This is a genomic window from Aminobacter sp. P9b (genome assembly GCF_045345995.1).
GTDB classification, from domain to species: domain Bacteria; phylum Pseudomonadota; class Alphaproteobacteria; order Rhizobiales; family Rhizobiaceae; genus Aminobacter; species Aminobacter niigataensis.
In genome coordinates, this window is sequence record NZ_CP150082.1 from 2,045,570 (window position 1) to 2,102,898 (window position 57,329).

At 59.1% G+C, this 57,329-nt stretch carries 53 protein-coding genes and 4 pseudogenes (2 of these 57 running past the window's edge); 20 read left to right on the forward strand and 37 right to left on the reverse strand.

Annotated features, from left to right (window positions below):
- The 5 genes from trbE to WHT83_RS10130 form a co-directional block, all read right to left on the reverse strand.
- Positions 1–1,596, reverse strand: the 5' portion of a protein-coding gene (gene trbE / locus WHT83_RS10110; protein ID WP_406873705.1) for a conjugal transfer protein TrbE. Its footprint begins 861 nt before the window's first position; the window shows 1,596 of its 2,457 coding nt (coding positions 1–1,596); it begins with the start codon at positions 1,594–1,596; the stop codon falls past the left edge of the window.
- A 10-nt stretch (positions 1,597–1,606) separates the two neighbouring features.
- A complete protein-coding gene (locus WHT83_RS10115) occupies positions 1,607–1,870 on the reverse strand; it encodes a VirB3 family type IV secretion system protein (RefSeq protein ID WP_406873706.1) in 264 nt (87 codons plus the stop codon).
- Positions 1,870–2,202 carry a TrbC/VirB2 family protein gene (locus WHT83_RS10120; RefSeq protein WP_406873707.1) on the reverse strand — a complete coding sequence of 111 codons (333 nt, stop codon included), beginning with the start codon at positions 2,200–2,202 and terminating at the stop codon, positions 1,870–1,872. The genes WHT83_RS10115 and WHT83_RS10120 overlap by 1 nt, the downstream gene beginning before the upstream one ends.
- Positions 2,202–3,134, reverse strand: coding sequence for a P-type conjugative transfer ATPase TrbB (trbB, locus tag WHT83_RS10125; protein ID WP_406873708.1), 933 nt, complete (start codon positions 3,132–3,134; stop codon positions 2,202–2,204). The genes WHT83_RS10120 and trbB overlap by 1 nt, the downstream gene beginning before the upstream one ends.
- A 387-nt stretch (positions 3,135–3,521) precedes the next feature.
- On the reverse strand, positions 3,522–5,855 hold the full coding sequence (locus tag WHT83_RS10130; RefSeq protein ID WP_406873956.1) for a transketolase: 2,334 nt from the start codon (positions 5,853–5,855) through the stop codon (positions 3,522–3,524).
- Positions 5,856–6,045: 190 nt separating this feature from the next.
- Between WHT83_RS10130 and WHT83_RS10135 the strand changes: the two genes are divergently transcribed.
- The gene (locus tag WHT83_RS10135; protein ID WP_406873709.1) at positions 6,046–6,516 is read left to right on the forward strand and encodes an Lrp/AsnC family transcriptional regulator; all 471 of its coding nucleotides are present in this window, start codon (positions 6,046–6,048) and stop codon (positions 6,514–6,516) included.
- A gap of 185 nt (positions 6,517–6,701) precedes the next feature.
- Here WHT83_RS10135 and WHT83_RS10140 read toward each other — a convergent pair whose 3' ends face one another.
- From WHT83_RS10140 to WHT83_RS10220, 17 genes and pseudogenes are all read right to left on the reverse strand, one after another.
- Positions 6,702–7,130 carry a ribbon-helix-helix protein, CopG family gene (locus tag WHT83_RS10140; RefSeq protein ID WP_406873710.1) on the reverse strand — a complete coding sequence of 143 codons (429 nt, stop codon included), beginning with the start codon at positions 7,128–7,130 and terminating at the stop codon, positions 6,702–6,704.
- A 3-nt stretch (positions 7,131–7,133) separates the two neighbouring features.
- The gene (locus WHT83_RS10145; protein ID WP_406873711.1) at positions 7,134–9,116 is read right to left on the reverse strand and encodes a conjugal transfer protein TraG; all 1,983 of its coding nucleotides are present in this window, start codon (positions 9,114–9,116) and stop codon (positions 7,134–7,136) included.
- Positions 9,117–9,137: 21 nt separating this feature from the next.
- The gene (locus WHT83_RS10150; protein WP_406873712.1) at positions 9,138–10,901 is read right to left on the reverse strand and encodes a relaxase/mobilization nuclease domain-containing protein; all 1,764 of its coding nucleotides are present in this window, start codon (positions 10,899–10,901) and stop codon (positions 9,138–9,140) included.
- A 247-nt stretch (positions 10,902–11,148) separates the two neighbouring features.
- Positions 11,149–11,934, reverse strand: coding sequence for a lytic transglycosylase domain-containing protein (locus WHT83_RS10155; RefSeq protein WP_406873713.1), 786 nt, complete (start codon positions 11,932–11,934; stop codon positions 11,149–11,151).
- Positions 11,935–11,937: 3 nt separating this feature from the next.
- Entirely contained in the window at positions 11,938–12,273 is a 336-nt protein-coding gene (locus WHT83_RS10160) for a DUF736 domain-containing protein (RefSeq protein WP_406873714.1), read from the reverse strand.
- Positions 12,274–12,341: 68 nt separating this feature from the next.
- The gene (locus WHT83_RS10165; protein ID WP_406873715.1) at positions 12,342–12,887 is read right to left on the reverse strand and encodes a S26 family signal peptidase; all 546 of its coding nucleotides are present in this window, start codon (positions 12,885–12,887) and stop codon (positions 12,342–12,344) included.
- Positions 12,884–13,354 carry a DUF2840 domain-containing protein gene (locus WHT83_RS10170; RefSeq protein ID WP_406873716.1) on the reverse strand — a complete coding sequence of 157 codons (471 nt, stop codon included), beginning with the start codon at positions 13,352–13,354 and terminating at the stop codon, positions 12,884–12,886. The genes WHT83_RS10165 and WHT83_RS10170 overlap by 4 nt, the downstream gene beginning before the upstream one ends.
- Positions 13,355–13,675: 321 nt before the next feature.
- Positions 13,676–14,447, reverse strand: a pseudogene (locus tag WHT83_RS10175) (replication initiator protein A); the annotation flags it as partial.
- A 17-nt stretch (positions 14,448–14,464) separates the two neighbouring features.
- On the reverse strand, positions 14,465–14,746 hold the full coding sequence (locus WHT83_RS10180) for a helix-turn-helix transcriptional regulator (RefSeq protein ID WP_406873717.1): 282 nt from the start codon (positions 14,744–14,746) through the stop codon (positions 14,465–14,467).
- Positions 14,747–14,898: 152 nt separating this feature from the next.
- Positions 14,899–15,348: a DUF2285 domain-containing protein gene (locus tag WHT83_RS10185; protein WP_406873718.1), complete on the reverse strand. Its 450-nt coding sequence runs from the start codon at positions 15,346–15,348 to the stop codon at positions 14,899–14,901.
- A gap of 112 nt (positions 15,349–15,460) precedes the next feature.
- Positions 15,461–15,673, reverse strand: a complete 213-nt coding sequence (locus tag WHT83_RS10190; RefSeq protein WP_406873719.1) for a transcriptional regulator domain-containing protein — start codon at positions 15,671–15,673, stop codon at positions 15,461–15,463.
- Positions 15,674–15,849: 176 nt separating this feature from the next.
- On the reverse strand, positions 15,850–16,875 hold the full coding sequence (locus WHT83_RS10195) for a succinylglutamate desuccinylase/aspartoacylase family protein (RefSeq protein WP_406873720.1): 1,026 nt from the start codon (positions 16,873–16,875) through the stop codon (positions 15,850–15,852).
- 1 nt (position 16,876) lies between these two features.
- Positions 16,877–17,626: an amino acid ABC transporter ATP-binding protein gene (locus WHT83_RS10200; protein ID WP_406873721.1), complete on the reverse strand. Its 750-nt coding sequence runs from the start codon at positions 17,624–17,626 to the stop codon at positions 16,877–16,879.
- An 89-nt stretch (positions 17,627–17,715) separates the two neighbouring features.
- Complete coding sequence (locus WHT83_RS10205; protein WP_406873722.1) at positions 17,716–18,375, reverse strand: amino acid ABC transporter permease; 660 nt, start codon at positions 18,373–18,375, stop codon at positions 17,716–17,718.
- Positions 18,365–19,024, reverse strand: coding sequence for an amino acid ABC transporter permease (locus WHT83_RS10210; RefSeq protein WP_406873723.1), 660 nt, complete (start codon positions 19,022–19,024; stop codon positions 18,365–18,367). The genes WHT83_RS10205 and WHT83_RS10210 overlap by 11 nt, the downstream gene beginning before the upstream one ends.
- Positions 19,021–19,914, reverse strand: a complete 894-nt coding sequence (ehuB, locus tag WHT83_RS10215; RefSeq protein WP_406873724.1) for an ectoine/hydroxyectoine ABC transporter substrate-binding protein EhuB — start codon at positions 19,912–19,914, stop codon at positions 19,021–19,023. Before ehuB ends, WHT83_RS10210 begins: the two co-directional genes overlap by 4 nt.
- A gap of 107 nt (positions 19,915–20,021) precedes the next feature.
- Positions 20,022–20,663 carry a hypothetical protein gene (locus WHT83_RS10220; RefSeq protein ID WP_406873725.1) on the reverse strand — a complete coding sequence of 214 codons (642 nt, stop codon included), beginning with the start codon at positions 20,661–20,663 and terminating at the stop codon, positions 20,022–20,024.
- A gap of 139 nt (positions 20,664–20,802) precedes the next feature.
- Between WHT83_RS10220 and WHT83_RS10225 the strand changes: the two genes are divergently transcribed.
- Positions 20,803–21,021: a helix-turn-helix transcriptional regulator gene (locus tag WHT83_RS10225; RefSeq protein ID WP_406873957.1), complete on the forward strand. Its 219-nt coding sequence runs from the start codon at positions 20,803–20,805 to the stop codon at positions 21,019–21,021.
- 381 nt (positions 21,022–21,402) lie between these two features.
- On the opposite strand, the gene WHT83_RS10230 is transcribed toward WHT83_RS10225, so the two are convergent.
- From WHT83_RS10230 to WHT83_RS10240, 3 genes are all read right to left on the reverse strand, one after another.
- A complete protein-coding gene (locus tag WHT83_RS10230; protein WP_406873726.1) occupies positions 21,403–21,852 on the reverse strand; it encodes a MucR family transcriptional regulator in 450 nt (149 codons plus the stop codon).
- Positions 21,853–22,351: 499 nt separating this feature from the next.
- Positions 22,352–22,558 carry a hypothetical protein gene (locus WHT83_RS10235; RefSeq protein WP_406873727.1) on the reverse strand — a complete coding sequence of 69 codons (207 nt, stop codon included), beginning with the start codon at positions 22,556–22,558 and terminating at the stop codon, positions 22,352–22,354.
- Between the two features lie 85 nt (positions 22,559–22,643).
- A complete protein-coding gene (locus WHT83_RS10240) occupies positions 22,644–22,844 on the reverse strand; it encodes a hypothetical protein (protein WP_406873728.1) in 201 nt (66 codons plus the stop codon).
- 9 nt (positions 22,845–22,853) lie between these two features.
- Here WHT83_RS10240 and WHT83_RS10245 point away from each other — a divergent pair, with 9 nt between their 5' ends.
- Positions 22,854–23,099, forward strand: coding sequence for a MarR family transcriptional regulator (locus WHT83_RS10245; protein ID WP_406873729.1), 246 nt, complete (start codon positions 22,854–22,856; stop codon positions 23,097–23,099).
- Between the two features lie 657 nt (positions 23,100–23,756).
- On the opposite strand, the gene WHT83_RS10250 is transcribed toward WHT83_RS10245, so the two are convergent.
- From WHT83_RS10250 to WHT83_RS10265, 4 genes are all read right to left on the reverse strand, one after another.
- Entirely contained in the window at positions 23,757–25,022 is a 1,266-nt protein-coding gene (locus WHT83_RS10250) for an ArgE/DapE family deacylase (protein WP_406873730.1), read from the reverse strand.
- Positions 25,022–26,269 (reverse strand): allantoate amidohydrolase, encoded by a 1,248-nt coding sequence (locus tag WHT83_RS10255; protein ID WP_406873731.1) that lies wholly within the window; start codon positions 26,267–26,269, stop codon positions 25,022–25,024. The genes WHT83_RS10250 and WHT83_RS10255 overlap by 1 nt, the downstream gene beginning before the upstream one ends.
- 29 nt (positions 26,270–26,298) lie before the next feature.
- Positions 26,299–27,204: an allantoinase PuuE gene (puuE, locus tag WHT83_RS10260; RefSeq protein WP_406873732.1), complete on the reverse strand. Its 906-nt coding sequence runs from the start codon at positions 27,202–27,204 to the stop codon at positions 26,299–26,301.
- 115 nt (positions 27,205–27,319) lie between these two features.
- On the reverse strand, positions 27,320–27,814 hold the full coding sequence (locus WHT83_RS10265; protein ID WP_406873733.1) for an ABC transporter substrate-binding protein: 495 nt from the start codon (positions 27,812–27,814) through the stop codon (positions 27,320–27,322).
- Positions 27,815–27,975: 161 nt separating this feature from the next.
- Between WHT83_RS10265 and WHT83_RS10270 the strand changes: the two genes are divergently transcribed.
- Positions 27,976–29,385, forward strand: coding sequence for a PLP-dependent aminotransferase family protein (locus tag WHT83_RS10270; protein WP_406873734.1), 1,410 nt, complete (start codon positions 27,976–27,978; stop codon positions 29,383–29,385).
- Positions 29,386–29,689: 304 nt separating this feature from the next.
- On the opposite strand, the gene istB is transcribed toward WHT83_RS10270, so the two are convergent.
- Positions 29,690–30,502 carry an IS21-like element helper ATPase IstB gene (gene istB / locus WHT83_RS10275; RefSeq protein ID WP_315929025.1) on the reverse strand — a complete coding sequence of 271 codons (813 nt, stop codon included), beginning with the start codon at positions 30,500–30,502 and terminating at the stop codon, positions 29,690–29,692.
- Complete coding sequence (gene istA / locus WHT83_RS10280; RefSeq protein WP_315929027.1) at positions 30,492–32,018, reverse strand: IS21 family transposase; 1,527 nt, start codon at positions 32,016–32,018, stop codon at positions 30,492–30,494. Before istA ends, istB begins: the two co-directional genes overlap by 11 nt.
- A gap of 99 nt (positions 32,019–32,117) precedes the next feature.
- Between istA and WHT83_RS10285 the strand changes: the two genes are divergently transcribed.
- Positions 32,118–32,351: a hypothetical protein gene (locus WHT83_RS10285; protein WP_406873735.1), complete on the forward strand. Its 234-nt coding sequence runs from the start codon at positions 32,118–32,120 to the stop codon at positions 32,349–32,351.
- A gap of 9 nt (positions 32,352–32,360) precedes the next feature.
- Positions 32,361–32,483, forward strand: a complete 123-nt coding sequence (locus WHT83_RS10290) for a hypothetical protein (RefSeq protein WP_256438589.1) — start codon at positions 32,361–32,363, stop codon at positions 32,481–32,483.
- A gap of 5 nt (positions 32,484–32,488) precedes the next feature.
- Here WHT83_RS10290 and WHT83_RS10295 read toward each other — a convergent pair whose 3' ends face one another.
- On the reverse strand, positions 32,489–33,511 hold the full coding sequence (locus tag WHT83_RS10295) for a GlxA family transcriptional regulator (protein WP_154387541.1): 1,023 nt from the start codon (positions 33,509–33,511) through the stop codon (positions 32,489–32,491).
- A gap of 114 nt (positions 33,512–33,625) precedes the next feature.
- Between WHT83_RS10295 and WHT83_RS10300 the strand changes: the two genes are divergently transcribed.
- From WHT83_RS10300 to WHT83_RS10335, 8 genes are all read left to right on the forward strand, one after another.
- On the forward strand, positions 33,626–34,879 hold the full coding sequence (locus tag WHT83_RS10300) for a sarcosine oxidase subunit beta family protein (protein ID WP_154387540.1): 1,254 nt from the start codon (positions 33,626–33,628) through the stop codon (positions 34,877–34,879).
- 11 nt (positions 34,880–34,890) lie between these two features.
- Positions 34,891–35,193 (forward strand): sarcosine oxidase subunit delta, encoded by a 303-nt coding sequence (locus WHT83_RS10305; RefSeq protein WP_154387539.1) that lies wholly within the window; start codon positions 34,891–34,893, stop codon positions 35,191–35,193.
- Positions 35,190–38,189, forward strand: a complete 3,000-nt coding sequence (locus WHT83_RS10310; protein WP_310329898.1) for a sarcosine oxidase subunit alpha — start codon at positions 35,190–35,192, stop codon at positions 38,187–38,189. Before WHT83_RS10305 ends, WHT83_RS10310 begins: the two co-directional genes overlap by 4 nt.
- Before the next feature lie 9 nt (positions 38,190–38,198).
- Positions 38,199–38,762 (forward strand): sarcosine oxidase subunit gamma, encoded by a 564-nt coding sequence (locus WHT83_RS10315; RefSeq protein ID WP_154387537.1) that lies wholly within the window; start codon positions 38,199–38,201, stop codon positions 38,760–38,762.
- 25 nt (positions 38,763–38,787) lie between these two features.
- A complete protein-coding gene (gene glyA / locus WHT83_RS10320) occupies positions 38,788–40,053 on the forward strand; it encodes a serine hydroxymethyltransferase (protein WP_246787004.1) in 1,266 nt (421 codons plus the stop codon).
- A 64-nt stretch (positions 40,054–40,117) separates the two neighbouring features.
- Entirely contained in the window at positions 40,118–41,503 is a 1,386-nt protein-coding gene (locus tag WHT83_RS10325) for an L-serine ammonia-lyase (protein WP_154387535.1), read from the forward strand.
- 394 nt (positions 41,504–41,897) lie between these two features.
- Positions 41,898–43,130, forward strand: coding sequence for a M20 family metallopeptidase (locus WHT83_RS10330; RefSeq protein ID WP_154387534.1), 1,233 nt, complete (start codon positions 41,898–41,900; stop codon positions 43,128–43,130).
- Between the two features lie 9 nt (positions 43,131–43,139).
- A complete protein-coding gene (locus tag WHT83_RS10335) occupies positions 43,140–44,147 on the forward strand; it encodes an Ldh family oxidoreductase (protein WP_406873736.1) in 1,008 nt (335 codons plus the stop codon).
- 818 nt (positions 44,148–44,965) lie between these two features.
- Here WHT83_RS10335 and WHT83_RS10340 read toward each other — a convergent pair.
- On the reverse strand, positions 44,966–45,766 hold the full coding sequence (locus WHT83_RS10340; protein WP_154387533.1) for a GntR family transcriptional regulator: 801 nt from the start codon (positions 45,764–45,766) through the stop codon (positions 44,966–44,968).
- A gap of 460 nt (positions 45,767–46,226) precedes the next feature.
- Here WHT83_RS10340 and WHT83_RS10345 point away from each other — a divergent pair.
- Positions 46,227–46,463: pseudogene (locus WHT83_RS10345) on the forward strand (transposase); the annotation flags it as partial.
- Positions 46,464–46,520: 57 nt separating this feature from the next.
- Here WHT83_RS10345 and WHT83_RS10350 read toward each other — a convergent pair.
- Positions 46,521–46,713, reverse strand: a pseudogene (locus WHT83_RS10350) (IS110 family transposase); the annotation flags it as partial.
- A gap of 822 nt (positions 46,714–47,535) precedes the next feature.
- Here WHT83_RS10350 and WHT83_RS10355 point away from each other — a divergent pair.
- Positions 47,536–48,222 (forward strand): cysteine hydrolase family protein, encoded by a 687-nt coding sequence (locus WHT83_RS10355; protein WP_154387532.1) that lies wholly within the window; start codon positions 47,536–47,538, stop codon positions 48,220–48,222.
- A 93-nt stretch (positions 48,223–48,315) separates the two neighbouring features.
- Here the strand turns inward: WHT83_RS10355 and WHT83_RS10360 are convergent, their stop codons facing one another.
- The 3 genes and pseudogenes from WHT83_RS10360 to WHT83_RS10370 form a co-directional block, all read right to left on the reverse strand.
- Complete coding sequence (locus WHT83_RS10360; RefSeq protein WP_256438586.1) at positions 48,316–48,438, reverse strand: hypothetical protein; 123 nt, start codon at positions 48,436–48,438, stop codon at positions 48,316–48,318.
- Between the two features lie 9 nt (positions 48,439–48,447).
- Positions 48,448–48,660, reverse strand: a complete 213-nt coding sequence (locus tag WHT83_RS10365; RefSeq protein ID WP_246670957.1) for a hypothetical protein — start codon at positions 48,658–48,660, stop codon at positions 48,448–48,450.
- A pseudogene (locus tag WHT83_RS10370) lies at positions 48,657–49,738 on the reverse strand (IS5 family transposase). Before WHT83_RS10370 ends, WHT83_RS10365 begins: the two are co-directional and overlap by 4 nt.
- A 495-nt stretch (positions 49,739–50,233) precedes the next feature.
- Here WHT83_RS10370 and WHT83_RS10375 point away from each other — a divergent pair.
- From WHT83_RS10375 to pyc, 4 genes are all read left to right on the forward strand, one after another.
- A complete protein-coding gene (locus WHT83_RS10375; protein ID WP_154387612.1) occupies positions 50,234–52,291 on the forward strand; it encodes a hydantoinase/oxoprolinase family protein in 2,058 nt (685 codons plus the stop codon).
- Positions 52,288–54,075, forward strand: a complete 1,788-nt coding sequence (locus tag WHT83_RS10380) for a hydantoinase B/oxoprolinase family protein (protein WP_154387611.1) — start codon at positions 52,288–52,290, stop codon at positions 54,073–54,075. The genes WHT83_RS10375 and WHT83_RS10380 overlap by 4 nt, the downstream gene beginning before the upstream one ends.
- Before the next feature lie 545 nt (positions 54,076–54,620).
- Positions 54,621–55,391, forward strand: coding sequence for a helix-turn-helix domain-containing protein (locus tag WHT83_RS10385; protein ID WP_406873737.1), 771 nt, complete (start codon positions 54,621–54,623; stop codon positions 55,389–55,391).
- A gap of 125 nt (positions 55,392–55,516) precedes the next feature.
- Positions 55,517–57,329, forward strand: partial view of a pyruvate carboxylase gene (pyc, locus tag WHT83_RS10390; RefSeq protein ID WP_406873738.1) — the 5' portion only. The gene runs 1,646 nt beyond the window's last position; 1,813 of the gene's 3,459 nt are visible here — the first part of the coding sequence; it begins with the start codon at positions 55,517–55,519; its stop codon lies beyond the right edge, outside the window.

Consider the following 57,329-nt stretch of genomic DNA (forward strand, 5'->3'; position numbering starts at 1 on the left):
GATCGAGACAATCCAGTCAGCTGCCCAGGCACGCTCCGGTACGTGATGGATGCGCGCGAGTGGCTGGAGTTGGACCGGCTCGCCGGCATCACCAGTCAGGTCGCCACCAAGATCGTGCCAGTCGCCGCCCATGGCGAGCGTAGCGGCGCGGATCGAGCCGCCGAAATCGAAGGCGAAGACCTGCGAATGGCGATAGCGGCGGAACTGCAGCGCCATCAGGGCGAGCAGCACTGATTTGCCAGCACCTGTTGGGCCTACGATCAGCGTGTGACCGACATCGCCGACATGAAGGCAAAAACGGAACGGGGTTGAGCCTTCAGTCTTGCCGAATAGCAGAGGGGGCGCTGCGAAATGCTCATCTTCTTGTGGTCCTGCCCACACAGCCGAAAGTGGGATCATGTGGGCTAGATTGACCGTGGAGAGCGGCGGTTGCCGCACATTGGCGTAGACGTGACCGGGCAACGAACCTAGCCAGGCATCGACGGCATTTATGGTCTCGGGCGTGCATGTGAAGTCGCGGCCCTGGATGACCTTTTCGGCGAGCCTCAGCTTTTCGTCGGCGACACGCGGATCGGCATCCCAGACGGTGAGCGTCGCAGTGACATAAGCCTGTCCGGCATAGTCGGCGCCCAGTTCCTGCAGGGCGAGATCGGCGTCGGCAGCCTTGTTGGCCGCGTCTGTGTCGACCAAAGCAGCAGCCTCGTTGGTCATCACCTCCTTGAGGATTGCTGCGATCGACTTGCGCTTGGCGAACCATTGCCGCCTGATCTTGGTCAGCAGCTTCGTCGCGTCAGCCTTGTCGAGGAGGATTGCGCGGGTCGACCAACGATAGGGGAATGCGAGACGATTGAGCTCGTCGAGGATTCCAGGCGTGGTCGCGGTCGGAAAGCCGACGATGGTGAGAATACGAAGATGTTGGTCGCCAAGACGTGGCTCGAGCCCGCCAGCGAGGGGCCGGTCCGCGAGCAGCGCGTCAAGATGCATCGGCGTCTCGGGAACGCGCACTCGATGACGTTCGGTCGAAATGCAGGCATGGAGATAAGACAGAGTCTCGACATCGTCGAGCCATGCGCAATCCGGCATGAAACCTTCGACGAGTTGCAGCACCCGGTCGGTGCGGTCGATGAAGCCGACGACGATCTCGTGCGGATCGACGCCGCTTTCGGCTTTGCCTTCATAGAGCCAGCTTTCCGCGCGCGCGGTGTCCTCGGCTGGGGGCAGATAAGTGAAGGTCAGGAAATAGCTGGACTCGTAGTGGGCTCCGGCCTCTTCGAAGCCGGCCTTGCGTTCGGCGTCGACCAGGGCGGAAGCGGCGTCTGCGAATGTGCTTTCCGGGTAGGCGGCGGCTGCATGACGCTGCGCTTCGACGAAGATCGCCCAACCCGAGCCAAGGCGCCGGAAAGCGTTGTTGAGACGGCTGGAGATGGCGACCAATTCGGCTGCAACAGAGCTGTCGAGATCCGGGCCGCGGAATCGGGCGCTGCGCTGGAGACTGCCGTCCTTGTTGAGGACAACGCCCTCGCGCACGAGCGCTGCCCAAGGCAAGAAGTCCGAGAGGCGGGCATTTCGGTTTCGATATTCGGCGAGGTTCATCATGGCAATTACCTCACGCCCTGAGGTGGCCGGGGATGCGCAGATGCCTGCGCACAACCTCGGCGAACATTGGATCGCGCTTGGCCGCCCAGACGGCAGCAAGGTGTCCGATCATCCCCAGCGCGATCCCGACGATCCAGAGCCGCAGGCCGAGCCCGAGGGCCGTGGCCAACGTGCCGTTCAGGATGGCGATTGAGCGGGGGGCGCCACCGAGCAGAATGTTCTCTGTAAGCGCCCGATGTACGGGTGCGCTGAACCCTGGGACTGGTTCCTCCATCAGACGAGCGCTCCGCCGCCGAAGCTAAAGAAGCTGAGGAAGAAGCTTGATGCGGCGAAGGCGATCGACAGGCCGAAGACGATCTGGATCAGTCGCCGGAAGCCGCCCGAGGTGTCGCCGAACGCGAGTGTTAGTCCGGTCACGATGATGATGATTACGGCGATGATCTTGGCGACCGGTCCTTCGATCGACTGCAGGATCTGCTGCAGCGGCTGTTCCCAGGGCATGGACGAGCCTGCGGCGTGTGCGGCAGGGGCAATCGCAAGTGCAAGGGCGGCGACCGAGCAGAATGCCGCGATACGGCGTCCGACTTGGGAAAAGGGTGGGTTCATCAGGAGGTTCCTTCGTTGTTGGAGGTGATGGGGGCGATGCGGTAGTCGCCACCGGGGCCGAGCCCTTCGACGCGAGCGAGTTCGGCCAGTCGCCTGGCGGAACCGCGCCCGGACAAGACCGCGACGAGATCGATGGTTTCCGCGATCAATGCGCGCGGGACGGTGACGACGGCTTCCTGAATGAGCTGCTCGAGGCGCCGCAGGGCGCCGATGCCCGTGCCGGCATGGATCGTGCCGATGCCGCCGGGATGGCCGGTGCCCCAGGCTTTGAGGAGATCGAGCGCTTCGGAGCCGCGCACCTCGCCCACGGGAATGCGGTCGGGGCGCAAGCGAAGCGACGATCGAACGAGATCGGAGAGGGAGATGACGCCTTCTTTGGTACGAAGAGCTACGAGATTGGGCGCGGCGCATTGCAGCTCGCGCGTGTCCTCGATCAGGACGACGCGATCTGAGGTCTTGGCGACTTCCGCAAGAAGAGCATTGGTGAGCGTGGTCTTGCCGGTCGACGTGCCACCAGCGACGAGAATGTTGGCGCGCGCCGCAACAGCCTGACGAAGCGCAGTTGCCTGCTGCGCGGTCATGACGTCGGCTGCGACGTAGTCGTCGAGGGTGAAGACGGCGACAGCCGGCTTTCGGATCGCAAAGGCGGGTGCTGCGACGACGGGCGGCAGTAGCCCTTCGAACCTCTCTCCCATTTCGGGAAGCTCGGCCGAAACACGCGGATTGCCGGGATGCACTTCGGCGCCGACATGGTGGGCGACGAGGCGAATGATGCGTTCGCCATCCGCGGCCAGGAGCGTGCAACCTGTATCTTCAAGCCCGCCGGCGAGGCGATCGATCCAGAGCCGCCCATCGGGGTTCAGCATCACCTCGACGATGGACGGATCTTCCAGGAATCCGGCGATCGCGGGGCCCAGTGCGGTGCGCAGCATGCGCGCACCGCGCGAGAATGCTTCGGAATGTTGTTGAGAGATCGCCACGTAATCCCCGTTCTCGTTTGGGTGGCGCGCCGCGCGACCCTGATCGGGGATGATTAAGAGAGCCAGAAATCAGGCAGGTTCAACAGGATTCAGGGGGCGTAGTAGAGTAGCGTAAAAATACAGGCGAATGGCGGGGAGCTACGTCTTATGACCAGGCATTTGGTGATCGATACCAGCATGATGCGATCTCATGACTTGCGGAAGCATCTGTCGGAAACAGAAACGACATTGCTGTTTTGGCGGATGGCACATGGGTCGCGGCCTATGAGGGAACGCTCGTCCGTCGCCTGCTCGCGGCGTATTACCATGTGCTGCCGAGCCGCCTAAGATGCGAAGAACTCACATCGCAACGACACCGAGATGCCGTATCGGCTTGGCTCCGGAAACCGCCTCCGCTGCGCGTACAATGCCCTGCGCGTCGATGCCATAGTGCCGGTAAAGATCAGCAATCGTGCCTGTCTGGCCGAAATGCTCGACGCCGAGCGGCCGAATGCGGTGGCCATGGACAGACCCGATCCACGCCAGCGTGGCCGGATGACCATCGACCACTGTGATCAGCCTGCAGTGGGGCGGTATCTCCTCGAGCAGGCGCTCGATATGGCTTCTGGCGTGGATCAGGCCGCGTTCGCGTGCCCGCTGGGCCGCAGTCCATCCGGCGTTGAGCCGGTCGGCTGAGGTAATGGCGAGCAGGCCGACGTCTCGCCTGTCTTCCCCCATCAGCCCGACCGCCTCGATCGCTTCGGGAGCGACAGCACCCGTATAGACGACCACCACCTCTGCATTGGGGCCGGGCTTGCGCATCCAGTAGCCGCCGTTGACGATCTCTTCCGAAAGTCTGGGACCGATCTGGCGGTTCACCTGGTCGATGGAGCGGGTGGAAAGCCTGAGGTAGACCGAACCGCCGACGGCATCCCTGAGCCAGGTTGCCTCGTCCGGCTCGGCCTCGCCGGAGCGTTGGATATAGTCGAAGGAGAAGCGCAGTATGGTCGCCAGTTCGTCTACAAAAGCTGGCTCGAAGGTCGCCAACCCGTCCTGCGCCATGCCGATCAGTGGGGTCGCTATCGACTGGTGCGCGCCGCCTTCCGGCGCAAGCGTGACCCCGGAAGGTGTCGCGGCGACTATGAAGCGGGCGTCCTGGTAGCAGGCATAGTTCAACGCATCGAGACCGCGTTCGATGAACGGGTCGTAGAGGGTTCCGACCGGCAACAGGCGCTCGCCGAAGATCGAATGCGAAAGACCCAGCGCCGACAACATGATGAACAGATTCATCTCGGCAATGCCGAGTTCGATGTGCTGGCCCTTGGGCGAGAATTCCCAGTTGAAGGTCGACGGGATGCGTTCCTTACGAAATAGGTCGGCCATCTCGTTACGCGCGAACAGGCCGCGGCGGTTGACCCACGCGCCGAGATTGGTCGACACCGTGACGTCAGGTGAGGTTGTGACTATGCGCCTTGCGAACTCGCTGTCCTGTTTGCCGATCTCGTGCATGAGCAGGCCAAAACCCTGCTGCGTGGACATCTGCGGCTGGACGGGCGTCTGCAGCGCCTCGGGCACGTCGATATGCGCCGACGCATACCGCCTCCGGCCCTTGGCGATGAAAGGCGCCTTGCCAACAAAATCGGCTACCTGCGCCGCCGGCTGGACGAGGCCTTCGAAGGGCTCCCATTCGTGGCCAGGCCGCACGCCGTGCGCGGCGCGCAGGCTGTCGACTTGCGCCGGGGTCATGAGGCCGGCGTGATTGTCCTTGTGGCCGGCGAGCGGAAGACCGAACCCCTTGATCGTATAAGCGATGAAACAGACGGGGCGGTCATGCGTGCGCGCCTTTTCGAATGCTTCGATCAGCGTCGGCAGATCGTGGCCGCCGAGATTGGTCATCAGTTGCGACAGTTCCGCGTCACTCCGGCTCTCGATCAGCCGGGAAACCGCACCTTGGTCACCCATATCGTCGAGCAGCCGCTTCCTCCAGCTAGCACCGCCTTGGAACGTCAGGGCCGAATAGAGCTGGTTCGGGCAGCGGTCGATCCATTGGCGAAGGGCTTCGCCCCCTGGTTCGGAAAAAGCCTGCTCCTGCAACCGTCCGTATTTGAGCAGAACGACATCCCAACCGAAGTTTTGAAACAGGGATTCGAACCGTTCCCACAAGCCCTCGCGCACGACCGCATCGAGGCTTTGTCTGTTGTAGTCGACGATCCACCAGGTGTTACGCAGGCCGTGCTTCCACCCTTCCAGAAGCGCCTCGAAGATGTTGCCTTCGTCCATCTCGGCGTCGCCGATTAGCGCGATCATCTTTCCGTCGGACAGCTGCTTGGCCATCCCTTTGGTGTGGAGATAGTCTTGGACCAGCGAGGCAAACAGTGTCTGCGCAACGCCGAGGCCGACCGAACCGGTCGAGAAATCGACGTCGTCCACATCCTTGGTGCGGGACGGATAGGATTGTGCGCCCTTGTAGCCACGAAAATTCTGCAACTTTTCCAAGGTCTGGTTGCCAAACAGATACTGGATCGCGTGGAATACCGGACTCGCATGCGGCTTGACTGCCACCCTGTCCTCGGGCCGGAGGATTTCGAAATAAAGCGCCGTCATGATCGTCGCCAGGGACGCCGACGACGACTGGTGGCCGCCAACTTTAAGCCCATCTTCGTTGGGACGGATATGGTTGGCATTGTGGATCATCCAGGTGGCGAGCCACAGTACTTTTTTCTCCAGTGCTGCCAGCAACTCCAGTCGATCTTTTTCCACGAAATCCTCCCTCGAATTTGTGATGACCATAACTGGATGATCGCAGCGATTTCAGGCAATTTTGACTGCGATGAGCGGAAGGATTGGCTGGCTCTGCGAATAGTATCCGGATATGTGATAAATTATGGCGAAACCAATCATCGATGCTATCGACCGCAAAATCCTGACAATCCTGCAATCCGACGCGCATGCGACGAGCGACGAGATTAGCCGGGAAGTCGGGCTCTCTCCGTCGCCCTGCGCCCGCCGGGTTCGGAACCTGGAAGAGACGGGTGTGATCAAAAGTTACGTGGCCGTTGTCGACCAAGTGAAGGTCGGCCTGCCTATCAGCGTCTTCGCCTCGATCAAGCTGGAGCGGCAGCGGGAGGAAGAACTTGACCGGTTCGCCAGCGCCGTTCAGCGCTGGCCGGAGATCGTCGAATGCTACCTGATGACAGGTCAGCGCGATTACCTGCTTCGGATCGTCGTGAAGGACCTCGAGGCTTACGAAGCATTCCTCAAGCGAACGCTCACCCGGCTCGAAGGCGTTGCCTCGATTGAATCGAGCTTTGCGTTGGGGCAGGTGAAGCACGCGCAGCCGCTGCCGATCGAATAGCCGCCACAAGACCATTCAAGCGAACGCCCGCTCCAGCATTGCGCTTCCTGCCTTCTATCAAGTCGAGCACGGTGCGGGCGGCGTCGGGTACATTGGTGCCTGGCCCGGACATTGCCGAGACGCGACCGATACTCGCTGGATTCTCTCCGCGAAATCCGAGTGCGCTTCAACCATCGTGGTCGCTCCTAAAGGTCGCCTTCGGTCGAGTGATGCTGATCAACATCATCTGGAATCTCTCGCAGAAAACTCTGGCCCTTCTGCAGTCGCTTGCCGAGCGTTTCGACGAAGCCTTCGAAACGCTCTCGTCCCTTGGCCTGAGCCGCAGCTTGCGCCTCAGGCGGCAGTGGTGGGGTAATCGAAAGCCAGAAGCGCACGAAGAGGGCGAGGGTTTCCGCGGTCACGCCAAGATCGCGTTCCATCCGCTGGATTTGCCTGGACAGTCGGTCGAGTCGACGTGCGAAGGCTGCTTCGCGCGCATCGGCGTGATCAGGCGACAGGAAAGAACTGACAGCCGCCTCTACGATGGCCGACCTAGGCAATTTCTTGCGATCGGCAAGCTCGTTGATGCGCCCGATGAGCTCCACCGGCAGGGTGAGATTGAGCCGGTCACGCATGCCCTAGAGCTCCATGCCGTCGCCTGGGTCGAGTGCGACCTGGCGTGCGATGCCGCTCATCTGACGGCGCAGCGCCTGACGACGCCGAGCGGCGTCCTCCGGCTCGTCGTCGAGGATATGCGCGAACTCCTGAGCAGGCGTATGATCCGTGGTTTCCTTTGCGATGGCCACGTGTTCGGGGAGCTCCGGTTCGCGGCGCAGCCCCGCATTGGCGCTGTCTGGGACTTTAGCGGTTGCTGATGCGGGATCGGGATCCTGCGGCAGGACTGTCGACCAGTTGTCGCTTCGGCTGGTCCTGTCCAATTCGGATGGATCCGGCGGCTCCATGACGCGTTCGCGGAAGCGCACATCCTCATAGTAGCGCGCCTTTATTGCCCGGATCGGCGGCGTGCCGGCGATCATGACGATTTCGTCGGATGGTGGAAGTTGCATGACCTCGCCTGGGGTGAGGAGGGGGCGAGCTGTCTCCGAACGCGAGACCATCAGGTGCCCTAGCCATGGCGAGAGCCTGTGGCCGGCATAGTTCTTCATCGCCTTCATTTCGGTGGCTGTGCCGAGAGCATCGGACACGCGTTTGGCGGTCCGCTCGTCATTGGTCGCGAAACTCACGCGCACATGGCAATTGTCGAGGATCGAGTTGTTGGCGCCGTAGGCCTTTTCGATCTGGTTCAGCGACTGAGCGATGAGAAAGCTCTTGATGCCGTAGCCGGCCATGAAGGCAAGCGCGGACTCAAAGAAATCGAGGCGGCCGAGAGCTGGGAACTCGTCGAGCATCATCAGGACGCGATGCTTGCGTTTCGTGGCGTGCAGGTCCTCGGTGAGCCGTCGGCCGATCTGGTTGAGGACGAGGCGGATCAGTGGCTTTGTTCGGGAGATGTCCGAAGGCGGGACGACCATGTAGAGCGTCGTCGCCTTTGCCTCGGCTGTGAAATCCGCGATGCGCCAGTCGCAACGGCCAGTCACTTCCGCGATGACCGGATCGCGATAGAGGCCGAGGAAGGACATGGCAGTAGAGAGCACGCCGGATCGTTCGTTGTCGGATTTGTTGAGGAGCTCGCGCGCCGTCGACGCGACAACCGGATGCGGGCCGGCCTCGCCGAGATGCTTCGTCGTCATCATCGCTGCTAGCGTTGCTTCGATCGGGCGGCGTGGATCGGAGAGAAAGGCGGCGACGCCGGCAAGGGTTTTATCTTCCTCGGCATAGAGGACATGCAGGATCGCGCCGACCAGAAGGGAGTGGCTGGTCTTTTCCCAGTGATTGCGTTTATCGAGCGAACCTTCCGGGTCGACCAGAATATCGGCAACGTTCTGCACGTCGCGCACCTCCCAATCGCCTCGCCGAACCTCGAGCAGGGGATTGTAGGCGGCTGATTTCGGATTGGTTGGATCGAAGAGCAGGACGCGACCATGCCTGTTTCGGAAGCCGGCTGTGAGTTGCCAGTTTTCGCCCTTGATGTCGTGAACGATTGCCGAGCCCGGCCAGGTCAGGAGCGTAGGCACCACAAGGCCGACGCCCTTGCCGGAACGTGTCGGCGCAAAGCACAGCACATGCTCGGGCCCGTCATGGCGCAGATAGTCGTGATCGAGCCGGCCAAGCACGACGCCGTCTGATCCGAGAAGCCCTGCGGCCTCCACCTCCGTCCTTTGGGCCCATCTGGCAGAGCCGTAGGTCTGGGCGTTCTTGGCCTCGCGAGCGCGCCAGACCGACATGCCGATGGCGACGGCGATCGCGATGAAGCCGCCTGAGGCCGCAATGAAGGCGGCCCTGTTGAAGATCTCGGGTGCGTAGGCTTCGAAGAAGTACCACCACCAGAAGAAGGCGGGCGGATAGTAGATCGGCACATCGCCAACACTGAACCAGGGCGTGCCTAGCTGCGCCTGATACCCAAGCTGCCAGGCAACATATTGGGTTGCGGCCCAGGTCGTGACGATCACGATCAGGAAGACCACCGTGATCTGGCCCCAGAGGATTTTGGTCGCTGACATGCGTGATCCCTTCCGTCGTTGTCAGAGGCCGAGGTCGCGCTTGCGTCCGACCGCGAGTTCTATGCCGCCGCTGACCTTGGTCATGCCGGCGACATGCTTGCCGAGATTGCTGTCGAGGCCGCGCGACCAGGGCACGAGCTGGAAGCCGAGACCGCTATCAATCATGGCGAAGCGGCCGGACGAGAGAGCAAGGCGCTGGCGCACGACGCCCGCGACGTGCTGTCCCGCTACCGTCTTCACATGCGGCAAGCCTGTCTCGGCAGAAAGCTTCTCGCCGACGGCCTCGAGCTCGCGGCGGCGAAGCGTGGCGAGGAGATCGCGTTGCATGATGATGCGCGGGCCGTCGCGCCGCGCGAACCCTTGATCGGCGAGATGTTCGGCACGCGCCTGCATGGCCTCGCGTACTTCGCGGCCAAAACCGGCCTGCGACAGCGGCATGGCATCGCGCTCGACAAGGCGATGATCAATCCAGGTGGCACCGGGTGCTGTGACCTGCGCTTGAAGGTCGAGATCGGACCGCATCGCAAGCACCAATGTCGGGCGTTGGTCGTGCGTGCCACTGAAGTGACGGACTTCAACAATGCCGCCATTTGCGGGAGCCAGATCGAAGGCTTCGACGCCCCGGAGGCGGACATGGTGAGCACGACCGTCGACCCCATCGATGACGGCGTAGGCCTCGCCGGTCAGCTCGTCGTGAAGGCCGCGATCGACAAGGCGCCCAATGATCGGCGAGCCGGAGGTTCCGCCGTCGACCGCATAATCGCCGACGCCGCGATCCTGGCCGCGCTCGGTGAAGGCGCGGTGCATCGTCTTTATGATATCGCCGCGCATACCGAGATCGCGCAGAGTGCGTTCGGCTTCGAGACCAACGACCCATTCTCCAGAATTGCCCTGGATGGCGAGCCCTAACTTCTCGATATGCTGGAGCCGGCCGACCATGAGGCGCCGGAGCTCCGGATCAGCTGGGGCGGAACGGTCTGGCCTGAGATCGACGTAGCCGGTCTCATCGGCTGCGCGCTGGATCTCTCGGTCGATCCGCGTCCAACGCTCGGCGGTGATTTCCTTTTCAAGTGCGCTGTGGATTTCGTGCTCCGGCTTCGGGCCGAGCTCCATATTGACGAGGTCGTCGGCACGGGAGCGCAGCCCGCGGCTGATATAGTCGCGAGAGACGACGAGGTCGGCGCCGACCTCGTCGACGCCGCGCACGAGCAGATGCACATGCGGGTTGTCCGTGTTCCAGTGGTCGACGGCGATCCAGTCGAGGCGCGTACCAAGATCTGCTTCCATGTGGCGCGCCAGATCTCGGGTGAAGGCCTTGAGGTCGGTCATCTCGGCTGCGTCCTCCGGCGAGATGATGAAGCGGAAATGATGCCGGTCTCCCTTGCAGCGATCGGCGAAGGCGAGATCGTCGGCACGGTCGGTATCGGCGTCGAACATCACGCCTTTCTCGCCATCTCGGCTGACTCCCTCACGCTTGAGATACGAGACATGAGCGGAGAGCGGTGCTGAACGGAATGCCCGCCCCTGATGGCGGGCGATACGCGCCTTGATGACGACGCGGCGATGCGAGGAAAAGATGCGGGAGCGTCCGAAGACATTGCGCCCGCGTCCGAAGGTCGAGTGGCCGAGCCGGCGGCCCGGCTTGCCCGATGGAGCGCTGCCGGAGGTGTGGCCGGCGCGCTTGGCCGCGGCGAGGACCTGATTGACGAAGCCCTTGGCCTTCGGCGCCTTCGTCGAACGAATGCGGCCTGGTTGGATGCGGAAGTCGCTGTCACCCTCTCTCATGACTGTGCCCGCGGTTGTGATCGGAGGCAGGTGGTGCATGTGGAAGCGTTGAAAACATTGGAATAATTCGGGCAGTATGCCCGCGACCGGCCGGCATGCACCGGAAAACGCAAGCCATGCCAATGGCTTAACGCGTTTCGGGCATGCGCTTTTATCTCGCCGTCCTCTGTCGTTTCTCCAGCACCAACGCCGTACCTTGCCCCGCGCTGCCGGATGCCCGCTACACACCGCCATTCTGCGACGACAGTCAAAACGGGTCTCCCATTCCGGTGCGCGCGGCGAAGAGGCCGTTCGGGCGCGGCTTGATGGCAATAGCATCGGGCATAACGGAGCGCTCCGCGGCTGCACTATTCTCGCGGTCAAACGGCGTCGGCTCAGTGCCGGCGGCGGCACGAACGAATAGTGGCGAGCGGTGCCACGTCAGCGTTTCCGCACCGCCAGATGCCACCGGCGTCGACGCCGAGCCCGCGAGCGGACCGGTGCCGATCAGAGGGGAAAGCGTTGCGACATAGGCAATGGTTTCGGCCGGCAAAGGGTCTCCGGTGAGATAGGCTTCGTAGCGTGCCGGGCCCGCATTATATGCGGCGAGGAAACCTGGCGATCCGAAGCGATCGTGCATCTCACGCAGATAGGCGGCGCCCGCCAGGATGTTGTCGCCCGGATCGAACGGGTCCTGCCCAAGAAGCCATCGAGCGCGTAGCTCGTCCCAGGTCCCAGGCATGATCTGCATCAGGCCACGCGCGCCGGCGCGGGACACGGCGCGCTCGTCGCCAGCGCTTTCCTTGCCTATGACGGCGCGTATCCAGGTAGCCGGAACTGCGAAGCGTCGAGAAGCTTCGGCGATGTGGGCGGCATAAGGGTCAGTGGGTACCGCGTTGGCTTGCGCGATGCACGGGCCCACCGAGCAGGCCGACATAAGGAGGCCGGAAAGAAGACGAAGCGCGAACCGGCGAACCGGATGTCGCTGTCCGGCGACCGATCGGCTGCGCGTTGGGCGCAGCCGAAAAGCGATAGAACCGTTGCGGCAGGGCATGACTCAAGCCCTCTCGCTGCGATCGCGTGGACGGCTCCAGTGCAACGACCATGCGGTTGCGTCTTCACTATTCCGGAAGAGGCGTGCGCGGATCGGTTCTTGGAAGGTCGGGTCGTCGAACTGCAACGAGACATACTCCCCTGCCTTCTCGCTGGTACGTGTCCAGCCTGCGCCGACCTCCGGTCCGTCATCGGTGCCGCGCAGCACGCGATAGTCGGGTGTGTTGTCACCGTCGCCTGGTTCGCTCGGAACGATGGTGAGTTCGAGGTCGAGCGTGAATGTGTGGATGCGGCCTGAGAAGATGCCTCCTTCGCGCGTGAACAGTCCGATCTGTGGCATGGATAATTTCCCTTGCTGGTTCGGCGGTGGTGGGGGTGGCGGCGGAACGTACGCCGCCGCTGGCGCGCTCACCGCGTTGACGCGCGCCATTCGAAGCGGCCGTCACCTTCCTCGTCGGTCCAAAGAGGGATGGCGCGGCCGATGATGCGGTCGATGGAAATCGGGCCGAAGTAGCGACCGTCGAGGCTGTCGCGGGCCTCCCAGTTCATGAGGAAGATTTCGCCGGTAGCGATGCGCAGGCATCCGCGCCAGGCCGGCAGTGGACGGCCTGCGCGATCATGCTCGAGTGCTGTGCCAGCCTCGATGCCGTCGACGGTTATGAGGACTTTCGAACGGCAAACGGTCTGCCCGGAGACCGCGCGAACACGCTTGAGCAACGGCACGCCTTTCGGCAGATAGCCGCGCGCGGCGAGGAAGGTCGCGAGCGGCTCCGGCGCATCGACGGCGACAACGTCCATGACTTCGAGGGGGGCGTTGAGATCGACCGAGTATAGGCCGATCGGTGCGCTGGCCGAAACGTTCCAGATCAGCCTGATCGGCATCGGCGCGAGCGCCGGATAGCCGACGCTTGCCGTCGCGAGTGCGGTCGTGAGGAGGATACCGAGACGGCTCATGGCTTCACCCTCAAGCGTTGAAGGAAGCCCCGATGCTGGTCGAGCGTGTACGCCCGCGGCTCTAGGCCGGCAGTCATTCGGTTATGGATGTGTCGCCAGTGATCGGGCGATACGGCTTCGGGATCGATGCCGAGACGTTCGATTGCATCTATGACCTGAAGCACGCGCTCGACCTTGGGCCAGCTATCGACCTTGAGCAGGATGTCGCCGCCCGGACGCACGAATGGCAGCGTCTGATAGGCTTCGCCGCGTGCGACCGCCCGAACAATATCGATCCTTGAGATCACTGTGCCGAAGTCATTGGAAGCCCAACGGATTAAGGCGAAGATCGTACCGGGCTGGAAGAAGAGGAGCCGACGGCGGCGATCGATACGTTGTTCGTGCGCTACCTGACCGAAGCGGATCCAGTACTCGATCTTCTTCTCGACAAAAGTCAGCTCTACATGGGTGAAGAGCGCGACGTTCATGACGCGCCCTCCACCAGCGTGGAGTGGTCGTCCTCATCCTTGCGACAGCAGGGGAGCGTTAGAAAGATTCTGAAAGAATCTGGGTTAGTGACGTTACGCCGACCGCAAGGCACTGAAAGACGGCGCTGAAACGTCAGTTCCGGTCCCTGATAGCACGAGGATCGGGTCCCCGATGGCACGATAGGGGCAGTCCCCAATAGCACGAGCGTATTCACAGCTTATCCCCGAAGCGCGTTGGTGGTTTCCGGGCCGGGCGCGGTGAGGCGGCAGGATTGGTGGCGACGAAGGTGAGGACATCCGGCCCGTTGACCTGGAGCTCGATGCCGAGGCGGTAGCCAGGCAGCGGTTGTCGTCGGGCAATGTCGCGCAGGTCGTATGCGAAGTGCTTGAGTGGCGAGAGGCTGCCCGACTTGTGGTGCAGGTGGGCGAAGTCGAATCTCCAGCCGAATTGCTGGTGTCCGCCATGCTTGCGCACGATGCGGTATAGCCAACGCTCGAGGCCTCCTGTCAGATCGAAGTAAGCCCGGTCGATGGTGAGCACGAGCGCGTCGTCAAGGACGGCTCGATAGAACCAATCCGGCAAGATCAGTTCGACGCCGACCGGGCGCCCATCCCGGTCGGTCCGCTCTTGCCATTCATTCAGCCAGGAGAAGCGATGGCGCCGGCCCTCGGCCGGCTGACGGATGGAGGTCGCGATCGTGGTGGACTGGAGACGATCGAGGGCAGCTTTCAGGCGCCGATAGTCACGTGAGCTGACGCCGCGTCCGGTAAAGGTCAGGATCTCGTAGGGCGTCGTAGCCATCAGTCGTGATGTTCGGAGTCCGGCATCGCGGGCGTTGACGATCTGGCTGGCCGCCCAGATCAGGATGTCTGCGTCCCAGATCGTTGCCATGCCGTGATCCGGCACGGCTTCGACCCGGATGGTTACGCCGCCGGCCTTGAAATCGATGGGTGCCGTCCGTTTGGACTTTGCGAGGGAAAAGAATGGATAGGCCATGAGATCCTGTGCATCGCGGGGAGCGAAGTCGCCGGGGAGCGCATGGAACAGATCAAGCTGTCCGCGCTCCGAAGGCAGGCGAGTCCGCGCCGACAAGGGGAGCAGCCGAGCGATCAGCGGGCCAAGCGGTCGGCATGTGCCGCAGGGATGAGGGAATGGCGTTTGGCGGGCAGGACAGTACCTCGCGGGTCGGAGGTTGAGGTCATGGCTCCGCGATTGGCCCAGGCCTGGAGATCGTCGATTGAGTAGACGACCCGCCCGCCGAGTTTGCGGTAGCCTGGGCCCGTTCCGTAGGTGCGGTGCTTTTCGAGCGTCCTGGCCGACAGGCTCAGAAACGTGGCCGCTTCCTTGGTGCGCAAAAAGCGCGGTGGCAGGCCGGCGTTTCGACCGTTCATCGGGATATCTCCATCACATTGTGAAAGCCGCTGGGATCAAGCGGCGGACATGGGCGATGATGGAGGAGGGCTCCGGCGTTGTTCAGGTGCGGAATGGATGGAGCCTATTTCGCACGGACAGGAATATTGCCGCCGGACTTTGGCACCGGCATTCAGGCGCCGCGCCGTCGGAACCGCAGTAGCTTGCGGTAGCCGCCTTCAATCATTCTGTAGCCATCGCGTATGAGGCGCAGCGTTGTGTAACGAAATGGCGAATCTTGCCATTCCTCAGCGACGATGAAACGGGGACCGAACAGGGCGTGGGCTATATCGAAATGGGAAGCCCCTTCGATTCGGCCGTCGAGAGCGCGAAGCATATGGCCGAGGCGAGTGCGTTGCGATGACGTCAGGCGTTTATCAGGCACTCTGCTCCCCTTGGACGATCTGATGAATCTATCCAGGGATGACAGTCGTTCGGGGGCCTTTGCGTCGAGGGGTACTATCGCAGCCAGGGGTTGCGCAGGGTCGGTGCCGTAAAGCAGCGCGATCTGGCAGCTATTTGCTGTCGAGAGGGGACGCAAGTGCTCGCCGAGCTCGTCACGCTTTGAAACCGCCGGCGGCAAAGCGGCGACGACGTCCGCATCGTCTGCCAGCAGCGGTGGCGTGTTGATGAGCAGGATAACACCCGGATCGATCTCGGGTGTCCAGTAAACCGGCTGCTTGGTTGCCGGGCGATCAGGATTTGCTGGAAAATCGAAGCCCCCACTGCGACCGCAGTTCGTGCGGGGAGAGGGAAATCGGCGTGGGGTTGATTTGCTGCATGTCTGCGAATTCGCGCTGGTAGGCTGGATTGCGGCGCAGGAATTCCCAGGCGAGGGCATCTGGAGGCACATTGCTTATGAAATCGTAGGCCTGCGAGCTACGCCACTTAGACGAATCCGGCTTCATGCATCCTCCTGCGATTTGCGGACCATCCGCGTAAAGCAGTGGAAAAGCAGAGAGAATCCCAAAAAACCGGGATTGACCGGAAGTGATTGATGGGCTGCGCGCTTACTCAGGCCTTGGGATGAAGTCGGCGCCCGACCACCCTGTCTTCTCTTGAGGCTTTGTCATGTGCTGGCCACTCACATCGCCCCGACATCGGTCACGAGCTTGAACAGGCAGTCTCCGGGGGCGGCAAGGGCTGGCGCGCGGCGGCAGGCCACGAGGCCTGGCTGAGAAAAGCAGACTTCTTCGGGCGGCTTCTGGGAGCCTTCGACAGGAAAAATGAAGCCTGCGGTCTGACCGGTGTCGACAGTGTCGCCGAGTTCGACAGCAGGTTCGAAGATGCCATGAATGGGGGCATAGGTGAACGCGCCCCTCCCGACGACCCGCATCAGCCGGACAGGCGGCGCCGGTTTGGTTTCGGCATTGGGCAACACGCCGATGTACTTGAGGACGCGGCAGATACCTTGGCTGGCGATGGCCTCCCCAGTAGTTGAGAAGGTGCCGCCCCCGCCCAGCTCGGTAGTGAGGGTTGGAACGCCAAGAGCCTGGGCAACTGCAGAGAGGGTCGTTGCCCCTCCGCCTCCGGTGCCGTCGCTGATAGATCCGATCGGGGCGCCGAAGACTTCCATGAGTTCGATGAGCCTTGCGGTCTCGGCCCCGGTTTTGCCAGCGCGTATCAGGCAGCAGGAAAGATATGACAGGGATCTTCCGCCTGAGTGCAGGTCAATGACGATGTCGGCCATCGAAAGCAGAACTGAGCTGACATAATGGGCGATCATCTGGGTTGGGGTGCCGTTCGCCTCGCCCGGGAACAGCCGGTTGAGATTGCCTTCGTCGAGGGGGGAGAGGCGTCGCCCCGCAACGACGGCCGGATAATTGAGCGCAGGCAGAATGAGGATACGCCCGCGCACATCGCGGGGTTCGACCTGACGAGCCAGCTTGCTCAAAGCGACCTGGCCCTCATATTCGTCGCCATGATTGCCGGCAATCAGCAGTGCGGTTGGCCCGACACCATTCCTGATGCAGGTGATCGGGATCGGGATGACGCCATAGGCGGACCGGTCGGTCGAGAACGGCAGTCGCAGCCAATCGTGTTGCTTGCCGTCCCGGTCGAAGTCAAGAGTTGTCCAGATGCGCGTCTCGCCCGCCGGCACCATCTCCATGTCAGTGCAAAAGCGTGTTGAGGAAGCTGCGGGCGCGGGGATGGTTGGGTGTCGAAAAGAACGCCACGGGCGAAGCCTGTTCGACAATGCTGCCCTGATCCATGAATACGACCTGATCTGCGACCTCGCGGGCAAAACCCATCTCATGGGTGACGCAGATCATCGTCATGCCTTCATGAGCCAGACCGGTCATGACGTCGAGCACCTCCTTGACCATCTCGGGATCGAGTGCCGAGGTCGGCTCGTCAAACAGCATCAGGCGCGGGTTCATGCAGAGCGCACGCGCAATCGCCACACGCTGCTGCTGTCCGCCTGAGAGCTGTGCGGGATACTTGCCGGCCTGTTCGGGAATGCGGACCTTTTCCAGGAAATGGCGCGCCAGGCTCTCGGCTTCGTTGCGCGGCATGCGAAGGACACGCAGCAGGGCAAGCGTGCAGTTCGACAATACAGTCAGATGCGGAAACAGGTTGAAGCTCTGGAACACCATTCCGGTCTGCCGGCGGGCGAGTGCTGTCTCCCTCGCGTTGGCCCCGAGCTCAATCTTTCCCAGCGTCACTGTTCCCTGCTGGTAGGCTTCAAGCCCGTTCAGGCAGCGGATCAGGGTGGACTTGCCCGAACCGGAGGGTCCGCAGATCACGACGCGGGACCCGCTAGGGATGGTGAGGTTGACCTCCTTCAACACATGGAAGGTGGCATACCATTTGTTGAGCGAAGCGATCTGGACGGCAGGTTTGTCGTCTGAATGGGTCATGGGGTCTCTCTACAGTTCGCTTGAAGGCAGCGATCTAGGTGTCTGGTTTTGTGAGGGCGTGATCGGCCGACGGGCTGCCGGTCGCGCGGCTACCTGGCTGTCGGCCCAAGCAGCCGGATCTCGAGCCGTTTGATGGCTTGCGAGATGAGGAGTGCGAGACCGAGGAAGATCAGGCCGGCAACCGTCAGCGGCTCGGCGTAGCGGTAGGTGTCGGATGCGATGTCAAAGGCACGTCCGAGCATCTCCGGCACCGCAAGCACGGCCAGATAAGGTGTCGCCTTCAGGATCGAGACGAAGTAGTTGCCCATGGGTGCTGCGATGTTGCGCAGCATCTGCGGGGCGATGACAAAGATGGTCATATCCATCCTGCCAAGGCCAAGCGCTCTTGCGGCCTCCGCCTGGCCATTGGGGATGGCATCGATGCCGGCCTTGAACACCTCCGCGAGATAACCGCTGTAATAGAGGCTGAGCCCGATCATGCCTGTGGCAAGCGCACCAAGGCGAATGCCGTAAAACGGCAGAATAAAATACAGGCAGTAGAGCCAGACCAGCACCGGCGTTGCCCGGATGAAGTCGATCACAAAGCCGACGAACAGCCCGCCCCAGCCTCCGGAGCGGCGGACGAGCTCAAAGCCGAAGCCGACTGCCGAGGCGCCAACGCAGCTGACTGCTGCCACCAGCAATGTCATGCCGATGGCGCCAAGGATGGTTGGCACGGTCGAAAGGGCAAAGGCGACATCAAACTGCACGATGCGCCTCCCTTGCCGGGTTGATGCGTCGTTCCACCCAGCGCCCGAACAGTGCGACCGGGTAGCAGACGATGAAGTAGGCGAGCAGCAGCGAGGTGTAGATCGGCACCGGGTCGTACTCGATCTGCGAGATCTCCTTGGCGCGGAACGTCATGTCGGTCAGCGTGACCAGTGAGACAAGCGATGTCGCCTTCACCAGTTGGATGAGCTGGTTGATGAAGGTCGGGCTCATCGCCACCAGTGCCTGGGGCAGTTCAATGCGCAACAGGATGGTAGACCGCGACAGTCCCAATGCGTGGCCAGCTTCCTTCTGGCCACGGTCCAGCGCCTGCAGGCCGGCTCTCACCGCCTGGCTGGCATAACCACCAATGTTGAGCCCGAGCACCATAGCGCTGACGGTCATCGCCGACAGTGCCAGACCGGCGATAGGCAAGGCGTAGTAAAACACAAAGAGCAGGATGATGACGGCAGAGCTGCGCCAGAACTCGATGACCGAGGTCACCACGAGCCGCACCGGCCCCGTGGTCATGTATTGGGCAACACCAAAGACGAGTCCGAAGGGAATGGCAAAGACAAGGCCGTAGAGCGTCACCAGAGCGGTGACGCGAAACCCCTGAAGGATACCGAGCCAGATCTCGAGCATGCTCATTTGCCGGCACCAGCCGTGCCACCACCACAGAGCTTCTCGACGGTGACGGTATCGGGCACGATCTCGGTCTCACCAAAGCCATATCTGGCCATGACCTTGGTGACCGTCCCGTCCTTCGTCAGGGCAACAAGCCGTTCATCCCACAACGCCCGCAGATCCTGGTCCTCGCTGCGGAAGGCGACAGCGGCATAAGTTGCCTGTTCATCTGTTGTCACGAAGGGTGTGGCACTTTCCAGGCCCTTGAGCTTCCCGCTCGAAAACAGCCCGATTGCGGTAGGAGACGACAGCACCGTCACATCGATGCGGCCGGAGCGCAGGGCCGAGATGTTCGCTTCGATGTCGGGGAACAGCAGCATGTTGCTTTCCGGCACGCCGGCTGCAGTCGCATTCCTGACCGACACACTGCCGCGGCCGGCACCCATGATGATCTTTTGGCTGACGATGTCCTCGAAACCGTGGATCTGTTTTGGATTGCCAGCGAGCACGATGGCTGCGTCACGCACCTTCAGATCAGGTGCCCCGAAGGCGACCTGCCGGCAGCGCTCCGGCGTGATGGACAGACCGGAGGCCACCGCATCGAAGCGGCCTGCGAGCAGGCCTGGGATCAGGGCGCCGAACTCGGTGACCCTGATGTCGAGCTCCTTGACGCCAAGTTCAGAGAACGCAGCCCTCAACAGGTCGGGATGCCATCCCTTGGCCTCGCCAGTGGCTTCATCGCGAAAACCCCATGGCGTCCGATTATGGATGCCGATGACGATCTTGCCTTCACGCAGGACACGCTCTTTCGTCGTCTCGGCAAAGGCCGTGCCGCCAGGCATGACAAAGATCAGCGCAAGCAATGCACTCCACATGAGGGCAAGCCGCAGGCGTACAGAACTTCTGAAGGTCATTCTCACTCTCCCATTGTTGTAAAAGGTGCCTGCCCGACCGCAGTGCGGACGCCGGGTGCCAGGCCGCGCGGCATCGCCGCCGTCCGTCCTGCGATCCTGCAGAGCGTTCAGCTTCGCCGTGGTTGGCTTTTTATGACCGTGTTGCCGTCGGGCATGGGTTGGCGAAGCCCACCGGTCTTAGCGTCCAGGCCGATTTCGCCTAATGCCTTCAGGTCCGCGAGACCCGACTGGATTTGCGGCCAGGGGAACGCGGACATGTCCCCCATGTTCTCGCCACTGCCGACGATGATCGTCAGTTTGGCGATCAGCCCGGCGAGTGACTGGGCGGGAGTGGCCGCAACAGCGTCGAGGATCTCTTCTTCAGCCTCGACTGCCTGCGCCTCGGCGGCACGGGCTCGGGTGTATCCGAACTCCTTGTCGAGCTCGTCCCAACGTGCCCGACGAGCGGCCAGCAAAGATGTTTGCGGCGTGCTATGACCGTCGTTTTCAGGTCCACGATCGGGCTCAGAAGAAGCCAAGGCGTTCCTGATTCTTGTCTCAAGACGCTGCTGCAGTCGGCACAAAACCACCGACATATGGTGTGCTTGTTCCCAATCCTGCAGCAGGGCGACACACGGGTCGAACGGCGCAAGCAAACGCACGGCATGTACAATATCGCCAACTGCCCCAACGTCATCCAAAGCACAGCTCATCCTTCGCCCACCTTGGGTGACGAAAGGCAAAGCTGTGGTATTGTCGGAATCAGCCATGATCCGAGCTCCAACCAGCTTGGGTTTGGTCAGGCCGAGTAGGTGTTCCAGCAACTACTCGGCCGTCTTTAAAGGCAAGTTCTTATACAAATTGATTGATGTCAATCGGAATGTTTAGTTGAAATCGCCAGTCCTGACGATGGAGCAGTGCCGCGGCGCTCGAGCGATGCTTGGCTGGAGCCAAGAGGATTTGGCTCAGGCGGCAGATGTATCTCGACAGACAGTCGCTGACTACGAACGAGGTGCTCGGGTCCCCATTTTGAACAACCTCAAGAGCATGGCTGGAGCGCTAGAAAAAGCTGGCATTGAATTGCTGCCTGACAACGGAATTAGATTATCAAGAACCCGGTCAGAGTAGTCAGCACGATCTGGTCGGCCAAATTGCGCGCCAACTGCAGCCGGGCGGGTGGGGTTTGCCGCAGCTGGCGCTAAGCTCGTGTGTTGCCTTTTTGGGGGGGCGGCAAGAGCCTTCCAGCAAATTAGACATAGCTAACGCAACGTCAACCAACGTTAGCGTGTCTTGAGAAGGATTTATCGCAACTAACGAACGCCTGGACTTGCAGCTCTGCCAATCTTGATCGGCGCAACTCCGGCCGTCTGCCTGTTCTCGAGCTAGAACTAGCGAGAGCAAGGCGCAGCCAATCGGTCGCTATTTCTGACGCAGCGTTTAGGCACCAATCGTCGGATTGACGTAGCTGTCGGAAAAACCTGGATGCACCGGAATAAGTGAGAGCAGCATCTACGCCTTTGTCTTGCGTCCTGCTCGCTTTGCCGGCTGCTTTTCAGCAGGATTGCGGCCAAGTCCAAAGTTCTTAGCCATCTGCGATCGGTGGGCCGAATAGTTAGGCGCAACCATTGGATAATCCGCGGCAAGCCCCCATTTCGCGCGATACTGGTCAGGCGTAAGACCGCGAATGGTAAGGTGACGCTTCAGCGTCTTGTACTGCTTGCCGTCCTCGAGGCTGATCAGGTAGTCGGGCGTGACGGACTTCTTAATCGATGTCCGCGGAGTCAATGGCACTTCTACCGGCGCTGCCGGCGAGCCAAGAGTGCTGATGCTGGAATGGATTTGGGCAATCAAGCCAGGCAGTTCTCCGGCCGGGACGGGATTATTCGAAACATAGGCCGCGACGATATCGGCAGTGAGCTCAATCAGCTGATTATTGGGCTTTAGCAATACTTCAGTCATCACATTACCTCCGGCGGCTAAACCGCCATTCCGTTTCGGTAGCGGACTTTTGTCAACAGCGAAACACAAATGTCTCAAACGTTGCCACCCAAACTAGCAGCTAGATGGCGACCAGAGGAACCATGGCTAGGGCTCAAGAGCACGTTCAAGCCGACCGTCCTAGTTCAAGGCCGCGCGGCTGGTCGCAAACAGCTTGCTAAGGTTGGGCGTAGCAGGATGGCATTAGTGCACCAGTGAATGGACGGCCGTACAGGATACGCCTGCTTCACAACGGCCTCATAAGAAGCAGCGCATAAAGCAAAGACCCCGGACCGCCCGACAGGACGGCAATGCCGGGACGAGGTCGAAGCAAATTCGCGGCCATTCGCTCGGTTAACAAGGTGACCTAAGGAGGTTCAGCATAGCGCCGCGCAGCGGGAACCGGGACTGATCACATCCGACGAATGGTCCACATATGGAGCCTTGTGTCAGGAAGTCTTCATCCTCGACCATCGATTATTTATGCGTGGCGTTGCGCGCACCAGTTCGCGGGCAAATGTTTAGGTCTGGCCATGGTGAGGCCGGCCCGAAGTGCCTCTTCCAAATCTGATGTGACGTATGCCGTTTCGGGGCCCCCAGAAAAATGATTGACCCGAAGGCTGTCGCCTCTCTTGCTGATCATGATGCCGACTAGCCTTAGCTGCTCCTGCACCTCGCGATATTTCATTGGCTGTACTCCCCGCCATTGCCTGAATGCCCCAAAGCAAAGTTAGTCAGCACTAAAATGAACTGCTGGGCAAGGGTCGAGCCAATCAACGAGAAATCACGAAAGGGTGCGCCCGCACTTTGGGGTTTGGCGGCGTTAATTCTGTACCGTCAATTCGACCAAGGACGTCGTTGGCATGGATCGTGAAGTGCCAGCGAACAGGCGAACGAGCATGTTGATCGAGCGACGGGAATTGTAGCAACAGCATCAGGCGCTGCTGACCATCAAGGGTATTGGCAGCGAGCAAGGATTGTCCGTGGGCGATCTGGCAACAAGGCTGTTGGTAAAACACCACAGCGCCGCCGAGCTGGCCAAGCGTTTGGAAGAGGCCGGACTGGTTCTCCGAAGCCAAGATCCTCACGACGGCAGGAGGGTCCTGCTCACCCTCACCGATGAGAGCGAAAGAAAGCTGGAAAGCCTGTCGGGCATTCATATCAGTGAGATTGGCTCGATGGCACCTGAGCTAGCCGCAATCTTGGCTGCATTGAGCGTTCGAGGTTGATTGCGCAGGCGGCGTCCCAAAACATCGGGACGGTCGGTTTTCCTACCCGACACTGCAGCCACAGTGTGGAGGATCGAGACGCTGTTGATCGGCACTTGTTATGGGCATATTCGGGAACGCTGCCCTTTTTCGACCGGCTAGAGGGCGGTCCTGCATGCGACGCTCCAACTTGGCCGGCGCCTCCCGGCTGGGTCTTCCAAAGTTGCGCCGGCCTGCGGACAGACTGCCGCCGCGCGCAAATGCTATCAGTCTGCCGATGCTGGCTCAAGGATTGGCTTAGCTCTGCTGTTTGCTGTCCAGCTATTGCTGACGCCTCGCGATCGAGCGATGAACGGCTGGTCTGGGGCCGAAAGGAGACTGACGGCTTTTGGAAAGCGACTACAAGAAGCAGACACACGCGTTTTCTTTGGAAACAGACAATCGCGTTATCTCGTCTGGCGCGCCATTGCAAATCATTGAAATCGTTGGTGTTTCTTGCAATCGAATTGCCGTCCCATTTCCTTGAAGGCACCATGCAGCGGGCAGCCTCAGTTCGAGCGCGATCGAGCCGGCGGCCGAGGGCCATTTTTCCTGCTGACGAGCCATTGGATCATGGCCTCTGAAAGGGCCTCGATCTCCGCCGGTAAGTTGCCCTTTCCATATGCGGCTTGCCGAGGTTCAAGCGTTGCCGGTCAGCAAGTCGTGGAGCGCGAGCGTCACGACATTCGTCGCCAGAACGAGGTCGTCGATCCTGAGCTTCTCATCAGCTCGATGAGCATTGGCCTCGAGCATCGTGCGCGGGCCTGCGCCATAAAGCACTGTCGGGATGCCGGCGTTGCTATAGTGTCGCGCGTCGGTGTAGAGCGGCACGCCATGCGTTGGGACGGTCTCTCCGACGAGTTCCGACGCATGCTTTTGCAAGGCACCGGCCAAGCGCTCTTGGCCCGCGAGTGGCTTTAGCGGATTGGCCAGCATGAGCTGGCGGACATGGCATTCGACGCCGGGTATTTCCCGCGCGGTCGCCTCGATGAACGCCATCAGGTCGCGCGCTACCGCCGGGCCGTCCTCTTCCGGGATCATGCGGCGGTCGACGCGCATGACGATCTTGTCGGGAACCACATTGGTGTTGATGCCGCCCGAGATCAGCCCGACAACCAGCGACGGCGTGGTGATGCCTTCGACCGACGAGCGCTGTTCCAAAAAGCCTGAGCGCAGCGAATAGAGCCGGCTCAGAATGTGGGTTGCGGCTTCCAGCGCGTCGACGCCGGTTTCTGGACGCGCCGCATGCGCAGATTTCCCCCGAACGTCGATATCGAGATGAAGACAGCCATTATGGGCTGTCACGACCCCGTAGGACAGGCCGGCGCAGATCGCATAATCCGGCTTGGTTAGCCCCTGTTGTAGAAGATACAGCGGTCCGATGTCGCCTCCGACCTCTTCGTCATAGGTCAGATGGATTTCGATGGTGCCGGATAGTTTCTCGCCCAAGGAGAGCAGAGCAAGAAGTGCATAGGCGTAAGAAACGAAGTCGGATTTCGATGTCGCGACACCGCGACCGTACATCCACCCATCCTTGATCTCTGCGCCATAGGGGTCAACGGTCCAGCCCTCGCCGGGGGCCACCACGTCGCCATGGGCGTTGAGCGCGATGGTAGGCCCGGGGCCAAATGTGTGACGAACAATTAGATTGGTGGCGCTGATCATTCCCACACTCGCAACCAGGTCGTCCGGGACCTTATGCCGCTCGACCGTGAACCCTAGGTCTTCGTAAATCTGGGCCGCGCGATCGGCATGTGCAGCGCAATCGCCAGGGGGATTGTCGGAAGGAACCTTGACGAGTTCTGCAAGCATGCGCACCTGATCTTCACGATGCGACCGGATGTACTCCATCAGTCGCGCCTCTGAACCAAGGCCGGAGCTTTTTGCGGTTGGGTTCGGTTCCATTACTGATTTCCTTGAAAATTCTCGATGAAGTGCAGGAGCGCCGAAGCCCCCGCCGCGACGTCTTCTGCCGTGACCGACTCGTCCGGCGAATGGCTGATGCCGTCCTTGCACCGAACAAAAATCATCCCGATTTGTGTGAGGCTGCTCATCGCCATCCCGTCATGGCCAGCGCCACTGGGTAAATGGAGGGACCGAACACCCACCTTTTCGACTGCCGTCTGCATCTGCCTGATGAAATCAGGCTCACATGGACACGACTTAAGGTCGAGGATGGTGTCGATTTCGAACTCCACCCCTCGCCTCCTTGCGATCTCCCGGGCGGCAGTTTCTAGCTGTGCGTATGCCGCGTACCGATCGGCATCTCCCTGCGAACGCAAGTCGACGGTCAATGAAACCTCACCCGGGATGACGTTGATCAGCCCCGGCTCCGCTCTGATAAAGCCGACCGTGCCGACCGTATTTAGATATGTCGACGCGATGCGCTCGACCTCCAGGGCTATCTCGCTTGCGGCCAGCAGTGGGTCCCTGCGCATCCCCATGGGCACTGTACCGGCATGGTTCGCGGCGCTCTTCAGCCGCATGACTGCGCGGGTCTGGCCGCTGATGGCTGTAACAACACCGACCGGCAGACCTGCAGCCTGCAACACCGGCCCCTGTTCGATATGAAGCTCGACGTAGCCAATCACGTCCTGAGGCCTGTGGGCAGCTTTGTCGACGAATTCCGGGTCGAGCCCGAACCCGACCATCGCATCACGGACGCTCACACCGTCTGTGTCCTTGGCATTGAAGAGATCGTCGCCAAACTGGCCAGTCAGCGCTCGGCTTCCCGCGAGCGTCGTCCTGAATCGGGTCCCTTCTTCGTCGGCAAACGCAACCACTTCGATGCCGAATGGCAAGCGACGATGGCGGCTATTGAGGCCGGCGACGCAATCAAGAGAACTCAGCACGCCTAGCGGACCGTCATAGCGGCCGGCGTTTACGACGCTGTCCATATGCGAGCCCGTGACGAGATAGGGACCCCCGCCGCTTTCAGCATGATAGCGACCGACAACATTGCCCGCCTCGTCGATGCGCGCTTCCATGCCAGCATCTTGCATCCATCCGACGATGGTCTCCGCCGCCTTGCGATGTTCCGGGGAGAGATAAAGCCGCGTTACGCCGACACCTGGCTTGCTGATGCTACCAAGTTCATCGCAGCGCCTCATGATGCGCTTTCCGGCATCGGTTTCGTTCAGATATGTTGACATGGCGCGATCCCGGGCTCTGCTCGTTGAGCTCACTGTCGAGGCGCATGGTGCTTGTGCCAATGGCGTGCGATTTCATCGCGCCGGCAGATCCACACCCCCTCGTGCTGCTGGACGTAATCAAGAAAGCGGAGGAATGATGCCCAGCGTCCGGGACGACCAACGATGCGCAGGTGGAGGCCGGCAGACATCATCCGCGGAATCTTGTCGCTCTCGCGATAGAGAACGTCGAACGTGTCCTTCAGGTAGGTGAAATACTGGTCGCCAGAATTGAAACCAGCTGCCGCGACGAAGCGCATATCGTTCGCCTCGAGCGTATAGGGTATACGCAGATGCTGCTTGCCGTTCACGCTCTCCCAATACGGCAGGTCATCAGCATAAGTATCTGAATCATAAAGAAAACCACCTTCCTCAACCACAAGCTTGAGCGTGTTAGGGCTGCAACGCCCAGTGTACCAGCCTACCGGCCGCTCACCTGTCAGGCGGGCAATTGTGTCGATGGCGAGCCTCATCTGGGCGCGTTCGGTCTCTTCGCCCATCCACTGATGATCGACCCACTTCCAGCCATGACTAGCGATTTCGTGGCCAAGCGAGTGCATGATCTTCGCGGCCTCGGGATAGTGTTCGAGCGCCAGGCCGTTTGCGAGCACGGTGGTGTTTATGCCTCGATCCCTGAACTCATTGAAGACCCGCCAGAACGCTACGCGTGTCCCGTATTCGTAGAGCGACTCCATGTTCATGTTGCGCACGCCGAAAAGTTGAGGAGCGCCGATCAGATCGGAGATGAAGTTCTCCGAATGGGCATCGCCATGCAGGACGCAATTCTCTGAGCCTTCCTCAAAAGCCACGATGAACTGAAGCGCTAGTTTTGCGCCATTCGGCCAGTTCGCTATCGGCGGACGGTCGCCGTAGCCGACCATGTCGCGGGGATAAGCCATCATCTTGTCCTTTCGTCTTTTCCTGCCGGCGCCCTAACGGCGGTCATTGGAGCGCGCGGTGATTTCCAGATGCTTCACCGATCCGTTCAGCTGCTTCGGCAACGGATATGCGAGATCACCAAACAAGGCGTTCCTTATGATCATGATCGGCGGCGCGGGCGTGCGCCTTGTAGAGCGATTTCGAGAAGGCGTAGGGCATGTTGATGGTGCCGTTGGCTTCCATCACGGTCTTGGCGCTTTCTGCCGTTGAATCCGTGTTCGGTCCCTGGATATACTTGACGCCTTCCGAAACCAGCTTTTCCGCGCCGGTTTGAGCACCCTTGGGGTCGCCCTTGTCATCGACGCATACGACTTCGATCTTGTAGGTCTTGTCGCCGATCGCTACTCCGCCATCATCGTTCCACATGCCGGCCCGAGACTTGAAGGTTTGGCACATGACGCCGCCCCAACCGGCAAATGGTCCGCTCATCACGCCCAGCGCGCCAATCTTCAGAGTTTCTTCGGCCTGCGCTACAGTTCCGAAAGCCAACGCGCCCACGGCAACACTCAATACCAGTCTACTATTCAGAAAGGTCAGCCTGGATCTACCCAAGTTCATCTTGTCCTCCATTGTGATATTCGGCATTTATCTACCATTGAACTCGTGTCAATTGGTTCAATGTGCTTAGATTTCCGATTTAGTTCCCTTGTCTTTGTTATTTTTTGAGCGTATGTCTGGCGTTTCAGGGTGTCAATTATTTCATTGACACGGTGTCAAATTGGCGAGGCGCCATGATTTGGAAGCCGGAGATCAGGAAAGGCACCGGGCCGATCTACGTTGCGATATGCGACGCGCTCGAGCGGGGCGTAGCAGAGGGCCAATTGCAGCCAGGAGAAAAGCTCCCACCGCATCGCGATCTCGCCTATCGGCTGGGCGTGACGGTCGGCACGATAGCAAGGGCCTACGCTGAAGCGGCGGCAAGAGGCCTTGTCGTGGGGGAAGTCGGGCGCGGCACTTTCATCAACGATTTCGACAATCATCGCGACGACATCACCAGGCTGGTGGTGCCAGAAAAGCCTCAGCCGGAGGTCATTGATCTCGGACTGAACCTTTCCGCCATCGGCGAAGCCGACGAGATCCTGCGATTGACGTTGAAGGACATGTCGCGGTCAGGTTCGCTTGATGCGCTCCTAACCTACCAGCCCAGCGCAGGAATGTTTTCGCACCGCGCAGTCGCCTCGCAATGGCTTGAAGGGATCGGCATCAGGGCACACCCGGACAACGTGATCATCTGCAACGGTGGACAGCATGGCCTTTTGATCAGCATGATGGCGCTAGCTGGCCATGGCGAATCCATCGCCACCGAACAACTCACCTACCCCGGCGCGAGGGCGATTGCGCATCAACTCGGGATCAATCTCAGCGCGATCCAGATGGACGAACAAGGGCTTATTCCAGCTGCCCTACGCGAATTGTGCGAGACGAAAAGGCCGAAGGCGCTTTATTGCATGCCGGTGCTGCAGAATCCGACAACGATGACCATGTCCGAACAAAGGATGAGGGAGATTGCCGCTATCGTCGAGGAATATGGCCTGTGGATCATAGAAGATGACGTCTACGGCTTCCTTGCACACGACAGACCGCCACCCTTTGCCTCGCTCATCCCGGAACGGACCATTTACCTTACCAGCGCCTCCAAGAGCATGGCCCCAGGACTGCGCATCGGTTTCCTTGTCGTGCCCACAAAGTTGAACCGCGCGCTCCAAGAAATCGTGACGATGAGCAACTGGATGTCTCCGCCTTTCATGGCAGCGGTGGTCACCAACTGGATGGCCAACGGGTACGCAGACAGGTTGATTGCGTGGCACCGCGATCAGGCGCGTGAACGCCAGGACTTGGCGCACCAAATTCTTGGAACCCATGCTGAGCGCGCCTCGACATCCTGCTATCACCTGTGGCTGCAATTGCCCGAGCCGTGGCGGATGGATTCATTCTCGGCAGCGGCCCTGCGCGAAGGCGTGAGAGTGATCACTGCAGATGCTTTTTCCGTGAAGCGCGATCACGCGCCTCATGCTGTGCGGCTGTGCCTGGGAGCGGCGCACTCCTTGCCCCAGATCGAACTTGGCCTCAATCGCCTAATGGGCCTACTGAACTCACAACCCAAGCCCCACATGGATCTGCAATCTATCGGCTACGTATAGCTAAGCCCTTTTGTTCGAGATTGGGTGGATTGCTGCTCGGCAGCCTTGGGGCCGAGAACGGTCCTTCCGCTTTCAGAATGACGGCGCGATAAACTGCCCTTTGCGGGCCCGTGAAGGATAACTTTGAAATCTCTGTTGCGGTCGGGCACGTTGCTTCCAAGACTCGGGGGTAGAGGTGAGCGCGTGGCTGAGATCTGGGAACTGCAGGACAAGCCGGCATACGGCGGCACGATAGTGGATGCCGGTGTTTGTTGATTGCCACTGAGAACTGACCCGGCATTTCCACCGAGAATTGACCCGCCTATTAGGTATGTTTCGGGTCTGTGGCTTGGGTCAAGTTCCTGCCTTTCTCCTTTTTGCTTTTGGTCTCATGCGCCGAGCTGTTCTTGAAGCGGAAGCTGTCATTTCCGGTTTCGAGGATGTGGCAATGATGGGTGAGCCGGTCGAGCAGCGCGGTGGTCATCTTCGCGTCGCCGAAGACGCTGGCCCACTCGCTGAAGCTTAGGTTGGTGGTGATGATGACGCTGGTGCGCTCGTAGAGTTTGCTCAGCAGATGGAAGAGCAGCGCACCGCCGGACGCACTGAACGGCAGGTATCCCAGCTCGTCGAGAATGACGACATCGGAATGGACAAGGCGATTGGCGATCTGGCCAGAACGTCCCTGTGCTTTCTCCTGCTCCAACGCGTTGACCAGTTCCACGGTCGAGAAGAAGCGGACCCGTTTGTGATGATGTTCGATGGCCTGGACGCCGATCGCCGTGGCGATATGCGTCTTGCCCGTGCCGGGGCCGCCGACCAGAACGATGTTGTTGGCCTCGTCGAGGAACTCGCAGCGATGGAGCTGGCGCACGAGCGCCTCGTTGATCTCACTGCTGGCGAAGTCGAAGCCGTTCAGATCGCGGTAGGCTGGAAAGCGTGCGGTCTTGAGCTGATAGGCCGTCGATCGCACCTCTCGTTCCGCCGTCTCCGCCTTGAGAAGCTGTGACAGGATCGGAATGGCGCCCTCGAACGCCGGCGATCCCTGTTCGGTCAACTCGCCGACTGCCTGCGCCATGCCGTGCATCTTCAGTTGCCGCAGCATGATGACGATAGCGCCGCTTGCCGGATTATGACGCATGGCGGGCCTCCGTCTTTCTCAGGGCATCGTATCGTTCGACATTGGCCTTGGGCTCGTTGATGAGCGTTAGGGCCTGAGGCGCCTCGATGGTCGGTGGTGTGAAGGATTTGCCGTCGACAAGGCGATGTAGCAAGTTCAGCACATGCGTCTTGGTTGGAACGCCGGACTTCAGTGCCATATCGACCGCCGACAGAACGGCCTGTTCATCGTGCTGAAGCACGAGCGCCAGGATATCGACCATCTCGCGGTCGCCGCCCGGCTTCTTGAGCAAATACTGCTGCAGAGTCCGGAACGCGTCGGGAAGCTCGGCGAACGGTGCGCCGTTGCGAAGAGCGCCCGGCTTGCGCTGCACGACCGCCAGATAATGTCGCCAGTCGTAGATAGTCTGCCCCGGCCGATCATGGGAACGATCGATGACGCGCCGATGCTCGCAGACGATCTGACCTTCCGCGGCGACAACGACACGATCCGGGTAGACCCGCAGGCTCACCGGCCGGTTGGCAAAGGAAGCCGGGACGCTGTAGCGGTTGCGTTCCAGATGCACGAGGCAGGTGGGCGAGACCCGCTTGGTGTATTCTACAAAACCGTCGAAGAGCCGGGAAACTGGCATCAGAGCCTGAGCCTCCTCAGCCCAGATGTCGGCAATGGTGCCACGCATCTGACCATGCGGCGTCTGTGCCCATAGTTCCTTGCAGCGCTGCTCCAGCCATTCATTGAGTGCTGCCAGCGACGGAAAGCGCGGCGTGGGCTGCCAGAGGCGGTGACGCGCGTCCTGCACGTTCTTCTCGACCTGTCCCTTCTCCCAGCCAGAAGCCGGATTGCAGAACTCCGGCTCGAACAGATAGTGGCTGGCCATCGCCTGGAAACGGACATTGATGTCACGTTCCTTGCCACGTCCGACCTTGTCGATCGCCGTGCGCATATTGTCGTAGATGCCGCGACCCGGAATGCCACCAAAGACGCGGAATGCATGATTGTGGGCGTCAAACAGCATCTCATGCGTCTGCAGGAGGTAGGCCCGGACGATGAAGGCCCGGCTGTAGCTCAGCTTCGTATGCGCTACCTGGAGCTTGGTGCGCTCATTGCCGATGATCGCCCAGTCCTCCGACCAATCGAACTGGAAGGCTTCGCCCGGCTCGAACGCCAGGGGCACAAACGTCCCGCGGCCAGTAGTTTGCAACTCCCTCTGCCGATCCTCCCGCCATTCCCGAGCAAAAGCCGCCACGCGGTTATAGGAACCCTCATAGCCGAGGCTTATAAGGTCGGCATGCAACTGCTTCATCGTCCGCTTCTGCTTGCGGCCCTTCTTGGATTCCGTCTTCAGCCAGGCCGATAACCGATCCGCAAACGGGTCAAGTTTGCTCGGACGCTCCGGGACCTTGAACTTCGGCTCTACGCCGTCGGCACGGAGATACTTGCGGATGGTATTCCGGGATAGGCCAGTCCTGCGGCAAATCTCCCGGATCGATAGATGCTCTCGAAAATGCCAGCGTCGGATCACGCTCAATAACGCCATGTCGATCACTCCATAGCCCCCGCTGAAAACATGCGAGGGAGGGTTCAAACATGGGTCAATTCTCAATGGAAATATTGGGCTGCGCCGGGTCAGTTCTCAGTGGCAATCAACACTGACGGCGCCGGAAGCCTCTCCTCCGACCTCAACCCGTCACGGAAAACCCGCCCTTCTCTCACTTTCCTGCGGCACCTCGGCACGTGGCTCTGCGGTCCCGCCACGATCACCATCGGCGACGACAACAACGGCGAGATCGCATTTGGTGCTTTGCAAGCCGGCCTCGATGTCAGCTACACCCCATCGATGGCCTTCTTCACGTGGGATCGCTGCGACTAAACGGACGAAGTGAGCGGCTACGGCCATGCCGAATTGCTCGACGACGGCTCGATCGAGATCACGTTCGCCTACCACAACGCCGACGAGGCCATCCTCAAGGCCGCGCGCGATACTTCTTCAACAGGCTGCTAGAGCGATTACCTATCGTATATACCGGAAATACCCCGTTCACGAAAAATCGCCGGCGTGACTCCGCGGCGCTCGCGGAAGGCACGAATGAAATGCGAAGAATCACAAAACCCGGTGGAATTGGCGACTTCTGTCACTGACTGGTCGGTATGGCGAAGGAGAAATTCAGCATATTCGAGCCGCATAATTTTATAGGCAAGGGAGGGGCCCATGCCTAGTGAGCGCTGAAAACGCCGCTCGAGCTGCCGCCGGGGACTGCCTATGCGCCGGGAAACTTCGGCGGCGGACAGTGGCGTATCCATGTGCACCTGCATTAGGAGCAAGGCCTTTTTAACCAACGTATCGGTGGTTGTAAGATCGAGCGGTATTCCAGGTTGCGGCTTTTCCGCCCTGAGCGCATCATCGATAATCATGATGTGCAGGCTCTTTCGCGCCTGGGCTGCTCCGACATGTTTTTCGACTAGATGCGCAGCAAGATGCGCCGAACTCGCGCCACCAGAACATGTCAGCCGGTCGCGGTCCACGATAAAGATCTGGTCTGACACGGGTTTCAGACCATCGAACTGTTCGAGAAAGTCGGCATGATGGAACCAACTAACACAGCAGCGATATCCGTTCATCAGACCGGCACGGTGGAGAATGAAGGCGCCCGTGCAGACGCCGACGAGCGGCACTTTCGATGCTGCAGCCTTCTGCAGGTAGCGGGTATATTCTGGACTCAGATTGGGAATCTCGTCGATTAGCCCCCCAACCACCACAATGTAATCGTATTTTTGCGGATCACCCAGACGCTCATTGGGCTGAACTAGCACCCCGCAGCTCGATGGCATCGCATTCATCGTATCTGACAGCACTGTCCACTCGCAAAGGATTTGCCGGCTGCGGTCGCCCTCATCGGCGGCAAGGCGCAATACGTCCACAAAGTTTGCGAAGGCGCAGAGCGTGAAGCGGCGAGCGAGGACGAAGCCAACCTTAAGGCGTGGGATGGTATGCCCCTTCTTGGCTCGAAGAGGTCTAAAGTTGTGGGTCATCAGCTCTCCCCCCGCGCCCGTTGTCGTAAGGATAACATTGCGGTGACGCAAATGTTCTGTCCGAATTTCAGCCGGTTGGCAATACTCCGGGAATGTTGAACTCCGGGGTGAATTATGACCCGCTTTTCCTTTGCATCGCTTCTGTCCAACGCCCTGACGGGTAACAAGAACTGGGAGCCGCAATGGCCCGACGCCCAGCCCAAGCCGGAATACGACGTGATCATCGTCGGCGCTGGCGGGCACGGGCTTGGTGCGGCTTATTATCTTGCCAAGGTTCACGGCATCACCAATGTCGCGGTGATTGAGAAGGGCTGGTTGGGTGGGGGGAATACCGGCCGCAACACGACAATCATCCGCTCAAACTACTTATATGATGAAAGTGCAGGGCTCTACGAGCATGCCTTGAAGCTTTGGGAAGGTTTGTCCCAAGAATTGAATTACAACGTCATGTTTTCGCAACGCGGCGTACTGATGCTAGCGCATTCGGTGCATGACGTGCAAAGCTTCAAACGCCATATGCACTCTAATAGACTTAACGGCATAGACAATGAATGGCTGACGCCGCAGCAGACCAAGGATTTCTGTCCACCGCTAAATATCGCTCCTGATGCCCGTTACCCGGTGCTGGGAGCGGCACTTCAACGTAGAGCCGGTGTCGCCCGGCATGACGCCGTCGCCTGGGGCTATGCACGCGGCGCAGCCGCGCGCGGCGTCGACATTATTCAGAATTGCCCAGTTACCGCGATCAGACGCGACGCATCAGGCCATGTTACTGGCGTAGAAACACCCAGAGGGTTTATTAAGGCCCGTAAAGTGGCTGTGGCTGCTGCAGGCAATACCTCCGTCGTTATGGATTCTGCCGGCGTGCGCTTGCCGCTGGAAAGTTACCCGTTGCAGGCTTTGGTCTCGGAACCGGTTAAGCCGATCGTCCCGTGCGTGGTCATGTCCAATTCGGTTCATGCCTATATTAGTCAGTCCGACAAAGGGGAATTGGTTATCGGTTCTGGCACTGACCAATACGTTTCTTACAGTCAGCGCGGAGGCCTTCCTTTGATCGAGCACACGGTTGCCGCGATCTGCGAGGTTTTCCCAATCTTCACTCGCATGCGCATGTTGCGAAAATGGGGAGGTATCGTCGACGTTACACCAGACCGTTCGCCGATCATCGGCAAGACGCCGGTACCAGGGCTATACGTCAATTGCGGATGGGGTACTGGTGGGTTCAAGGCTACCCCGGGCTCAGCCCATGTCTTTGCCCACACCATCGCACGCGACGAGCCGCATCCGATAAATGCGCCGTTCACGCTAGAACGTTTCACAACCGGCCAGCTTATCGACGAAGCCGCTGCCGCTGCCGTCGCACACTGAGGAGATTCGAGATGCTGCTCATTCGCTGCCCTTATTGTGAGACCGAGCGACCCGAACTCGAATTCACGTATGCCGGGGAGGCACACATTGCGCGCCCCAATGATCCGTCGAAACTGACTGACGACCAGTGGAAGACACATCTTTTCATTCGTAGCAATTCGCGCGGCACTCACTTCGAGCGGTGGCGCCACCAACATGGCTGTGGGCGGTTCTTCAATGCTGTTCGCGACACCGTTAGCGACAAATTCGCAATGACATACAAGGCCGGGCTCCCGCGCCCGACGGAGACTGAACTCGAGGAAGCACGGTCATGAGCAAGTACCGAATTTCCGCAAAAGGCCGCGTCGACCAGCGCAAGCCAGTGCGTTTCACATTCAATGGCGCTCGTTATGTGGGTTTCAAGGGCGACACACTAGCCTCGGCGCTGCTTGCCAATGGCGTTCATCTCATTGGCCGTTCGTTCAAATACCATCGTCCGAGAGGCTTCCTGTCGGCGGGCTCTGAAGAGCCCAATGCGCTGGTCGGTACCGATCGTGGCCCGGGGCGTTTCGAGCCGAACACCAGGGCGACCGTCCTCGAAGTCTTTGATGGACTTTCCACGACTAGTCAGAATCATTGGCCATCGCTGAAGCACGACATTGGCGCTGTCAACGATGCACTCTACATGTTGTTTTCGGCTGGTTTTTACTACAAAACCTTCATGTGGCCGAAATCGTTCTGGAACAGAGTTTACGAGCCATTCATCCGCGGAGCTGCCGGGCTTGGGAAATCACCGACCACGCCAGATGCTGATACATATGCAAGCCGCTTCGCCCACTGTGATGTACTAGTGGTAGGTTCGGGACCGGCCGGTCTTGCAGCTGCTCTTGAAGCTGGAAAGAGCGGTGCCAGAGTAATTCTGGTCGATGAGCAAGCTGAAGTGGGCGGTTCGCTACTTTCGGAAACCGATGCCAGCATCAATGGCATGTCGGGCTGGCAATGGCTCGACGAGGCACGCGCCTCCTTGGCCGGCATGAAAAATGTCACAGTACTCACGCGTACGACAGCAATCGGCTATTACCACCAAAATCTTGTCGGCCTTTGCCAGCGGCTCACCGATCATCTCGCAAACCCGCCCAAGAACGCGCCGCGCGAACGGCTATGGAAAGTGCGCGCCCGCCAGGTCGTGCTAGCTCAGGGGGCCATTGAAAAGCCTCTGGTGTTCGACGGTAATGATCGGCCGGGTGTTATGCTCGCAGGGTCGGCGCGCAGCTATCTGAACCGCTATGGCGTCAAGGTCGGCGACCGTCCCGTCATAGTGACCTCGCATGATTCAGCCTGGTTGACTGCGTTCGATCTCGCCGAGGCCGGCATTAAGGTGGTAGCGATCATCGATATCAGGCGCCTTGTTCCAAGTCACCTAGTGGCCCGTGCAGAAGCTCTTGGAATAGAGACATTGGCTGGCTGGACGGTGACGGGAACTAGCGGCCGATTGCGAGTCGCTTCAGTGCGTGCCAAACGGGTTAGTCGCAACGGCATCATCGGCCCACCGCGGAAATTGGCCTGCGATGCGCTCTTGATGAGTGGCGGCTGGACGCCAAGCGTTCACCTCTTCTCTCACACCAAGGGCAAGCTCGACTGGAACGAGGACGGGCAGATGTTCGTTCCCGGCGAATCTACCGAAGAAAGCCGCTGCGCTGGTGCCGGAAATGGCAATTTCGGCCTGGTGGCCGCTCTTGCAGAGGGTGCGGCAGCGGGCGCGTCTGCAGCGACGGATGCGGGCTTTCCTGCTGCGGTAACGTCGTACAAGGTTGATGGCGACGTCCAGTTAACTGGAGTGAACAACCGTGAATTGCCTACTGACAGAAATGCTTCGAAAGCCAAAGCTTTTGTAGATTTCCAGAATGACGTCACAGCCAAGGATATTCGATTGGCAGTGCGTGAGGGCTTTAAGTCGATCGAGCACATTAAGCGCTATACCACGACAGGCATGGCCACCGATCAGGGTAAGACCTCTAACATCAATGGACTGGTCATTGCATCCGACGCGGTTAATCGGCCGGCGCCATCGATAGGGCTGACCACCTTTCGTCCGCCTTACACGCCGACGACTTTCGGCGCATTCGCCGGGTACAATCGCGGCGAGCTGTTCGAAGTCACAAGAAAGACGCCCATCGACGGCTGGGCCGAGGAGCGCCAGGCGGTGTTCGAGCCGGTGTCGCTGTGGAGACGAGCTAGGTACTTTCCCCGAACGGGTGAGACTATGCACGCTGCCGTCGCGCGAGAATGTAAGGCGGTCCGCGAGAGTGTAGGCATGTTCGACGCGTCCACGCTCGGCAAGATCGAGATCGTTGGGCCCGATGCGGCCGAATTCATGAATCGCATGTATACTAATCCTTGGACCAAGCTCGCATCTGGTCGGTGTCGGTATGGCGTATTGCTCGGCGAGGATGGCTTCATCCGTGATGATGGCGTGATTGGTCGTATGAGCAGCGATCGCTTTCACGTCACGACCACGACTAGCGGGGCGCCGCGAGTGCTTGCTATGATGGAAGACTATCTCCAGACTGAGTGGCCGGACCTCAAAGTCTGGCTCACCTCCATTACCGAACAGTGGTCGGTCATTGCCTTGCAGGGCCCGAATTCCCGCAAGCTGTTGGAGCCGCTGGTCGAGGGCATCGACCTGTCGGATGAGGCTTTTCCCCATATGTCGGTGGCGGAAGGGCAGGTATGCGGCGTGCCGATGCGGCTGTTCCGTATGAGTTTCACGGGGGAGCGCGGTTACGAAGTGAACGTGCCGGCGCGCTACGGCCGTGCCGTGTGGGAGAAACTCTTTGAGGCAGGGCAGGCATATAGCGTTACGCCTTATGGTACGGAGACGATGCACGTGCTGCGCGCCGAGAAGGGGTTCATTATCGTGGGTCAGGACACGGACGGGACGTTGACACCAGACGACGCTGGCCTTGGTTGGGCCATAGGTGCCGCCAAAGCTGACTTCGTCGGCAAGCGTTCGCTCACGCGGCCGGACATGCTCAAGCAAGACCGCAAGCAACTTGTCGGGCTGCTCACCTCGGACCCAAACACTGTGCTCGAGGAGGGGGCCCAGATCGTGCTGGATCCAAACCAACCGTTACCTATGAAGATGGTCGGCCACGTCACTTCGTCGTACTGGAGTGCTGCCTTGGGACGATCTATCGCCCTTGCAGTTGTAGAAGGAGGCCGCAAGCGGGAGGGCCAGACGGTCCACATACCGATGCCAGATCGCACGGTTGTGGCGCGCATTACCGGCACCGTGTTTTACGATCCCGAGAACCAGCGCTTGAGCGCATAGGAGCATCGCATGATTCACGAACACCATCCGCTCCTTGGGCGTGAGATTACCCTGCGCAACACGCCTGCGTCGCTCGTCATCTGCGCAGCACCGGACTATGCGAGATTCAACCTCAGGATCGATCCGGCTCAACTTGCCGGCGCCTCTAAAGCGTTCGAGCTGGAATTGCCAACAAAGATTGGTGCTATTTCGGTGGCTGGAGACAGAGTTGGCGCTCGGCTCGGTCCGGACGAATGGTACTTGCTTGCCGCGCCTTCCTCCCAAGAAGCAGTAGAGCGCGCCTTTGCCGATCTCTACCCTGCGATGCCGCACAGCCTTGTCGATGTCGGCCACCGTGAAGTCGGCATCGACATCAGTGGGACGCATGTCGTGTCGGTGCTCAGTTCGGCTATTGCATTCGACGTAGGGGCAATGCCTGCCGGTACGGGCTGCCGTACTATTTTCGACCGGACTCAGATCGTGTTGTTGCGTGAGGCCGTGGACCGCTTCCGTATCATGGTCTGGCGCTCTTACGCCGAACATGTTTGGCAACTCCTTGCCGCCGCTGGCCGCGAGGTCGAGCTGGATATTTGAGAGCACAGGTAAAGGAGATATTAGGGTGAAGTTTTATCCAGACTATCTACCGAGTGATTTTGGTGTAGCTACTGCCATCCGTAGAGAGCTTGAGCGGCAACAAAATCAGATAGAGCTTATCGCATCTGAGAACATCGTCTCAGAAGATGTCTTGAAAGCGCAGGGCTCAGTTCTGACGAACAAGTACGCTGAGGGCTATCCCGGCAAGCGCTATTATGGCGGCTGCGAATTCGTCGATTATGTAGAGACGTTAGCGATTGAGCGTGCCAAGGAGCTGTTTGGCGCGCGCTTCGTGAATGTGCAGCCACACTCCGGCGCTCAAGCCAACCAGGCGGTGTTCCTGGCGCTGTTACAGCCGGGCGATCGTATCATGGGCATGTCTCTAGCTCATGGTGGGCATCTGACGCATGGCTCACCGGTGACGATGTCTGGCAAGTGGTTCGATGTGGTTAGCTATGAGGTACGCCAGAGCGATCAGCGGATCGACTATGAGGCACTGCGCACCCGTGCGCTAGAGACGCGACCAAAGCTCATCGTTGCGGGCGCTTCGGCCTATCCGAGAGCCATCGACTTTGCTGCATTTCGCAATATCGCTGACGAAATTGGCGCTCTGCTAATGGTGGATATGGCGCATTATGCAGGTCTCATTTCCGCTAGAATTTATCCCGATCCGCTTCCGTATGCTCATGTGGTGACAACAACTACCCACAAAACGTTGCGCGGCCCGCGGGGAGGCATGATCCTAACCAATGACGAGGTGCTAGCTAAGAAGATCAACTCGGCCGTGTTCCCAGGCAATCAGGGTGGCCCGCTGATGCATGTAATCGCAGCCAAGGCGGTTGCCTTCGGTGAGGCGCTTCAGCCGGAATTCAAAGCCTACGCCGCACAGGTCGTGACCAATGCGAAGGTGCTCAGCGACACGCTGGTCGCAGGAGGCCTCGATATCGTGTCCGGCGGCACTGACTGCCATATGGTTCTTGTCGATCTGCGGCCGAAGCGGGTGAAAGGGCGTGATGCCGAGCAAGCGCTGGAACGCGCAGGGCTTACATGCAACAAGAACGCAATTCCATTCGATCCAGAGAAGCCGGCTATTACGTCGGGTATTCGTCTCGGCACGTCGGCCTGCACGACACGAGGTTTCGGTGAAGCGGAATTCTCCCGGGTCGGCAAGTTGATCCTTAACGTAGTCGATGCCCTGGCAGAAAAGGGACCCGAAGGTGATCCGGCCGTTGAGAAGAAGGTGCGGACCGAGGTAAAAGAAATCTGCGACCGGTTCCCGATTTACGGCTGAAAGCGGGAGTTACGCTTTGCCCCGATGCCAATGGCGCGGCGCAATATTTTGGGGCAAGTATGGCATGTTTCTGAGCGTCTTCGAAGTCTTTAAGATCGGCATTGGGCCGTCTTCGTCACACACCATGGGCCCAATGACAGCCGCGGCCCGCTTCCTCGAACTGGTTCGTCGCTCATTGCAAGGTAAGGATGCGGCGCGAATACGGGCGACATTGCATGGGTCGCTCGCTTTCACTGGTAAGGGCCATGCCACTGATAGGGCGGTGGCGCTTGGTTTGCTAGGTTACCTGCCAGCCGATCTCGATCCGGATCGGGCCGAGCAAGACCTTGCCAAACTGGGCACAACGCACCGTTTGCATCCAGAAGGTCTGCCGTCACTTGCTTTCGATCCTATCACTGACATTAGCTTCGATTACGGGCCTCCTCTGCATGGACATGCCAACGGCTTGGTCTTCGAGGTTCTGGACGATAAAGGCGATGTGCTGGTCCGAGAGGTCTATTATTCGGTAGGCGGTGGCTTTGTGGTTACTGCTGCTGAACGCGAAACTTCTGATGGCATTCAGTCAGAGGATGAGGGCAATTGTCCTTATCCGTTCGAAACTGCGGCAGCGATGCTGGAAATGGCTCATGCCAGTGGCCTATCAATTGCTGCCATGAAGCACCAGAACGAGGTCTCCCTTAAGCCGTGTGTTGATGTCGAAAAGGGCATTGCGCGCCTCTGGTCAGTTATGAACGATTGCATTCAACGTGGACTGGCGCAGGAAGGTGAACTTCCCGGAGGGCTGCGCGTGCGCCGTAGGGCGCGAAATATCCACCAACAACTCCTTGTGGAACGGCTGACCAACTCCGGCCAGCCACATGTGGCCTCCGACTGGCTGAGCGTGTATGCCATGGCCGTCAACGAGGAAAATGCCGCTGGTGGGAAGGTGGTGACGGCGCCCACCAACGGGGCGGCCGGCGTTGTTCCGGCAGTACTTCGTTACTATCTAGACCACTGTGTCGGTGCCGATCCCATCAAAGTGGTCGAATTTCTACTTACCGCAGCAGCCATTGGCGGCTTAATTAAACACAATGCCTCGATTTCGGGTGCAGAGGCTGGATGCCAGGGTGAGGTTGGCTCGGCTTCGGCAATGGCCGCGGCCGGGCTATGTGCTGTTCTGGGTGGCACACCGAAACAGGTTGAGAATGCTGCCGAGATCGCTCTTGAGCACCACCTTGGCATGACCTGCGATCCAGTTGCCGGTTTAGTGCAAGTACCATGCATTGAACGCAACGGCATCGGCGCGATCAAGGCCGTGGCTGCAGCCTCCCTCGCGTTGAGAGGGGACGGTTCACATTTTATGCCGCTAGACAACTGCATAGCCGCAATGCGCCAGACTGGCGACGAAATGAGTGCCAAATTCAAGGAAACAAGCCTCGGCGGCCTGGCAGTTAATCTTCCAGAATGCTGATTCCCGTAACTGTGTGATTCAGTTTCTCGTTTCGAAGTTCAGCTTTGCCAGGATGTGAATTTTAACGTGCCCTGCATCGAACCACGTCTAAGATGATCTTTTCCATGGCGATGTCGATAGCATGCAGGCGATGGCGTCGCCTAGGATCTTCAAGGTCTTAGCAACCGGCGAAGGACAAGGCGCGCTCCGGCAGCACGGCGGGAGTAGAGCGTTTTGTTCGCGGCATTCGGGCTCCACATTGCCCAGACGTCGCGCAAATGTCTGCCAAAAACACATGCAATCTCAGGCATGCTACGCTCAATTCCCTCCTGCATTGCCAATTTTGGGATTGCAAGATCGAAGGAGCTATCATATAGCTAGATGAAAGTAGATTATAGGTTGTGCAGGAGGTCAAGTGTCTGGACAGGGCGCGGATGGGCAGGGAAGAAGCAGGAGGGTCGATGCGCTTGTTAGTGAGCGTAGCGAGCAAATTCTGCAATTGGTTGAAGGTCTCGTTCGCCTACCGACATATGAACCAGCTCAATGCCGACACGCTGCGCTGTTCGTAAAGGAGAAGTTTTTTGAAGCCGGCTTCAGGGTGGAGACCCACGATCCGATCGATCAGGGCGGCGCAACGGCCCCAATCCTACTCGGCTGGCTCGGCGAACGTACTACCCGGCCGGATATTCTTCTATGCGTCCACATCGACACGTCGCCTGCTGGGGACGGGTGGACCCGTGACCCGTTTGGTGCCGAGCAGCACAATGGGCTCATCTATGGGAGAGGCGCGGCTGTCTCGAAGTCTGACGTCGGGTGCTTTCTTTACGCTGCTGAGTGCGCGTGGAAATCGTTGGTGAATACGCAGGGGGTCACGATAGCGGTTGCCGCGACCAGTGACGAAGGGGCCGGCGGTAACTACGGTGCGGGCTATCTGCTCGAATCTCTCGGTATCCGACCGCGGTTGGCCGTGTTTCCCGGCTTTACTGACGTCGTTACTGTCTCGCACAATGGCTGTATTCAGATCAAAGTCCGCCTTGTAGGAACTGCCTGTCATCAATCGCTGCTGCGGCCCAAAGAAGATGCCATGCGCGCTGCGACGGATTTGTGCACAAAGATCTACACTATGGCGGATAGGCTGATTGAAAGACATTCAGAGCAGTTACGTCCGACCCTGAACGTGACCAAAGTCGCTGCCGGCACCGTGTTCGGAATGGCCCCGCGCCAAGCTGACGTGTGGATTGATCGCAGGGTGGCGCCGCAGGAGGACATGAATGCTGTCCGGGACGAATTGTTGGCCTTGGTTGACGAGGTGACGAAGGCAACTGACTGCGAAGTGACAAGTGAGGTGGTGCGAATGGCCGAACCCATGCGATCCGCTGCTTCGCAGCAAGCCTTCGTAAGTTTGCTTAAAGAAGAAGCGCGGGCAGCCTTCTGTAAGAACCTGGAGGAAAGCAATTCGACCCTCTACACTGATGCTAGGTGGTACTCCAACGCAGGCATTCCCACAGTAATGTACGGCGCAGGGGAGGCCGACGTTAGGGTTTCCGGCGCAAATGGCGTCGACGAACGGGTTCCGGCAGCGCTCCTCACCCAAGCTACGACTATCCTCGCGCGTGCGATGACACGATTCATTTCCGAACCCATTTAGGGGCTCCCTATGACCAATAACATCAATATGACAATCGAAAGCGCCTCAAAGCTCGTCATCGATTGCTTCGTGCGAAATGGATGCTCGCCTGCGGTAGCAAAATCTGTAGCACGAGTCATTGTTGCAGCCGAAGCGGATGGCTGCCTCTCCCACGGCTTGTTCCGCGTACCTGGATACGTCGCATCTTTGCGTAGCGGGAAGGTTTCAGGGGTTGCTCAACCAAAGGTCCGCCAGGCGTTACCGGGGGTTATCGTGGTCGACGGTCAAGGCGGTTTTGCGCCACCCGCCTTGGACGAAGCGAGATCCTCTCTTATCGAACTAACCCGAGGCAATGGGATTGCTGGGCTTGCATTGGTTAACGTCCACCACTTTTCGGCGCTCTGGACGGATCTAGAGCCAATTTGCGCAGAGGGATTGTGTTCCCTTGCCTTCACTAGCTATCTGCCGGTCGTGGCCCCGGCCGGTGGAACAAAGCCGCTTTTCGGCACAAATCCAATGGCGTTCGGCTGGCCGAGGGCGGATGGTAGACCGATGGTTTTCGATCAGGCATCAAGTGTACTCGCTCGGGGCGAAGTCATGATCGCTGCTCGAGACAGTCATCGCATGCCAGAGGGGGTTGGCATTGATGCGAACGGCAATCCCTCTACCGATCCCAATGAGATTCTTAAGGGTGCAATGCTAACCTTCGGAGGTTACAAAGGATCGGCGATAGCGCTCATGGTCGAACTGCTAGCGGGCTCGCTGATCGGCGAGCAATTCAGCTACCAGGCCGGCGAAAACGATAACAAGGACGGTGGCCCGCCACGTGGCGGAGAACTAATTATCGCGATGAACCCGGTGGCCATCGGCGGGGTTGGAGCGTTTGCACACGCAGAGCAGCTCTTCTCCAAGATTACCGAGCAGCCCGGAGCTCGGCTTCCAGCGGATAGGCGTTACGCCAATCGGGTTCGGGCTACAGAAAGCGGATTGTCGCTTCCAGCCGAAGTCGTAGAGCAGGTTCGCGCACTGATGATCTAGCCTACGTCTTAAATCGGCATAGATGATGTTCTTTTTGGAAGAGCTAGAGCCCTGTTGTTGTGGTCAGTTTGTGCGCAAAAGTAAGACGGAATGTGAACAGCAAATCGTGTTAGATTGTCTGTCAGATTCGTCTAGGCTAGTAGGCTAGTATGATCTAATCATGAAATGGACCATCCAAGCGGAATACTCTATAGTGGCCACTTTGGTCGATACTAATTTGATTGAACTAGCGCTGAAGTTCTCGCCTGCGAGCAACCAGTTTCCGGTGGCAGGATCGGGCCATCGCTCGCTGCGTTGTGGCGCTCACCCTCATGAGAAGGTGAAGAACCTCGTGGCTGAGCCATAGGTGAAGATCGTAACGTCCGGTGAGCTTCAAGTTCCACTGTATGTGGAGTTGCCAAAACAAAGACTACTTGGCTTCGCAGCACCTGGCTACGCGGCTGCAGAGTCGTTATGGGCACCAAAGCGTATAATGCTCGGCATTGTGCGCTTGAAGTGCCCACGCCTTTAGTGCGTCAGGACGGCTTTAGGTTTTGCTCAAGAGAGCCTCATGGCATTGGGCCAAGCGCACCATCGATATGACGGATCTGTGCACGTCCAGCTTGATCGATCCCCTGAGTGGTCCAGGCAAGTGCGCGGCTGCCCTTGCGTTGGCATGCGTTGATGCCGATCGAGGGATTTTCACATTGCTGGTTTGAGTGTGCGCCAACTACGAGGCAAAGTATAGATATTGGCATAATTCCATGCAAGTCCGACTTCAGATATTATGGCCGTAGTGGGTAGCGTTCAATCGAAGTCAAAACCGCGCAATCGCCTAGTTAGCGAAAACGTCGCCGGCTGATTGAGAACCTAAAATGTGATGGGTCAAGCCAAACCCGCCCCCATAGAAGAGGCGATCCTTCCATAGTCATAATTGTGGTGTCTAGAAACAGAAGCAATCCGTCATCATCACCTGTCAGTATTTCTTTAACTTCACCCCTGGCGACGCATGGCTTTACCTCACTGTCCGCATAGTCAATGCGGTATCGCCCATCCTCCAGCAAAATATCCAGCACTGATCCAGAGAATTTCTTTTTCAACGCCTTCTCGTCAATGGCTGCGAGGGGGGCCGTGTCGATGATCCACGCCACAGGTTCGCCGTCGACCAATTTACTTCGTTTCACCTGGAGGACTCCAGCTCCGACTGGCACCTGGAGCTTAAGACTCATCTCAGCATCTGCCTCGGTGTGTTCCCACTGGAGATGGCCCGTGTCGACTTCATGCCCCGTTTCTCGTGCGAATGTGTCTATTGACGCCAACCTGTCCAGGCCATGCCTGACTTCTTTGGCGCGCGGCAGCACGAGGGCGCCGACTCCATTTCTCACGCTAATAAGGCCATGGTCCCACAGGCTTCTGATGGCAGCGCGGGTAGTGACGCGGGAAACTTTATAGATATCACAAAGCTCCGATTCGCTCGGCAAGAGCTCTCCGGCTCCGATTTTTCCGTTCATAATATAGTCATCCGAGATTCGCTGGGCGACCTGGTCGGATAGGGAGCGTCGTCCATAGCCTTTATCGGATTTGTCTGCTGCCAGAGTGGCCTTTAGAGGACGGCGTGAGTTGCGAGCTGTTATGTTCATTCCGAATCCAACTTTTTCCAACGATCAGTGAGGCAGGTGATACGGCCCGACTGATAGGCGTATCACACCTATATCATTAGCAGAACAGGGCAACAATATAGACCAATTCCTAGCTTAGGATCGCACATTGAAAAGGACTCGACATTCGGTCGCAAAAAATGGGTCAGATCCGACGATCTTTCTAGCACATATATGCGATAGGTCTGAGTCTCTCTTTTCAAACGGAAACTCCTCTCCGGACCTTGACGGCGCTCGGATGTCAGCCGTCAAGGTTTGGAGCGCAGGAGTCCGCCGCACCGGCGTCTTCGTCATTCGGAACTACCTCCGGACAAGGCATGGTCAAATTATCATGCTCTGACTTCCAAGCTTGTGCCCTTAATGGCCGTAAGCGCGTAGGGAGCTCCACGTAACATTTGGCCCGCTGATCGGGGATTTCTGCATGAATCATGCGGAGAATCCTATGAGCGACAGTGTGAATCAGCCGCGAACATTCGAGGTTTTGACAGCGGCGCCGGTGCGGGCGCTACGCAACCCCCGCGACTGGCCGAACGAGGAGAAAGAGCGCCTGACTGCCGAGACGTTGTTGCCTGGAGCCAATGTCTCGGCGATCGCGCGCGCTGAGGGATTGGATCCCTCGCAGCTTTACGGATGGCGTCGCAAGGCACTGTCATCGGGGTTGGTTGCGCCCCTGGCTGAAGCCGCGGCGAAGGAGGTCAAGTTTGCGAAACATGTATGCCGCCGCGGCTGCGAGCGGTCAGGCTGGTTGCGCCTTCCTTGTAGCAGCCCAGATGAAGCCGGCCAGTTCCCGGGCGATCGCTGTGCAGACCATCGTTGTCTTCCTGCCTTGTCCGCTCAACATTCGATAGCGTGCCGTCAGCCGGCTCTGCGCCTTCCAGATCTAGGACCTTTGGCGATGCTTGTTCCAGACGGCAGAGCTTTCTCGTGCCCCCTTAGGTCCAGGCGTTGCTCAACTCGTGCGGGGCATTATTTCCGCTCATAGGAGAGTGGATTTCGTGGGGTGAAACGCCAAAACAGGTTCATTCTAGACCCTGTGGGGAGGGGCGCACGTCACGCCAGCCCATGCGGATCGGTCCGTCGACGTTGTGCCTGTAGCCGGAAAAGCGTTCAAGCCTGCGTACGGCAATTTGACGGAAAATCGGCTCTCCGCCCTGGAATCTATCGGCGCGAGTCAGTCACTCTTGAGTTGGACGCATGCTGTATCGCCATCATGCGACCTCATCCATTATGCTTGAGCTATTTCGCTAAGCTTGAGGTGTTCTGTGTAAAATGCCTACCGCGTAGTTGATGCAGATAGTGTCAGGCGGACGATCTTCAGTACGCTTATGATTTGCATGGCAAGGTCCAAAGAAGGATCGGCTGCGTGGGGCGATGGTTGCGCGAAATAGATCATTTACAATTGTGGATATGTTCCACCTAGCGTGAAGAGAGCCGAATCTAAAAAGATATTATACATATTTCCGATGGCTGTGGAGACTTTTGAGCGCCTTATTTCGAACGCGCGTTGTTCCAGGAAGGCGATGGGGTCAAAAAGACCGAGAGCCACGATAACCTCTTGACAATGTCAACCTATCATATAGGTTACATAACCTGTAAGAGAGCTGGAATCGAAAGTTCGGCTCTCTAACAAGAGCAGACTGAGGTGTCGGATTGGACACGGCATGGTGACGACCGCGCAATGCCGGCATTTCGGTATTAGTTTGCCTGCGATATTCGCGGGTCAATGTTGGTAAACCGTTTGGAGGTTTGAAATGTCTTCTGTCGTTCGCGACACAGCTTGGGATCTTATCATCCGAGTTGATCCTGAATTTGACTACAGCCGATGTGCGCTTGTCGTCATCGATCTTCAGTATTTGACTGCGTCGCGTGAGTTCGGTGCGTTCAAGAAAGTTAAAGACGGCGGATTCGGCGAGGAGGGCGAATACGCAATTTCTCGAATCGAAGATACGGTTGTTCCCAATGTCGCTCGCTTGGCGAAGGCGATGCGGGCCAAAAACCTGCCCGTCTTTTTCGCGCGTGTGGGGTCTATTAAGGGTGATGGGTCCGATCAGACCGAGCGTCATCGCAAGCAGGGATTAACAGTTGCGCTCAATGAGCGACCCGCTCAGATTCTCGAGGGGCTCGGCGTAGAAGACGAGGACTTGATCATCACCAAGTCTGGTTCGGGATGCTTTACCTCGACCAACCTGGACCACATGCTCCGCAATATGGGCATTCGAGATGTGATCCTTACCGGCATCTGGACCAACAGCTGCGTCGAGACGACCGCACGAAATGCGGGTGATCTGGACTACAGGGTGGTCATTGTCGAAGACGGCTGCGCGGCCATGACCGAAAAGCTGCACAAACATGCGTTGGAATATCTGGATAACAACTGGGGTGCCGTCCGCTCTACCGAAGAAGTCATTGCGGGCGTTACCTCTTCGAAAGCTTCCTGATCACGAATAGCTAGACAGCTCCTAAATTCTGACCAGAGCGGCGTGGCGGATTACGTCAGAAATGTTGTGACGTTGAACGGCACGCCGACGGGTCTAGCAGTCTGTTGAAGAAGTATCGCGCGCGGCCTTGAGGATGGCCTCGTCGGCGTTGTGGTAGGCGAACGTGATCTCGATCGAGCCGTCGTCGAGCAATTCGGCATGGCCGTAGCCGCTCACTTCGTCCGTTTAGTCGCAGCGATCCCACGTGAAGAAGGCCATCGATGGGGTGTAGCTGACATCGAGGCCGGCTTGCAAAGCACCAAATGCGATCTCGCCGTTGTTGTCGTCGCCGATGGTGATCGTGGCGGGACCGCAGAGGTTGAGATAATCGCGATCCCACAGATCGGCCTTGACAATGCGCCAGCGGCCGATCAGCTGGCAGCCCGCCGGCGCGGTCATGTCGGCACCGCCAGCAGCTTCGGCAGCCGTACCAGATTGTAGGCGGCGGCAGCGAAGGTGAAGGCCATCCGACGCGATCACGGCCACGGAACCCGGTCTTGTCTTGGCCAGCGGCCGTCTTGATCCAACCGAACGCCTCTTCGATGCGCTTGCGGGTGCGCTGACTGACGGCATAGCCGCTGTGCCGGGTCGTGCGTCCGTCGATCGCTGAACTGCGGCCGTTGGTGTTCTGCGCTACGTGCGACGTCACGTTCATCGAGCGCAACTCGTTGACGAAGTCCTCCGCATCATAGGCCTTGTCGGCGCCGAGCGTGATCGCCTGCGGCCGGTCGGCACGCGGCTCGATCATGTGCAGTGCGGCTACCCGTTCGGCATGCCCGTCGGCCAGCGTCAGGCAGGCATCGACCAGCAGGCCGTGGCGGTTCTCCATGAGCCCGTGCCCCATGAAGCACCAGCTTCGTCTCCTTGCCTTTGCCCTTGCGATAGAGCCTGGCTTCGGGATCGGTGGTCGAGGCATGCGTCTCGTTCGACCGCTTCTGGCCGTGGAAGTCCGCCTCCGCGTTGCGCCCCGCCGCCACCCTCTGCCGGCGGCTCGCCCGAGCCATCCTTCGGCCTGATGCTCTTCATCGACGCCCACGCCTCGATCAGCGTGCCGTCGACCGAGAAATGATCGGTGGACAGAAGCTTCTTCACCCTGCGCTGCGCCAGAACCGCGTTCAGGAACTTTGCGGCGATGTCGCCCTCGAGCAGCCTGTCGCGGTTCTTCGAGAACACCGAATGATCCCAAGCCGCGTCGTCGACGCCGACCCCCACAAACCAGCGGAACAGAAGGTCGTATTCCAGCCGCTCCGAACGGATCGAATAGAACGCCTGTAGCAGCATCGCCCTGAGCAACTTCTCGGGCAGGATCGACGGCCACCCGATCGGCGAATACAGCGCTGCGAAGTCGCGCTCCAACGCAGCCAGCGCCTCGTTAACGATCACACGGATTGCGCGCAGCGGATGATCGCTCCGCACCCCCCGCCTCGAGATCCACGTAGCTGAACAATTCGCCAGTCAGATTGTCGCCGCCGCGCACCGATAACCTCTGAATCTCTTCAGAGCCAATGAATCATAGTCGACCATCCAGTGCGAGCGACTTCTTCAACAGCCCGCTAGATGGATATCAAGACTGATCGTTTGCTGCAGGGTGCTGGTTCTGCGGCACAGGACGTCAGCGCATAATGACCTTTGCTCGGCATGCTCGGCCGGGCCCTCCGCGGCGAGTTGCGTCCAACGCTGAGGCACACATCGCCGGCAGTGATGCTATCCCGGCAAATGTCGCTACAGCGCGAAGACCAGGACAACCATATTTCTAAAGACGGTCTAACGCGTGTGTGGTGATCGGGCAGGCGATCCATATCAACCAGATGAGGTTTCGCCGAAGTGCTCCTTGCTCAAAATTACCTTGCCTCACTCAACTTGTCCAAATTTTTCACCATTCACTATTGACAGTTGTAACCTATAGGATAGCATGTTGTACCTATATGAAAGGTGAGTTCAGTCTGGCTCGCCGGGAGGAGAAAGAAACTGTATGTCGTACCGACTGTCAGCCGATATTGGCGGAACATTCACGGATCTCGTGTTGGTGAACGAGGCAGGGGAGATGCACGTCCATAAGACGCCTTCCACGCCGCGGGACTTCACCCAAGGGATTCTCAATGGAGCAAAAGAGATCGTCACGGCACGCTTAGGCTCTGGCGATTTGGGTGCCATTGACACCTTTGTGCATGGTGCAACCGTTGTGCTTAACGCGTTGCTTCAGCTTAAACTGCCTCGTACTGGTCTTATAACGACGACGGGTTTTCGCGATGTGCTTGAAATCATGCGAACCAACAATCCGTTCATGTACGATCTCCAGTATGTTAAGCCATCGCCACTGGTACCCCGGTCGCTCCGCTTGGAGGTAGGGGGGCGAATTCGTCATACCGGGGAGGAGTTAGTTCCTCTCAATGAAGACGATGTTCGCTTGGCTGCGGCCCGTCTTCGCCAAGATGGAGTCGAGGCTGTGGGGGTCTGCCTGATCCATGCATATGCTAGTTCCGCGCACGAAAGGCGAGTGGGCGAAATTCTCGCTGAGGAGTTGCCTGGTGTGACGGTGTGCCTTTCGTCGGATGTTGCGCCCGAATGGAGGGAGTTCGAGCGCACCTCGACCACGTGTATTAATGCTGCGACCGTGCCAATCATCTCATCCTATCTTGGTCGATTGTCGGAGCAACTGAAAGAGCGGGGTCTGAAGCGCGACCTACTGGTGATGCAATCGAATGGTGGCGTTATGACCACTGATGCAGCATGCAAGTGGCCCGTACGCACTGTTATGTCAGGGCCGAGTGGTGGCGTCGTCGGAGCTGCCACCCTGGCAGCGCAAATCGACGTCCCTAACGTGGTTACCCTTGATATCGGCGGCACCAGCAGTGATATGGGTGTCATAGCAAACGGACGCGCTATCACCGTAGTTGAGAGCGTCGTTGCGGACGCTTGGCCCGTATTGGCGCCGATGATCGAGATTCTCTCAATTGGGGCTGGAGGGGGCTCCATCGCTTGGCTAGATGCAGGCGATGCCCTGCGAGTTGGCCCCCAGAGCGCAGGCGCAGACCCGGCGCCAATCTGCTATGGAAAGGGTGGTACGGAACCCACCGTAACCGACGCAAATGTTGTGCTAGGTCGAATTGACCCCGAGTATTTTCTCGGTGGCCGTATGCGCCTGGATGTCGATGGCGCCCGTGAAGGCGTCGGACGGATTGCTGATGCGGTAGGCCTTTCGCTTGAGCAGGCTGCCGATGGGATTGTGCAGATCGCCAACACCCATATGTCCAAAGCCATTCGCTCTATTTTGATCGAGAGAGGCTATGATCCACGTGATTTCGTGCTGATGGGCTTCGGCGGTGGAGGTGGGCTGCACACTGCGGCAGCGATGCGCGAGTTGTCCATTCCCCACGGGATTGTGCCAAGCAATCCAGGAGCACTTTCTGCAATTGGAATGCTTGGGACGGATTTCCGCCATGACCGCGCGCGGACGCTGGTGCGACCAGTCGCTGATCTAGATGCCAATGAGGTCGAGAAAATCTTCGCCGAGTTGGAGGGCGAAGCTCTGGCTGCATTGATCGCAGAAGGGGTCGAGCAATCGGCTGTGGAGATGCGGCGGTCGGCAGATTTGCGCTACGTTGGACAAGAGTATCACTTGAGCGTGTCTCTTCCGTCGCGTGGAGAACCCTTGGTAGCCGAAGAGCTTTCATCGCAGTTCAACCGCGAGCATGAACGTATTTATGGCTATTCCACCCCTGATTCACCGGTTCAACTCGTTAATCTCCGCTTGGTTGGAATCGGCCACACCGAAAGTCCGGCGTTGCCGCGGATCGGTCGACGGCCAGATGGTGAATCGCTCGAACCGGTGAAATGGCGAAAGGTCTATTTTGCAGGCTCAGGCTGGACAGAGACCCCGATATACAGCGTGGAGAACGTCCTAGCGGGCGACACGCTACCAGGCCCGAGTATTCTTGAGGATCCTCGCTCTACGATGCTGATCTTGCCCGGTCAAAGCGGTGAGATCGACGAGCTACGCAACCTGCATATTTATGAGGTAGTAAAGTGACCATTCGCATGAACACCGCTATGAGTACGGATCGCGCGGCGGCAACCGTTGATGCGGTCACTCTTGAAGTAATCCGCGCAGGGCTGATCTCTATAGTTCGCGAAATGAGTGTGGCGCTTACACGCACCGCCTACTCTACAATTATTCGCGACGTGCACGACTTCAGCTGCGTCGTCTTCGACGCGCGTGGCCGGCTCGTTGCTCAGGCAGAAGGTATTCCCTCATTTAACGGTTCAATGAGCTTTGCTTTGGATGCAGTGAGGGCAAAGTTCCCGCTTGGCGAAATGAAGCCAGGTGATGTGTTTATTTCCAATGATCCGTACTTCGCGGAAGGATCGTCGTTCCACAAGAACGATATCAATATCCTGATGCCGATTTTCCACGAGGGCCAGCTGGTTATGGTCAGTGCGAGTAAGGCGCATTATCTGGACATTGGCGGAAAGAATCCCGGAAGCTATGCGCCTGACGCAGAAAATACGTACCAAGAAGGACTATGTATTCCGCCTGTGAAGTTGTACGATTCTGGCGTGCTGAATGAAGCAGTGCTCGATATCTTCCTTGGTAACGTCCGTGTGCCTGATACTGAGCGCGGGGATTTGTTCGCGCAGCTGGCGGCAGGGAAGACAGCGGAGCAGCGCTCAATTGAACTTGTCGCAAAGTACGGAGCCTCTACGGTTGCAGCGGCTGTAGATCATTTGCTCGACCATGCTGAAAAGATGGTTCGGGCGGCGATTGATCGAATTCCCGACGGTACTTACCATGCTGAAGGCTTCCACGATGGCGATGGTACTACCGAGGATCCGATCCCCCTCAAAGTTGAAGTTGTTGTTGCCGGCAGCGACATCACGGTCGATGTTACGGGCAGCGCGCAACAGCGAAAGAGTTCGGGCGGTAACGGCCATTGGCACACGACAGTTGCCGTGACGCGCGAAACGGTTATGTTTTTGTCTGACACTACGATGGGTACAAACGAAGGATCGTATCGGCCCATCAGTGTTATTGCCCCGAAGGGTTGTGTATTCAGACCAGTTTCCCCCGCTCCGACAACCACCGGCACTGCAGACCTTTCCGTGCGGCTGATCGAACTCATACTGCAAGCGCTCTCGCCAGTACTTCCAAAGGAAGTGATCGCCGGAACGTTCGGCACAGTGAGCGCGCTTACTCTCGCAGGACGGGATCCGGACGGCCGCGAGTTCGTTCACTTTTCGCCTTACGCGGGTGGCTGGGGAGGTCGGGCGCGCAACGACGGTAATAGTGCCATGGTTTCTCTGCTATCCGGGGACAACTACAACGTGCCTTGTGAAGTAATGGAAACCCGCTTTCCAAGCCTCCTCGCCGAGCGGTATGCCCTTCGGGAAGGTTCCGCAGGTGCGGGTCGGCACCGCGGCGGTTGGGGCGTGGACTACGACTATCGGGCTCTTGTCCCGCTTGAGCTAAGCGTCGCACTGGATCATTACAACTTCCCGCCTGCAGGCCTTTTCGGAGGTCATGATGGTGAAGGCAGTGCTCTGGTGCTTGATTCTGGAGGTGAAGAACGCATACTACACCAAGCGGCAGGTGTCGTTGTTCCGGCGGGAACGGTAATCAGTCATAGAACTGCAGGTGGCGGCGGCTATGGTAATCCCCTGGAGCGTGATGCGGAAGCTGTAGCGATTGACGTAAGGGACGAACTGCTCACACCTTCGCAGGCAATTGAAATTTACGGCGTCGCTTTCGGGCCAGATGGTGAACTTGACAGGACAGCTACAGAGCAGCTGCGCTCTGCGCGGCTTGTCAATTCCTAGAAGCAGAGACGGCCAGTCCGTCGAGCATTTCCAAGGCTCGACGGACGAATCTGAACGCTGGACTTGTTCCGTTCACTCAGGCCACGTTGTACAGTGGAGGCACTGCGAAAGGCCACACTGATTAAGTCGTTTGCATTCTCCGGAATTGCTGAGTCTACGTGTAGCGAGGAGCTTGCTGTGCTCCGATTTCAGGATTGCGACCGCAGTGACTTCTCAAGTGCAATGAAACATGGGCTGTTTGATGATTGCCGGGCCCATAGCGGCTATCACGATTTCGACGTTGCTTGCACTTGGTTTGTATGGCGCTAGCGGACCAATTTGGCGCACCCAGCCTTGCCACGTCCCACTGTGGCCCTTGGCGCTGTTCAATCTACTGCATTAGTGCCCGTCCGCCGTTGGGGGCTTCAAACTTGGGCATCAATACACACGGTTGAGGTGCTTGCTGCAGAGTATCAAGCCAAGGGCGTCGCGCGGAACCGTCGCACGATTAATCCGACTGTTGCACGAGCCTATCGCATGGATTTTCCACAATTTGAGGTGCCGGCATGTCTACTACAATCACCAATCGTCAGGCCTGCCCTAAGGGATCGCCTCATGGAGCGGTTGCCGGCAGAAAGGCCGTATCGGCTCCGCTGCGCCAGAATCCCCACGCAATTCGTTCCCCAGAACTGGAACTCCAGACAGCGATCGGCCGGGAGGTGAGGGCCTGTCGCAGACGCCGCGGAATCACTGCTTCCGAGGTCGCGGAGACCGCAAAAATCTCTGTTGCAATGATGTCGAAAATCGAAAATGGCGCGCTCTCGCCTTCGCTAGCTACGCTGCGTGTTGTGTCTCGAGCGCTTGGCGTGCCGGTGAGCGCGCTGCTCAAAAATTGTGATGTAGAGCGCAGTGCCGTATTTGTTAAGGGGGGGCGAGGTGTCGGCGTCCCAAGCCGCTGTGCCCCGCTAGGTCAACAGCAAAAGCCTCTCGGCAATAGCGTATCAGGTTCCGGCCCGATTTTAGTACAGCCTTTCCTTGTGACGCTTACAAAAGATACCGACACCTTTCCGTTGTTCCGACACGAGGGCCTAGAGTTCATCTACCTGCTCGAGGGCAAGATGACTTACCGCCATGGGACAAATCTGTATCATATGAGTGCCGGCGATAGTTTGTATTTTGAGGCGGATTCGTCTCATGGCCCCGAACATTTGGCGAGCTTCCCGATCCGGTTTTTATCTCTTAGATGTCATCTGCAATGTGAACAACGGCCTCAATCGCCGGTTCTTTTGCGATGGCCGATTGAAAACGCTGGGAGGGTTCGATTAGAAACAGCATAGGTCTTATTGTAAACGAGATCGCTTTAAATCGCAGAATGATTGGTCTGTAAAAGCATCGCGTCTTTGTGTCAGGGAAATTAACGAAAATAACATCCCTGCGACTGTACTTATTATAGGCGGCTCCCGTGTTTATCAAGAAGATCCTCGTCGCCAACCGATCCGAAATCGCCATCCGCGTCTTCCGCGCGGCCAATGAGCTGGGGCTCAAAACCGTGGCGATCTGGGCCGAAGAGGACAAATATTCGCTGCATCGCTTCAAGGCCGACGAAAGCTACCAGGTCGGCCGCGGTCCACATCTCACCAAGGACATGGGGCCGATTGAAAGCTACCTGTCGATCGAGGAGATCATCCGCGTCGCCAGGCTGTCGGGTGCCGATGCCATCCATCCCGGTTATGGTCTGTTGTCGGAGAGCCCCGAGTTCGCCGACGCCTGTGCTGCCAATGGCATCACCTTCATCGGGCCGAAGCCCGAGACCATGCGCCGGCTTGGCAACAAGGTGGCGGCGCGCAATCTGGCGATCGAAGTCGGCGTGCCGGTGATCCCGGCGACCGACCCTCTGCCCGACGACATGGAAGAGGTGAAGAGGCTTGCCGCCCAGGTCGGCTATCCGGTCATGCTCAAGGCCTCATGGGGCGGCGGCGGTCGTGGCATGCGCGCCATCCGCAGCGAAGCCGACCTCATCCGCGAGGTGACCGAGGGCAAGCGCGAGGCCAAGGCAGCGTTCGGCAAGGACGAAGTCTATCTTGAAAAGCTGATCGAACGTGCCCGCCACGTCGAGGTGCAGATCCTTGGCGATACGCATGGCAACGCCGTGCATCTGTTCGAGCGCGACTGCTCGATCCAGCGCCGCAACCAGAAGGTCGTCGAGCGCGCACCAGCACCTTACCTCAGCGAGGAACTGCGCCAGGAGCTGTGCGGTTATGCCCTCAAGCTCGCCCGCGACACCGCCTATGTCGGCGCGGGCACTGTCGAGTTCCTGCAGGATGCCGACACCGGCAAGTTCTACTTCATCGAGGTCAATCCGCGCATCCAGGTCGAACATACCGTCACCGAGCAGGTGACCGGCATCGACATCGTCAAGGCGCAGATCCACATCCTCGACGGCTTCGCCATAGGCACGCCGGAATCGGGCGTGCCTGTCCAGGCAGACATCCGCCTCAACGGCCATGCCTTGCAGTGCCGCATCACGACCGAGGATCCGGAGCAGAACTTCATTCCCGACTATGGCCGCATCACCGCCTATCGCGGCGCCACCGGCTTTGGCATCCGCCTCGACGGCGGCACGGCCTATTCGGGCGCGGTCATCACCAGTTTCTACGATCCGCTGCTGGAAAAGGTGACCGCCTGGGCGCCGACACCGCACGAGACCATCGCGCGCATGCATCGGGCGCTGCGCGAGTTCCGCATTCGCGGCGTGGCGACCAACCTGACCTTCCTCGAAGCGATCATCACGCATCCGGCCTTCCACGACAATTCCTATACGACGAGGTTCATCGACTCGACGCCGGAACTGTTCGCCCAGGTCAAGCGCCAGGACCGCGCCACCAAGCTGCTCAACTATCTCGCCGACGTTACCGTCAACGGCCACCCGGAAACGCGTGGCCGCGCACTGCCCAACCCGGAAGCGGCTGCGCCGGTGGTGCCTTGGTTCACCGGCCCGATCCCGGACGGCACCAAGCAGCGGCTCGATGATCTTGGCCCGGAGAAATTCGCCGCCTGGATGCGGGCGCAGAAGCAGGTTCTGATCACCGATACGACGATGCGCGATGGTCACCAGTCGCTGCTGGCCACCCGCGTCCGCACGCATGACATCGCCAGGATCGCCGGCACTTATGCCCGGGCGTTGCCGCAGCTTCTGTCGCTGGAGTGCTGGGGCGGTGCGACCTTCGACGTCGCCATGCGCTTCCTGACCGAAGACCCATGGGAGCGGCTGGACA

Excerpts from the sequence above, each read along its gene's own strand:
- WHT83_RS10180 (WP_406873717.1), bottom strand. The coding sequence starts at position 14,746 with ATGAACGGTCGAAACGCCGGCCTGCCACCGCGCTTTTTGCGCACCAAG.
- WHT83_RS10145 (WP_406873711.1), bottom strand. The coding sequence starts at position 9,116 with ATGTCAGCGACCAAAATCCTCTGGGGCCAGATCACGGTGGTCTTCCTG.
- WHT83_RS10385 (WP_406873737.1), top strand. The coding sequence starts at position 54,621 with ATGTCTACTACAATCACCAATCGTCAGGCCTGCCCTAAGGGATCGCCT.
- WHT83_RS10265 (WP_406873733.1), bottom strand. The coding sequence starts at position 27,814 with ATGGAGGACAAGATGAACTTGGGTAGATCCAGGCTGACCTTTCTGAAT.
- WHT83_RS10150 (WP_406873712.1), bottom strand. The coding sequence starts at position 10,901 with ATGAGAGAGGGTGACAGCGACTTCCGCATCCAACCAGGCCGCATTCGT.
- WHT83_RS10130 (WP_406873956.1), bottom strand. The coding sequence starts at position 5,855 with ATGATCCACAATGCCAACCATATCCGTCCCAACGAAGATGGGCTTAAA.
- istB (WP_315929025.1), bottom strand. The coding sequence starts at position 30,502 with ATGCGTCATAATCCGGCAAGCGGCGCTATCGTCATCATGCTGCGGCAA.
- WHT83_RS10220 (WP_406873725.1), bottom strand. The coding sequence starts at position 20,663 with ATGGCTGATTCCGACAATACCACAGCTTTGCCTTTCGTCACCCAAGGT.
- WHT83_RS10135 (WP_406873709.1), top strand. The coding sequence starts at position 6,046 with ATGGCGAAACCAATCATCGATGCTATCGACCGCAAAATCCTGACAATC.
- istA (WP_315929027.1), bottom strand. The coding sequence starts at position 32,018 with ATGGCGTTATTGAGCGTGATCCGACGCTGGCATTTTCGAGAGCATCTA.
- WHT83_RS10365 (WP_246670957.1), bottom strand. The coding sequence starts at position 48,660 with ATGACCGCGCCGGCGGGCTGCCAGCTGATCGGCCGCTGGCGCATTGTC.
- WHT83_RS10310 (WP_310329898.1), top strand. The coding sequence starts at position 35,190 with ATGAGCAAGTACCGAATTTCCGCAAAAGGCCGCGTCGACCAGCGCAAG.
- WHT83_RS10210 (WP_406873723.1), bottom strand. The coding sequence starts at position 19,024 with ATGAGCATGCTCGAGATCTGGCTCGGTATCCTTCAGGGGTTTCGCGTC.
- WHT83_RS10160 (WP_406873714.1), bottom strand. The coding sequence starts at position 12,273 with ATGCCACAGATCGGACTGTTCACGCGCGAAGGAGGCATCTTCTCAGGC.
- WHT83_RS10325 (WP_154387535.1), top strand. The coding sequence starts at position 40,118 with ATGTTTCTGAGCGTCTTCGAAGTCTTTAAGATCGGCATTGGGCCGTCT.
- WHT83_RS10355 (WP_154387532.1), top strand. The coding sequence starts at position 47,536 with ATGTCTTCTGTCGTTCGCGACACAGCTTGGGATCTTATCATCCGAGTT.
- ehuB (WP_406873724.1), bottom strand. The coding sequence starts at position 19,914 with ATGACCTTCAGAAGTTCTGTACGCCTGCGGCTTGCCCTCATGTGGAGT.
- puuE (WP_406873732.1), bottom strand. The coding sequence starts at position 27,204 with ATGGCTTATCCCCGCGACATGGTCGGCTACGGCGACCGTCCGCCGATA.
- WHT83_RS10250 (WP_406873730.1), bottom strand. The coding sequence starts at position 25,022 with ATGGAACCGAACCCAACCGCAAAAAGCTCCGGCCTTGGTTCAGAGGCG.
- WHT83_RS10170 (WP_406873716.1), bottom strand. The coding sequence starts at position 13,354 with ATGAACGTCGCGCTCTTCACCCATGTAGAGCTGACTTTTGTCGAGAAG.
- WHT83_RS10200 (WP_406873721.1), bottom strand. The coding sequence starts at position 17,626 with ATGACCCATTCAGACGACAAACCTGCCGTCCAGATCGCTTCGCTCAAC.
- WHT83_RS10315 (WP_154387537.1), top strand. The coding sequence starts at position 38,199 with ATGATTCACGAACACCATCCGCTCCTTGGGCGTGAGATTACCCTGCGC.
- WHT83_RS10225 (WP_406873957.1), top strand. The coding sequence starts at position 20,803 with ATGGAGCAGTGCCGCGGCGCTCGAGCGATGCTTGGCTGGAGCCAAGAG.
- WHT83_RS10300 (WP_154387540.1), top strand. The coding sequence starts at position 33,626 with ATGACCCGCTTTTCCTTTGCATCGCTTCTGTCCAACGCCCTGACGGGT.
- WHT83_RS10120 (WP_406873707.1), bottom strand. The coding sequence starts at position 2,202 with ATGAACCCACCCTTTTCCCAAGTCGGACGCCGTATCGCGGCATTCTGC.
- WHT83_RS10165 (WP_406873715.1), bottom strand. The coding sequence starts at position 12,887 with ATGAGCCGTCTCGGTATCCTCCTCACGACCGCACTCGCGACGGCAAGC.
- WHT83_RS10230 (WP_406873726.1), bottom strand. The coding sequence starts at position 21,852 with ATGACTGAAGTATTGCTAAAGCCCAATAATCAGCTGATTGAGCTCACT.
- WHT83_RS10305 (WP_154387539.1), top strand. The coding sequence starts at position 34,891 with ATGCTGCTCATTCGCTGCCCTTATTGTGAGACCGAGCGACCCGAACTC.
- WHT83_RS10340 (WP_154387533.1), bottom strand. The coding sequence starts at position 45,766 with ATGAACATAACAGCTCGCAACTCACGCCGTCCTCTAAAGGCCACTCTG.
- WHT83_RS10115 (WP_406873706.1), bottom strand. The coding sequence starts at position 1,870 with ATGGAGGAACCAGTCCCAGGGTTCAGCGCACCCGTACATCGGGCGCTT.
- WHT83_RS10270 (WP_406873734.1), top strand. The coding sequence starts at position 27,976 with ATGATTTGGAAGCCGGAGATCAGGAAAGGCACCGGGCCGATCTACGTT.
- WHT83_RS10155 (WP_406873713.1), bottom strand. The coding sequence starts at position 11,934 with ATGCCCTGCCGCAACGGTTCTATCGCTTTTCGGCTGCGCCCAACGCGC.
- trbB (WP_406873708.1), bottom strand. The coding sequence starts at position 3,134 with ATGCTGCGCACCGCACTGGGCCCCGCGATCGCCGGATTCCTGGAAGAT.
- WHT83_RS10295 (WP_154387541.1), bottom strand. The coding sequence starts at position 33,511 with ATGACCCACAACTTTAGACCTCTTCGAGCCAAGAAGGGGCATACCATC.
- WHT83_RS10195 (WP_406873720.1), bottom strand. The coding sequence starts at position 16,875 with ATGGAGATGGTGCCGGCGGGCGAGACGCGCATCTGGACAACTCTTGAC.
- WHT83_RS10255 (WP_406873731.1), bottom strand. The coding sequence starts at position 26,269 with ATGTCAACATATCTGAACGAAACCGATGCCGGAAAGCGCATCATGAGG.
- WHT83_RS10190 (WP_406873719.1), bottom strand. The coding sequence starts at position 15,673 with ATGAAGCCGGATTCGTCTAAGTGGCGTAGCTCGCAGGCCTACGATTTC.
- WHT83_RS10235 (WP_406873727.1), bottom strand. The coding sequence starts at position 22,558 with ATGAAATATCGCGAGGTGCAGGAGCAGCTAAGGCTAGTCGGCATCATG.
- WHT83_RS10140 (WP_406873710.1), bottom strand. The coding sequence starts at position 7,130 with ATGCGTGACCGGCTCAATCTCACCCTGCCGGTGGAGCTCATCGGGCGC.
- WHT83_RS10375 (WP_154387612.1), top strand. The coding sequence starts at position 50,234 with ATGTCGTACCGACTGTCAGCCGATATTGGCGGAACATTCACGGATCTC.
- WHT83_RS10335 (WP_406873736.1), top strand. The coding sequence starts at position 43,140 with ATGACCAATAACATCAATATGACAATCGAAAGCGCCTCAAAGCTCGTC.